This window comes from Collinsella sp. BG-O-102, from assembly GCF_023656745.1.
GTDB lineage: Bacteria > Actinomycetota > Coriobacteriia > Coriobacteriales > Coriobacteriaceae > Collinsella.
This window is the reverse complement of record NZ_JAMOKO010000001.1, coordinates 1-57,671: the sequence shown is the minus strand read 5'-3', so window position 1 is coordinate 57,671 and position 57,671 is coordinate 1. Positions and strand designations below refer to the sequence as shown.

Below are 57,671 nucleotides of genomic sequence, written 5' to 3'. Positions count from 1 at the left end.
TGGCCGCTGCCGCCGGCAACGACCACGGCGCATACGGGCGCCATTATGCGTTCCCCTGTTTGGTGCCCTTCATGCGGTACAGCGAGTCCGCAAGAATGGCAGGGTTGTTGACGCCAAAGTCGCCCAGGCGCTCCGGGTCCTCGCTGATGTCATCCATGAGCTCCTGCAGCGAGCCGTACTCGTCGACAATCTTCTCGGCCACGCCGTCGCGCACGACGGACACGCGCGAAAGCGTGCGCAGGCCCAACGGCGTCATGACGGAGTCCTCGTCCAGGTCGTCGTAGCCCAGAACCGCCGCCACATGCTGCGGGTCGGACAAGTCCTTGGGCGTCATACGGGCAAGCTCAGCGCGAATCTTCTCGGCGTTTGCCTCGGAGGAGTCGCTCGCGTAGTCGCGAATCATCAGGTCGTACTCGGTATCCATGCTGGAGCCGGCGAGCTGCTCGAGCTGCATCTGCACGAGCTTGCCCTGGTTGCCCAGCTTGACAATGCAATCCTTAAGCTCGGTCTTTGCCTGCTGCATGATCTCGAAGCTCGAGAAAATACCGGTAATGTCGGCGAGCGTAACGTAGTCATCGAGCTCGAGGGCCGTCAGGCGCAGCAGGGAGCGATCGAGCGACTGACGGGTGGTCTGGAGCGTGGCGACGAGTTGGTTGACCGAGCTCATGATGGTGGTAACGGGCTGGATCTCGTAGCTCTTGCCGTGAACGTACACGTTGACAACGGCACGACGGGCCGAGACCGAGATCACGATGGCATCCGTGAGCACCGACATGCGAGCGGCGGTGCGGTGACGCATACCCGTCTCGCTCGTGGCAAGCGAGGGATCGGGATTGAGGTGGAAGTTGGCGCGCAGGATTTGGGTGAGGTCACCGTCGATGACGATGGCACCGTCCATCTTGGAGAGCTCGAACAGACGGTTCGAGGTGAACGAAATGTTGAGCGGGAAGCCGTCGTTACCGGCAGCGAGCACGTTTTCGGTGTCGCCGACGCAGATAAGGGCGCCCAGGTGACCGGCGATGATCATGTCGAGGGCGGTGCGGATCGGCTGACCAGGTGCCGTCAGGCGGATGGCCTGTTCCATACGCTTTTGCAGCTCGTTCTTATCCAAGGCATCGCTCCCATCCTATACGCTCCATAAACGCTAAATAGTTTCTCACGGTTTGCCACCGCCACGCTCGCGAAATCAGATGCTTACAGAATGAGCGAACGCCGCTTAGGTAGCTCATTTGGGACGGGGCTCCTTTGACTGCTCATGTGGTAGCATCGGGTCTCATATAAATGAGGGAGTAGTCGCGTAATCGGGCTCGCCCGCAGAGAGGGAGCCAGACTATGGGACTCGCAGAGCTCGTGTTGCTCGCCGTTGGCCTTTCGATGGACGCCTTTGCCGTTTCCATCTGCAAGGGTCTCGGCATGAAAAAGATCAACCTTAAAGTCGCCGTAGTGCTCGGCCTGTTCTTTGGCGGCTTTCAGGCCGGCATGCCCGTGATCGGATGGGCGCTCGGCAGTCAATTCATGGGCATCATCGGGCCCATCGACCATTGGATCGCCTTTATCCTTTTGGCCTTCATCGGCGGCAAGATGCTGTGGGAGGCCTTTACCGAGGACGAGGGCGAGAGCGACAACAAGAATGCCGAGAAGATTGACCTGGTAGAATACCTGGTTCTCGCCATTGCCACCTCGATTGACGCCCTGGCCGTAGGCATCTCGTTTGCGGCGCTCTCGGTTGACATCGTGCCCGCTGTATCGCTTATCGGCGTCACAACGTTTATCTTCTCCGTCGCCGGCGTGGCGATCGGCCATACCTTTGGCGCGCGCTACGAAAAGCCTGCCACCATCGTGGGCGGCGTCGTGCTCATCCTCATCGGCCTCAAGATTCTGCTTGAGCATCTGGGGATCCTCGCGATATAAAAAACGCCTCTCATAAGCTCAACGTCAACGTGGAAGTCTCATGCAGAGTTTTGCATAAGGCCTTTTCGTGCAGACTTTTGCATGTCATACTGATATGCAAAAGTCTGCACGTTAGGAGATTGCCGTGGATACCCTTCCCATCACCACGCCGCGCCAAGCTGGCATCTACGTGCGCCAGGCACGCGAGTCACAGGGAATCACCCGTGCGGCCCTCGCTAAAAAAGCCGGTGTTTCGGAGCGCCTGCTCGCATCGCTCGAGCTAGGAGATGCCACCGGCATTCGACTCGACAAGCTATTGGCAATCTTCAATGCTCTCGGACTGGCGCTCGCCGCTCAAGGGGATATAGGCGAAGCAAAAAACGAGCGACCAGTCGACGCCCCGCATGCCAATCCGCTGCCTCGCAGCATCCCCAGGCGCCATCACACTCAACGTCCTCATCATCGCAACCGTCGTAGTACCGCCATTCCGGCTCTTGCAGATGCCCCCTTTACATCCGCACTCTACGACGAGGTCTTCGCCGATTTCGCCATGTCCAATCTCGGAGTCTCGATTGCCGCAAACGCATCTAACCAAACCAAGCCCGAAGGGAAATAGCCAATGGCCAGAACATCACTTCGGACCATTATTTGCGGCGTACCTGCGGGAACGCTCACGCAAGATGAGAACGGTCTTATCAGCTTTACCTACGATCATGACTATGACGGGCCAGCCCTATCGACCAACATTCCCGTATCAAATCGCACATACGGCCAACAGGTCATGAATCCGTACTTGTTTGGCCTTCTGCCCGACAGCGAGGACCAACGAAAAGCGATTGCCGCCGAATTCGACGCCAGGCCCAATAATCCCGTTGCGCTGCTCAGCCATATCGGACTCGACTGTCCGGGCGGAGTGCAGTTTTGCGCCGAAGAAGATATCGACGCCGCCTTGCATCGCACTGGCGAATACCGCCCTATAGACGACCACGAGATTGCCTTGCGCCTCAAGTCGATCAGGGATGACCGCGAGGCATCGTGGATGGGCCTAGATGAAAGTTGGTCACTTGGAGGCAACCAGGGCAAGTTCGCACTCGCGCTCATAGACGGTCGCTGGTGCGAATGCGTAGGTTCCTCGCCCACGACGCATATTTTCAAAAATGGCGTTATCGGATTTAAACTTGAAGCTCTTAATGAGTTTGTCTGCATGAAAAGCGCCCAGCGCGCGGGTATCGCAACGGCGAACGTTGAGTATCGCTTATTTGAGGACGAACCCGCCCTCATTGTTGAACGCTATGACCGTGTGAAAGCCAAAGACGGAACAATCATGCGTCTACACCAAGAAGACCTCTGTCAGGCCCTTGGAGTGATGCCCGCTCAAAAGTACACGGCAGACGGTGGCCCGACCGCACGCGACATTCAGGAACTCCTCGTCAACACGAGCCATCATCAACTTAACCTGTATCTGTTTACGCAGATACTTTTCTTTAACGCCATCATCGGCGCACCGGACGCGCATGCGAAGAACTATTCCCTGCTTCTTGGAAACGGCAGCACAGCTATGATGGCCCGTATGTATGACGTTGCATCGGGGCTGGCATACGAACGCATGCGGCGAAAAGCGCGCCTTGCCATGAGCGTTGGCGGCGAAAATCGTGTGGGGCGCATCGGTCCAGGCGCTATCCGCCGATACCACGGTATGGGCGACCCCGCGCTGGAGGCGGCGCTCACCGATGCCGGGCTATCCGAGAAGTTTTGCTTTGCGACCATGATGGACCTCGCCTACGAGGTACCCATTTGCATGGAAGAGGTCATGGACGAATACGCCGACCTGCCCGGCATGGCGGACCTGCGCGAGCATATGCTCGGCCCCGTCTGCGAAAACTGCCAGCGCACCCTCGACCTCATCAAGGCGGATATGGGCTAGGTGTCCGTAATCTCCCATTTCCCAAAAGAAGAGAGGAGGCACCCGTCGCAAAAGCTCGGGTGCCCCCTCTCATAATGTCATTTGCAATCCACCAGCACGTGGCTCGGACTGCTGCTAGCGCAACCTTTACGCAGCGAGGCGCTTGAGGACGTCGATGAGCAGCTCGTAGAAGCGCTCGGCAGAAGCGAGCTCCATGCTCTCGTCCGGGGTGTGGACATCGGAGAGCGTCGGGCCCACGGCGATGGCGTCCAGGCCGTGCAGGGCCTCGGCAAACAGGCCGCACTCAAGGCCGGCGTGAATGGACTCGATTCGTAGCTCGGAGCCAAAGAGCTCGCGATAGCTCTCGACAAAGATGTCGCGGACCGGCGAATGCTCGGCATAGCTCCAGCCGGGATACTCGAACTCAAACTTGGCGTCGAATCCCAGGACATCGGCCAGCGTCTGCAGGCGGTCCTTGAACTCGTTCTGCAGCGAGGTGATCGAGGAGCGCGGGGACAGCATGATCTTGACTTGGTCGTCAGAGGTGGCAACCACGCCGATGTTGGAGGAAACCTCGACGGAGCCGTCGGTGGCGACATTGCGGCGGATCACACCGTTGGGGGCAAGACGCAGAGCGCGAATAAGGGCAAGTGCGGACTTTTCGTCCATGGCCTCGACCTCAGTGTTGTCGGCAATCTCAACCGTGCAGGTAAAGCCGGGGTCGAAGACCTCGAGCTCGGCAGTAACGTCGGCGATGATGCCCTTTGCGATCTGGGCCGCGGCCTCGGCTGCAGCGTGGTCGGCGTAGACCAGCTCGGCCTTGCACTCACGGTTGATGGCGTTGTCCTTGGTGCCGCCGTTAAAGCTAACGATGGCGGGCTCGCCGGCAACCATCAGGCGGTCGATGATGCGGGCCATGATGAGGTTGCCGTTGCCGCGCTCCAGGTTGATATCGCTGCCGGAGTGGCCGCCCAGCAGGCCGGAGATGTCGAGCGTGAGGGTGCTACCGGTCTTGTGCTCGCGCGCGATCGGGCAGGTGTAGGTAACGACGACGCCGCCGGCACAGCTGACGGTGGCAACGCCCTCTTCCTCGGAGTCAAGGTTGATCATGGTGCGGGCGCTAATCTGGGACTTGTCGAGCGTCTCGGCGCCGACCAGGCCAGTCTCCTCGTCGGTGGTGAACACGCACTCGAGGGCCGGATGGGTAATCGAATCGTCGTTGAGCACGGTAAGCATAAGCGCGACGGCAATACCGTTGTCGGCGCCCAGAGTGGTGCCGTTAGCGGTGAGGACGCCGTCCTTGACGACCAGGTCGATACCATCGGTCGTAAAGTCGTGCTCAACGGAGCCCAACTTGTCGCACACCATATCGATGTGGCCCTGCAGCATCACGGTCGGGGCATTCTCGGCACCGGCAGATGCGGGCTTGCGAATGATGACGTTGTAGACCTCGTCCTGGTACACATCGAGACCGCGCTCCTTGGCAAACGCAACCAGGAAATCGCTGATGCCCTTCTCGTTGCCAGACCCACGGGGGATCGCGCTGACCTCCTCAAAGAAATGGAACAGCTGGGCGGGCTCGTAGCCGGTAATCTTGTAGTCCATGGTGCCTCCTTGGCGCAACTGGTTAGACAGTAAGACATGCGACTTGTATATTCCCAGACTTTGCGTGCATAAACCAGTCGAAAACGCCGAGCGCCCTCGCATCATCGGCTAACGGTGGACCGTATAGCGTAACGGTCACAACTTCCGCAGCTCTACAAATCGAGGCGCCCTTTCCGGAGCGCCTCGATTGCGCGTATCAAATTGTCGCCACGCCCTACAGCGCGCCGGAACCGGCTTGCATCATGCCGCCGGGGCCCGAGGTCACGCCGCCGCTCACGGGCGCGGCGTTGCCGGTGTGCGGTACCGCCGGGGCGGTATCGCCACCAAGCGTGCCCGCCGGACGCGGTGCCGGGATCTCGCCCGTGCCGCGGCTAAAGACAAACTTGCCATCGGCCACGTCGCACAGGACGGTATCGCCCTCGCCCCACTCGCCGGCCAGGAGCTCCTCGGACAGCGGGTCCTCGATGAGCTTTTGAATGGCGCGGCGCAGCGGACGCGCACCGTTGGTGAGGTCGGTGCCCTCGGCCACGATCTTGTCATAGGCCGCATCGGTGAGCTTGATGTTCATGCCGTTGGCAATCAAACGCTGACGCAGGTCGTCCACCAGCAGGTGCGCGATCTTGGTGAGATTCTCGCCCGAGAGCTTCTGGAACACCACAATGTCGTCGATACGGTTGAGCAGCTCGGGGCGGAACAGGCGCTTGAGCTCGCCCATCGCGCGACCACGGATCTCACTCGACGTGAGACCCTGCTCGCCGGTGGTGCCAAAGCCAACGCTCGCATCCTGCGCAATCTCGCGGGCGCCCACGTTGGACGTCATGATGATCACGGTGTTGCGGAAGTCGACCGTCTTGCCCTGGCTATCGGTCAGGCGGCCCTCCTCCAGCACCTGCAGCAAGATGTTGAAGATATCGGGGTGCGCCTTCTCGATCTCGTCGAACAGCACGACCGAGTACGGGTGACGACGAACGGCCTTGGTGAGCTGGCCGCCCTCGTCGTGGCCCACATAGCCCGGGGGGCTACCGATGAGCTTGGAGACCTCGAACTCACTGCCAAACTCCGACATATCGAAGCTGATGAGCGCGTCCTTGCTGCCAAAGAGATACTCGGCGAGCGTCTTGGCGAGCTCGGTTTTGCCCGTGCCGGTGGGGCCCAGGAAGATAAAGCTGCCGCCGGGGCGACGCGGGTCCTTGAGCGGCGAGCGGCTGCGGCGCACGGCCTTGGCAACGGCCTCGACGGCCTCGTCCTGACCGATGATGCGCGTCTTGAGCACGCTTTCGGCCTGCAGCAGGCGGCGGCTCTCGCTCTCGGTGAGCGAGGACACCGGCACGCCCGAGGTCACGGACACGATGTCGGCAATCTGGGAGACATCGATGGTGAGCGGGCTGGCGTCGAGCTCGGCGGTCCAGGCAGCCTTGGCCTCGGCGAGCTCAATCTCGGCAGCCTTTTGCTGCTCGGTGATCTCGGCGGCCTTGTTCATGTCGTCGCTCTCGGTGGCCTCCTGCGCGGCGGCCTTAAGCTCCTCCACGCGATGCTCGGCCTCGCGCACCGGCTCGGGCGCGCGGTTGGCGGCGATGCGGGCGCGGGCGCCGGCCTCGTCAATGAGGTCGATGGCCTTATCGGGCAGGAAGCGATCCTGGATGTAGCGGTCGGAGAGGTTCGCGGCGGCCTCGATAGCACCCTGCGTATAGCGCACATGGTGGTGCTCCTCGTAGCGCGGCTTGAGCGCGGTCAGGATCTTGACCGTGTCCTCGACGCTCGGCTCCTCGACATCGATGGTCTGGAAGCGACGCTCGAAGGCCGGGTCCTTGGTGAGGTACTTGCGGAATTCCTCGGCCGTGGTGGCGCCGATAATCTGGAAGGCACCGCGCGCGAGCACGGGCTTGAGCATGGAGCTCGCGTCGATGGAGCCCTCGGCAGAGCCGGCACCGATGATGGTGTGCATCTCGTCAATAAACAGGATGACGTCGTCAGCTTCGGTGGCCTCCTGGATCACGTTCTTGAGGCGCTCCTCAAACTCACCGCGATACTTGGCGCCCGCAACGAGGCCCGGCAGGTCGAGCGTCCAGATGTTCTGGTTCATAAGGTTCTCGGGCACGTTGCCAGCTGCAATCTGCTGAGCCAGACCCTCGACGATGGCCGTCTTGCCCACGCCGGGGTCGCCCAAGATAAGCGGATTGTTCTTGGTGCGACGCGAAAGGATCTCCATCATACGCTGGACTTCCTTTTCGCGACCAATTACAGGGTCGAGCTCGCCGTCGCGCGCCTTCTGCGTAAGGTTGGTGGCGAACTGCTTAAGCGTATCGGTGCCGCTCCCCTTTTGCTGCGACGCGTCCGAGCCGCTAAAGAACGGCAGGCCCGCACCGGGACGCCCGGCACCGGCGCCGGCGAGCGGACGCTTCTTGTCCTGGTCCTTGGCGGTAAGTTTCTCGATAGCCTTTTTGATGGAGGCGGACGACACACCCAGGCGCATGAGGATGTCCATGGCCATGCCGTTACCCTCTTCGACGATGCCAATCAGCAAGTGCTCGGTCGACACGTAGGTCTGGTTGTTCTCACGTGCCACGCGGAAGGAGCGCTCCATCACGCTAATGACGAGCGGCGTAAAGGCAAGCTTGGCAGCCTCGGTCTCCTCGCTGGGCTCGGGAACCGTGGTCTGGACCTCCTTGAGGGTGTCCATGATGTCGTCGTAGGAGATATCAAGCGAGCGCAGCGCCTCGGCAGCGATGCCCTCGTCCTCCTTGGCGAGTGCGAGCAGCAGGTGCTCGGTGCCCACCTTATTTGAGTGCAGATCGAGCGCCTCCTGTTTGGCCATCGACATGACCTTGCGCGCTCGATCGGTAAATCTATCTAACATGCTCGTTTCCTTACATGAGTTCATCGAAATCAAAACGCCCGCCCGTCGGCGGCGCTTTTGTCTCTTTACCCACAGGTTGTCTATGTTAACAGCTGGAGGAATATCTATAAACCCGGCTCACATGAATGCAGGTTATGACCGCATCGCGGGACTCACCGCGCGATGCGCGACAGGCGCCCCGCAAGAGAAACCCTAGGCGTCTTTCACCACGTCGGGACTCGTCGCACGCGATGCGCGATAGGCATCGGCCTCCTTGGAGACGCGTTCGAGCAGCTCGGATGTATCGACGCCCTCGACTTGCGCGACCGTTTCCACCGTCTGCATGGCGACCGCCCTCAGGTACGCGCACGCGCTGTCCCCCGGCTGCTCGAGGTCTATCTCCTCGCCGCCCTCCCGGGCAAAGCCGACCGCCATCACAAAGCCCATGATGCCCGAGACCAGAAAGCCCACCGCAAAGCTCGAATCTGCCTTGAGCTCTTCTCCGTCGGGGTGGACGATCTCTCTCACGCGGTCGATGATGATCGTATGGATGCCCTGCACGACCTGCTCGGCGGCACCCGCCCTCATGGTGATGACGATGCGCCGCAGCAGGCAGCGGACGTCGCGCCGGTCGAACGCCGAAAGGTCGCCCTCGCTCGAAAAATGCCAGAGGGCATCGGTGATGAGCTCGTTATCCTGCAGCAGCTGGGCTATGGCGATGGCGACGAGTTCATCGAAATCGTGAAAATAGTAGTAAAACGTTCCGCGATTGCACTGGGCGGCGCGGGTCACCTCGCCAACCGACAGCTCGAAGATGCTGTTGTTCTCGATGAGCTCCCAAAACGCCTCGATGATACGGGTGCGTGCATCGGGCGCATCGGCGTCCTTACGCGGTCTCGCCATGCGCCTCACCGCACCCCTGCGCCTTGGCGTTCATGATGAGCATCTGAAGACGGTTCTCCACGTTGGCGAAGCTCACGTCGGGATCGTAGTCGAGCGGTAGGAACTGCGCCGTGGGATACTGCTTCTTGAGCGCATGGATGAGCCCGCGCCCCACGACATGGTTGGGCAGACACCCGAACGGCTGCAGGATCACGAAGTTGCGGCAGCCGCGCTTGGCGTGCTCGAGAATCTCCGCCGGAATCAGCACGCCCTCGCCCGCATCGAACGTATGGTGCAGGATCTTATCGCTCGCGCGCACGAGCTCGGGCATGCGCGTCGGCGGCTCGTAGAGCGGGCTCGCCGCGCCCAGGCGGTCGCAACGGTCGTGCGCGAGCTCGAACAGGTTGTCCGCCGTGGCGTACCAGGCCTTTTCGGGCAGCGACAGGTCGACGTGGAACTCGCGCGACTGCGCATGCTTGTAGAAATAGGTCTTGCGGATCACGTCGGTCATGCGCGCCTCGATGACCTCGAGCCCGTTGTCCTCGAGGTAGCGCTCGATCTCGTGGTTGGCGCCGAGATGGAAATTGAGCAGGTACTCGCCCACGATGAGAACGGTCGGATGCGGGTTCGAGCGGTCGTACGGAACGGCGTCCATGATCGCAAGCGCGCGTTTGAAGCCCGTCGCCTGGCCTCTCAGCCCGGAGCGCTCCATGCCCTCGATAACCTCATCGAGCGCGCGGTCGAACGCAGCGTCCGCCGCGCCCTTCTCGAGCTCGTAGGGACGGATGCGCCTAAGCATGGCCTCGAGGGCATCGATCATGGGAAGACCGTAGGCGATCTGGATGCTCGGGCCAAGGCCGAGCTTGAAGCCCGGATGCGCATTGTGGGCATCGACGTCGTCGTTGGTGAGCACCGGGACATAGTCGTATCCCGCGTCGTCGAGCGCGCGGCGCAGCAGGGGCATGTAGTGCGTCAGGCGGCAGTCGCCGATATACTTGCCAGTCACCACGGCGACGTCGTGCGGGTCGTACTTACCGCTCTCGAGTGCCGCGAGCGCCTCGCCGATCACGATTTGCGCGGGGAAGCAGATGTCGTTGTGCACATAGCGTTTGCCCAGGCGGATGGCATCCTCGCGCCCGATATCAAGGGCCTCGGCGCGCACGCCCTGATTGCGCATCGCCGCGGTCATGAGCCTGCAGAACGCATGGGAGGTGTTGGGGACCAGCGCGATCTTGTCGTGCCGGTCGCGCTTGGTGTACTTGACCTTATACGGGTCGTCGAGCGGATGGACCGCGTGCACCCGGGCGCCCTCGGCACGCTCCTCCGCGCGACGACGGTTGACCGACTCGATAAACGAACGCACGCGAATGCCCATGGGACCGGCGACGTCGCTCTCATCGAGCTTGATCATCATCGGAACCTTGGAGCCCATCTCGCCCATCATGCGCGCGATCTCGTCGGTGAGATACGCATCGTGGCCGCAGCCGAAGCTGCCCATCTGCACGAGCTCGAGCTCGGGCGTCGATGCGACGATGACCGCGCACGACAGCATGCGCGCATGATAGTTGTTCACGATGTCGATGCGGCTGTTGGAAAGATCGACGTTGCAGACCCCCGGCACCGCATCGGGCGTCAGCACGGGGATGCCGCGCTCAGAGAAGAGCTTGGGCAGCCCATGGTTGACCAGCGGGTCGTTGTGGTACGGGCGCGAAGCGATCACCACCGCGTAGCCGCCGTCCTCGTGCACGTTCTCGAGCACCTGCCTGCCGCGCAGCTGCAGCTGGTTCTCAAACGTCTCCTGCGCGCGGTCCGCCTGCTCGGTCGCCTTGGCAACCAGGTCGGCATCGATATCGAAGGTCTCCTTGCACCACGCCTTGAGCTGGCGGTTTCGGTCGCCCTCGTCGTACCAGTGGAACAGCGGCGTATCGAACGGAACGCCGAAACGCTCCTCCGGGTTATCGGAATTGCGCATCACGTAGGGGTATCCCTTTACGACGGCGCACATCCACTCGCTGGTAGAGGCGGTGTTTTCGGTGGGCACCGTCGTGATGATGGGCATGAAGATGCGGTCGACGCCGGCGTCGACGAGATTGCGGATGTGCCCGTGGACGAGCTTGGCCGGGAAGCACACGGTGTCGGATGTGACGTGCGCCAGACCGCGCTCGTACATCGCCTTGGTGCTGCGTCCCGAGACGCGCACCTTAAAGCCGAGCGTGCTGAAGAACGTCGACCAGAACGGCATGGTGTCCCAGAACTCGAGCACACGGGGAATGCCGATCGTGACATCGCGCCCCCCGCTGACGGGAACCGTGGGGTACGACTCGAACAGCAGCTTCTCGCGGTCGACAAAGAGATTGGGGGCAGCCGCGGTCCGGTCGCGCCCCGTGCCGGGTGCCTGTGCCTCGCAAGCACCCTGCGGACGCAGCTCCTCCGCCGCGGGAACCTCGCGCACGAGCTCATCCCATGAGATGGCGCCGCCGCGCGGGCAGCGATTGCCCGTGACGTAAAGCGAGCCGTCGCCAAATGCCACGACCGCGCGCTGGCAGCGGTTGTTGCACCGACGGCAGGTAACGCCGCCGAACTCGCGATGCTCGAAGCGCTCCACGGCATCGAGCCCGATAAACGACGTGCCGGCGTCGCCCTTGCGGCATTCCTCGCGCGCGAGCAGGGCGATACCGATAGCGCCCATCAGCCCCGGGTGGGGCGCACGCGTGACGGGTTTGCCCAGATACTGCTCGAATGCGCGCAGCACCGCGTCGTTTCGGAACGTGCCGCCCTGGACGACGACTTTGTCGCCCAGACGGTTGAGATTTGAAACGCGAATGACCTTGGTGAACACGTTCTCGATAATCGAGCGGCAGAGACCGGCCATGATGTCGCCCGGACCCTTACCGCGCCGCTGCTCGGAAACGACGCTGCTGTTCATGAACACCGTGCAGCGGCTGCCGAGAACGGCGGGGGCTTTGGACGAAAATGCCTCGGTCGCGATATCCTCAACGGCTATTCCGAGGTTTTTGGCAAAACCCTCGAGGAACGAGCCGCAGCCCGCAGAGCACGCCTCGTTGACGACGATATCGGTCAGCACGCCGTGGTTGAGCCAGATGGCCTTCATATCCTGTCCGCCGATGTCGAGCACGAAGGTCGCATCGGGAACGCATGCGCACGCGGCGCGGGCGTGCGCGACCGTCTCGACCGTATGGTAGTCGGCGTGGAACGCGCGCGCGAAAAGCTCCTCGCCGTATCCCGTGGTGCCCACGGCATCGATCGCAAGCGTGACTCCCGCTGTCTCCCAGCGGTTCTTCAAGCTGACAAGACCCTGTTGGGCGACGTCGAGCGGTCTGCCGTTATTAGACGCGTAGAACGAATCGACAAGCTCACCCGCCTCATCGACCAGGGCGAACTTGGTCGTCGTGCTCCCCGAATCGATACCGAGCGCCACACGCACCGTCTCTCCGGGCGCATACGCATCCGGACCCTTTGCCGGCGTCTCTTTGCCATGGCGTGCCGTAAAATCCGCCTGCTCGGCAGGTGTGGCAAAAAAGGGCTGGGCAAGACGTCCCTCCCCGCTTGCGGGCGCGACCGTCTCGAGCTTATCCAGCCGGACAAAAGCGTCGGGAAGGTCGATCGGTTGGGACGATGCGAACATGTCGGTCAGCGACAGGGCGGCACCGCGCGCGACCATGATCTGCGGATCGCGCGGGACGATAACCTGATCGTCCGATAGATTCAGTTGCTCCCGGAACACGCGGACCAGTGTGGGGTTGTAGGCGAGCGTACCGCCCTCGAAGATTACCGGCGGCTCGATGTCGATACCCTGGGCCAGACCGCCGATCGTTTGGCGGGCGACCGCGTGAAGCGCCGAAAGCGCCAGGTCGGTGGTAGGAATGCCCTCGTTGAGCAGCGGCTGGATATCGGTCTTTGCGTACACGCCGCAGCGGCCCGAGACCTCGTGGACGGTCGTTCCCCGGCTTGCGAGCTGCTCGAACTCGCCCGATTCGGTGCCGACCCCCATGAGCTTTGCCATCTCGTCGATAAATGCACCGGTACCGCCTGCGCACGAGCCGTTCATGCGCATGTCGGCAACCTCGATGTCTCCCTTATCGTTGGTGCGGAAGAAGATCATCTTGGCGTCTTGGCCGCCCAGCTCGATGGCGCAGCGCGTCTGCGGATAGAACCTGCTGATCGCGAGCGCGTTGGCGACCACCTCCTGAACGTACGAGGCGCCCAGCGCGGTCGCGATATCGCGCGCACCCGAGCCGGTCACCGCAACGCGCAGTGACTCATGGGGAAAGCGCTCGGCGAGCTCGCCGAGCATGGCGCGCACGCTCGCTGTCTGACACGCCCCGTGGCGGCGATATCCCCACCACGCCTCGGTCATATCCTCGTGCATCGCGTAAACTTTGGTCGTCGTCGACCCTACGTCCAGTCCTACTAGCAACGCCATAATGCTCCGTCTCTCGCATTTTTCCCGCTAGAGATATACCACTCTACGTAATACAACAGACTGTTGTATTTAAACTCCGTATAAAAAGCGGCTGCCGAAACGCTTCAGCAGCCGCCGAATGCACCAACAGATTGTTCTGCGCGCTAGCACGTCGGGCAACGGAGCAGCACGGGCCCTCCGGTCATGCGCACCGCTCACGCCCGCGATGTCGCCGAGAGAGCTATCCACGCTTTGGGCTCCAACCAAGCAAGTCGCCCGCGCTCAGCAGATCCCTAAGCGAGCTACTCGCACTCAGGAGCCATAGCCTGCTCCAAGAGCTCGGCATGCTCCTCCTCGAAAACCGTCCCCACAGGGAAGGCGCGACGGAAGACGAAGCGGGAAATCGGACCGGCTACCAAAAGGTTCCACGGCAGCGCCATCACAAAATTATGCGGGATGTTGATCATCCAGATCGCGGGCACGGAATACAGGTTCGCAAGGATGCCGCCGGGCATGTGCGTCAGACCCTCACAGGCACCGTACAGCGACATGATGATGACCATGGGAACGACCATGCAGGAGCTGACGGCGAGCGTCATGGCAAGTGGCGAGCTCTTGCCCGGCGTGACCAAGTACTTAAAGGCGAAACCCTTGGCGAGCGGGCTGGCGACGAACCAGTCGCAGCACATGGCAAAAATGTAGGCAACGGGGAAGCCGAGCCACGCAGTGGCAACGACCTCGCCGTTGATGGCCCCGTGCTGCAGGGCAACGTTGTAGATGCTCATCCAGAGCACCATGCAAAAGCACATGATAAAGGTGAACAGCAGGCTCTCTCGTTTGTTGATAGGCATAAAGGGCAGATTCCTCTCTGTGTTGTACCGCGGCGCCACGCAACAAAAACGGGCGGGCAAGATGGAGCTGTTGGAACTTCATCTCGCCCGCCCGTGGTACGCGCGTCTGCGACTACTTATGTGGTGGAACCAGCCTAGCACGAAACGCATGCGCTTCGTAAGCGTTGAGTTTATGAAGATGCAGGGCACCGATAATCCCCCGACCCCATAAGTTGCGGTGGAATACGGACTGTTTTGACCCTTTAAGCAGCAATTCAGTCCCTATTTCACCGCAACTCATTTGGTGCAAAGTAACCTGTCCCCCTTGTACCAATTAGCTGGTGTGGCGCCAGCGAGGGTCGGTGAGCGTACGCGCCACACCCAGTCCAACGGGCAGAAACGCTACGATGAGCACTGCGCGCACAAACCAGCCGAGCATATTGACCGTGTCGAAGGTGCACATGTAATACATCGAGCGATACAGATACAAGCCCGGCACCATAATGACAATCGAAGGCACCGTGAGGGCGATGCGCGGGTAGGTGAGCTTGACTTCAGCCAAGCTTGCGAGCAGCCCCGATACCAGCGCGCCGATAAACGCTGCTGCCTCGGGAGGCATTCCCGTGCTGAGGCCCAGGAAGGGAATCATCGTCGGCGCATCGACAAGGGTCAGACGCAGGGTATTGGACACGGCGCCGATCAACCCAGCTGCCGCGGCCATCTTTACCGGGCTGTTGAACATCACCGAGAAGCCGAATACGCCAACGAAGCTCATCACCACGCGCAGGAGCGTAAGGGCAAGCGGCGAAAGGCCCAGTGGGGCAAAGTCGTCCGGCGCCAGGCCAACACACTCGGCAACCATCCAACCTACGAGGGTCGCCATCACAATAATCGATACGGCATATGAAAGGCGCTCGATACCGCTTCGCATGTCGAGCTTGGCGATGTCGAGGCCCGCCGTAATGAGCGGAAAGCCGGGAATCACAAAGAGCATGGCGCCGATATAGCCTTCTTGGTGCGACATTGCCCCCGGTATGACCTGGCCAAGGCCGAGCAATGCCAGCAGATACGAAACGCAAGCGAGCGCAACGCCGGTCGTCAGCGCGCTGAACTGACCAAGGCCTTGCTTGAGAATATGGGAGCGGGCAAAGTTGCCGACACCCGCGCCCACAAACGCGCAGGCCATCTCGATAGGGCCGCCGCCGAGCAAAAAGACGAAGGCGCCGCAAGCACAAGCTGCCGCAAGGCCCTGTTGCCAGGGAGAGTAATCGGGTTTTGAACTCTCAACGGTCTTGAGCATCTCGTGGTATTCGTGCACGGTAAACCGGCGCCCATACGTCTCGATTTCCTTTAAGAAGCTCTCCATCATCCAAATGCGATGGGTATTGACTCCCGTTGTGGGCAGGCTGACAACCTCGTTAAAGCAGTGGCCATCTTCGATGCAGGTGCACTCAAACGACAGAAGACTTAAGTCAACGTGGATGGTGACACCGAGTACGGCGGCAACACGATTCATGGTATCGCGCACGCGCCAGGCACCCGTTCCGCTTGCCAGCATAAGCATGCCGGTGCGGCAGATGATGGATGATTTATCGGTGAGCGGCGCATCGACGGCAAGCTCATCGCCTGCCGTCACGATCTGGTGCCAGTCAGTTTTCATATGGAGCGCGCCGGCACGAACGCCGTGGTGCATGGGGGCTCTCGAAAGCAGCGAGTCAAGGCGCGAAGGCTGTGGGGGCTCCGTTGATTCGTCCTCAACCTCATCAGTCTCTTCATCGACCAGATCAAAGGAATCAAGCGGCGCTGGCTCGCGACGGTCGATCAGCTCCTCGTCCTCATCATCAAAGTAATTGAACTGATCGAGCATGTCCTCTTCGATTGAACGCTCGCTCGCGTCGTCCATATAGACGCTCCCTTCCTACCGACTAACCCCCATCCTAGGCAGCAACGGCTAAAGGAAACATAAAAGAGACGACTGTCATGCGAGCCATGTGCTCAACAGCCGTTGGGCAGTCGTTTAAGAACGTCCCCAATGACTACATCGATGTTCTAAGTGTCAACCAAGTCAACGCCGCAGGTAGAGGACGGACAGCGAGCGACGTCCAGGGCGAACAAGTTGGCATGAAAAAGGCAAGGCATAGACCTTCTGGTCATGCCTTGCCTTTTGAATGACAAATTGTCGCCCTGGGCGGCGCGCAGCGTCAACTGGTTACGCGGGTTGGCAAACCCGCGTAACCACCTAGGTCGCGCCCTTGAAGTTGAACGTCAGATTGTCCAAATGCGGCCCGCGCAGCGTCGAGCCGTTACGCGGTTCGTAGAACCGCGTAACAAGTTAGTACATCTTTGCGCCGGCGGGGATGGAGGCGTCGAGCTGGATCAGGTTGAGGCGCTCCTCGCCCTCCTCCTCGTGGACAGCGCTGATCAGCATGCCGCAGCTGGGAATACCCATCATCTTGCGCGGAGGCAGGTTGGTGATGGCGAGCAAGGTCTTGCCAACCAGGTCCTCGGGCTCGTAATAAGCGTGAATACCGGAGAGGATGGTGCGGTCGGTGCCGGTGCCGTCGTCGAGCGTAAAGTTCAGCAGCTTCTTGGACTTCTTGACGGCCTCGCATGCCTTGACCTTCACAGCGCGGAAGTCGCTCTTGGAGAAGGTATCAAAGTCGACGAACTCCTCAAACAGCGGCTCAACGGCGATCTTGGAGTAATCGAGCGTGGGCTTAAGCGACTTAACGAATGGGTTCGCGGCGTTGCCGGCCTCGGCAGCCTTGGCGGCAGCGGCACCGGACTGGAAACCCTTCTCGGGCTTCATGTGCGGGAACAGCAGCACGTCGCGGATAGAAGCCTGGTTGGTAAGCAGCATGACCACGCGGTCGATACCAATGCCAATACCGCCCGCGGGAGGCATACCGTACTCGAGGGCGCGCACGTAGTCCTCGTCATACTCCATGGCCTCATCGTCGCCGCCGGCCTTCTCGGCCATCTGGGCGGCAAAGCGCTCGGCCTGGTCGACCGGGTCGTTGAGCTCGGAGAACGCGTTGGCGTACTCGTGGCCGGCAATAACCAGCTCAAAGCGGTGCGTCAGGCGCGGGTCGTCCTCAAAACGCTTGGCAAGCGGGCTGACCTCGATGGGGTAATCGCACACGAAGGTCGGGTTGACGATGGTGTCCTCGCCCAGCTCATCGTAGATCTCGGCGATAATCTTGCCGGCGGTCCACTCGGGCTTAATCTCCAGGCCCTTCTCGCGCGCGGCGGAAGCAAGCTCCTCGACCGGCGTGTCGATGGTGACCTGCTTGCCGAGCACATCGGAGACGATGTCGGTCATGGGACGGCTGGCCCACTCACCAGAAAGGTCGATGGTCTGGCCCTGGTACTCGATGACCTCGGGGTTGCCGATGGCCTTGTTAGCCGCCTTAATGACGCCCTGGGCGAGTGCCTTCATGCCCTCGAGGTCGGAGAAGGCACGGTAGGCCTCCATCGTGGTGAACTCGGGGTTGTGGGTAAGGTCCATGCCCTCGTTACGGAAGATGCGGCCGATCTCGAACACGCGCTCAAAACCACCGACGATGCAGCGCTTGAGGTGCAGCTCGGTGGCAATACGCAGGTAGCACTCCTGATCGAGCGCGTTGAAGTGGGTAATGAACGGCTTGGCAGTAGCGCCGCCTTGGATGGTCTGCAGGATGGGGGTCTCGACCTCCATGTAGCCGTCGGACTCCATAAAGCGACGGAAGGTGGAGAGAATCTGCGAACGCTTACGGAAGGTCTCGCGAACGTCGTCGTTGGCGATCAGGTCGACATAGCGCTGGCGATAGCGGGTCTCCTTGTCGGAAAGACCGTGGAACTTCTCGGGCAGCGGACGAACGGCCTTGGCAAGCAGGGTCGCGCTCTTAGGGGCAACGGAAAGCTGGCCACGCTGGGTGCGCACGACCACGCCGGTCACGCCCAGGATGTCGCCCAGGTCGAGGGCCTTGAGCGTACTCCAGGCAGCCTCGTCCATGTCGTTGATGCGGCAGAACAGCTGAATCTCGGCAGTCGCATCGCGCACGACGATGAACATGATCTTGCCCTGACCGCGCTTGGCGACCACACGGCCAGCGATCTTCACGATGTCCTCGGTGTCCTCGCCATCGGCAAGCTCGGCGTACTTAGCCTCGATATCGGCGACGTAGTCCTCAAGCTCAGAGTGCTCGGGATAGGGGTTCTGGCCCGCCTCGAACAGGGCGGCGCGCTTGGCCAGGCGGGTGGCGCGCTCGTCGTTGAGCGTCGATGCCTGATCGGCGGCGTTCTGGTTCTCTGCCATAAGTTAGCTCCTCAAACTAAAACGCTCCCCAGGATTCGGTCCCAGGGAGCGAAAACATACCTTTACGCGGGACCGTGGTCTAGCGTGCGATCTTGGCGATGGTGTAGACGCGAGTCTTGCCGGAAGGCGTAACGACCTCGACGGAGTCGCCCTCGCCGTGACCAATGATGGCGTGACCGACCGGAGACTCGTTGGAAATCTTGTGCTCGAGCGAGTTGGTCTCGGTGGTACCGACGAGCGTGACTTCCATGACCTCGCCGTTGGGATCAATCAGCGAAACGGTGGAACCGATGGAGACGGTCAGGTCGCCCGTGGTGGCAGCAACCTGAGCGTTGGCGAGGACGGCCTGGATCTCGGCAATACGAGCGGCGTTCTGGGCCTGCTTGTCCTTAGCGGCGTCGTACTCGGAGTTCTCCGAAAGGTCGCCGAACGCGCGGGCTTCCTTGATGTCCTCGACGATCTCCTTGGCGTAATCGCCCTCACGCCAAGCGAGCTCCTCGACGAGCTTCTGGCGGCCCTCAGCGGTCAGTACGATCTGGCTTGCGTCCATACGGATATCTCCCCAACTCTGATCAAACAATCAACTGTCAACAAAACGAAAAAGACCGGCTAGCCTGCGGGCAAGCCGGTCAGGTGCTCACCCCAAAGGGATGGGACTACTCTGCGTCCGCGTCGCTGTCCTCTGCCTGCTTCTTCTTGGCAGCAGCGAGCTTGGCCTCGAGCTCAGCGATCTCCTTGTCCTCCTCGGACTGCTCGACCACGACCTCCTCGGCCTGCTTGGTCTCGGCCTTATCGTCGCCCTCCATACCCTCGCGGATATTCTTGACGGTAGAGCCGAGGGACTTGCCGAGCTTCGGCAGGTTCTTGGGCCCGAAGATAATCAGGACAACGACGAGAATAATGATGAGCTCAGGAGCCCTCAGTCCAAACATGTAGACCTCCACAATACAGCGAGACAAGCTCGAATGAGTATACCGCGGGTATCGCGGTATCACAACAATAGCTAAAAAAAGGGACCGCAAGAAGCGGTCCCTCCTCATGCTCTGGTCGGGTTGACTGGATTTGAACCAGCGACCCCTGCGTCCCGAACGCAGTGCTCTACCAAACTGAGCCACAACCCGTTAGCTCGACTATAGTAACAAAGATTTTCGCCGCATGCTAGAGAAATTTTTATTTCTTTGGCACTTCGACGCGAACCGTGTTGGGAATGAGCTCCGTCGTGCAGGCCCACCAGCCGTTTTGCTGGGCAGCGTCGGCAAGCCTTTCGGCCGTGGCGGCGGTGTCGCAAATGGCAAACGAGCAGGCACCCGATCCGCACACATCTACAGCAACGGTTCCGTCCTGTTTACGCAGCCAATCGAGAACCGTTTGAATCTGCGGCTCCATCTGTGCGGAAATGACACCCAAGTTGTTATGGATGAGCGCATATGCCGTCTCGGCATCACCAGCACGCAAGGCAGAAGCTATCGCGCCGGGCTTGTCCGCAGGCACCGGGGCCTCGTCAAAACGTCGATAGGCCTCAATTGTCGAAACGCTCGCCTCGCGCGGCTTAACCAGCACGACGGGCGTCACGGGCAGCGCGGGGTACTCAGTTGCCAGCACGTCTCCCCCACCTACGTAGAACGCAGGACTCGCGTGCAAAAAGAACGGGACGTCAGCACCAATGCCCCGCGCAATGTCGTCGAGCGCTGGGTCGGTGCGATCAATGCCCCAGAGCTCCGCCAAGGCGACAATGACCGCGGCCGCATCCGTCGAGGGGCCGCCCAAGCCGGCGCACAATGGAATGCGCTTCTCAATCGTCACGCGGATGTTTGCCTCGCGACCATAATGCTCGGCCATAGCAACCGCAGCCCGATACGCCGTATTCTTTTGCATGGGAAAATCTGATGCTGGAACCGTCTGGACGGTCAGCGCCTGCGCCGGCGTGACCGTCACGGTATCGGAAAGACCGACGGCCGCCATCAGGGAATCGACCCTGTGGTAGCCGCGGTCATCGCGCTCGGTATGAACCCCCAGGTAGAGGTTAATCTTTGCCGGCGCGGAAAGAGTCAGGGACCGATCGGTCACCGTTAATGCTCCTCGAGCTGATTGCCGAGCGGGGTAAAGATATGCTCGCCGCTCTCAGGGTCGAACAGCTCGACCTGACCGGTGAGGACATCGATATACTGGTAGGACTGACGCGACTTGCGGCCGCGGCGCTCGTCAACCTCGACGATAAAGACGGCGGGGTGGACGCTCTTGATGGTGCCCATGCGCTCGACGACGCGGGTGCGGCCCATGTTGGCCTTAACCTTGACGCGATCGCCCACCATATCGGTCAGCTTCTCGTGGATGTCGTCGACGTGATTGACTTCCATCTCTTCCATGAACAGGGCCTCCAGAAGGTGCAATTCAAAAAGGGGATAATACCCCTAAGATAGACAAAACTCTAATACTATAGCACCCTGCTGCCGCCATACGCAAGTAGCTAAATAAGCCCCGTCCCAAATACGTACCAGACGACAATCTCGCATGACCAGTTGTTACGCGGTTTGGTAAAACCGCGTAACCTAAAGGTTGTCGGTGTCCAGGACGATGGTGAATGGACCGTCGTTGACAAGATCGACTTTCATATCGGCGCCGAAAATGCCATGCGCTACGTGCTCGACGTCCTCGCGCACAAGCGTCAGGAAGTACTCGTAGAGCTCGTTGGCGACATCGGGGGCGCCGGCGTCCGTAAACGACGGACGGCGGCCGTGGCGGCAGTCGGCAAACAGCGTGAACTGCGACACCACGAGCACCTCGCCGTCGACATCCGCCAGCGCCAAGTTGGTCTTGCCGTTCTCGTCCTCGTTGATACGCAGCCCGCGGAGCTTGCCCCACAGCTTGTCGGCTTCGGCGCGTGTGTCGCCGTGGCCCACGCCCAGCAGCACCAGGTAGCCGCGTCCAATACGGCCCACGCACTCGTCGCCGACTGTCACGCTGGCGTTGAGCACGCGCTGCACCACCGCACGCACGGTCTACTCCTCGCCCGTCAGCTTGGCGGACAGATGCTCGAGCGCATGGAAACGATGGCTGATGGCGTTCTTCTCGTCCGCCGTGAGCTCGGCCATGGTCTTGCCCGGCGTATCGACCGGCAGGAACAGCGGGTCGTAGCCAAAACCGTGTTCGCCGCGGCCCTCGTGCGCGATAACGCCTTCGCAGGCGCCCTCGCCATAGGTGACCAGGCCGTCCGTATCGATAAGCGCGACGACGCTCATAAAGCGCGCGGTACGGTCCTCGTCTGCCACGCCTTCCAGGTTAACGAGAAGCTTGGCGTTGTTGGCGGCATCGTCGCCATGCACGCCCGCATAGCGCGCGCTATACACGCCCGGCTCACCGTCCAACGCATCGACGACCAAGCCGGAGTCGTCGGCGATGGCCATAAGGCCCGTCTCCTCGACCGCAGCCTGCGCCTTGATGATGGCGTTCTCCAAAAACGTCGTGCCGTTTTCCTCGGGGTCCTCAAAATCGCCCAGCTGGCCGAGCGCCACAAAGCGCACCTCGGGCATGACCTTGCCCAAAATGGCCTCGATCTCGGTGAGCTTATGGGCGTTGCCGGTTGCCACGACGATGGTCGCCGCCGGGTCGAGGGTGTCGATGTCAATCTTCTCAAGTGCCATAGCTGGTCTCCTTTGTCTCTATAGCAATGCCGAGTTGAGGACGACGAGGACTTCGGCCTCTCTCCCGTCTCAATCAACGGCAGTCTTATACTTCGACGTTTTCCCAGATAAAACCTGCCAAAATAAACCTGTCCCTTTTTGGCAGGTTAGGCGAGGGCTTGGCGCTGAAGCTCGATGAGCTCGGCGATACCCTTATCGCCCAGGTCGAGCAGGGCGTTAAGACGCTTGCGGTCGAAGGGCGCCTGCTCGCCGGTACCCTGGAGTTCGATCATCTCACCGGTGTCGGTGGCGACGAGGTTCATGTCGACCTCGGCGTGGCTGTCCTCGGAATAATCCAAGTCGAGCAGGGTGTTGCCGTCGACGACGCCCATGGAAATGGCGGCAACCTGGCCCGTGAGCGGGATGCGCTCGAGTTTGCCCGCCTCGACCCACATGGCAAGGGCGTCGTGCAGCGCCACCCAGGCGCCGGTAATGCTCGCCGTACGCGTGCCGCCATCGGCCTGGATCACATCGCAGTCGACGGTAACGGTGTACTCGCCGAGCGCCTTCATATTGACGACGGTACGCAGGCTGCGGCCGATAAGCCGCTCGATCTCCATGGAGCGGCCCTTGCGGTTGGCATGCTCGCGCTTGCAGCGTTTACCGGTCGAGGCCGGTAGCATCGCATATTCCGCCGTTACCCAGCCGGCCTTGGCGCCCTTGCGCCAACCAGGCACACCCTCCTCGATGGTGGCGGCGCACAGTACGCGCGTGTCGCCGAACTCAGTCAGGCACGAGCCGTGGGCGTGCTTCATGACGCCGCGGGTGAGCTTAACGGGGCGCAGCTCGTTGGCGGCGCGGCCGTTGGCGCGGTTAACCTGCATGTATTCCATGGAACTATCCTTTCGGCAAAAGATGTGGCGAAGCCTCCGGCGACATTGCGAGCCTAACCGAGTTCGTCGATATCGACATGCTCGATGCTTTTAAGCGGCTGGCCAAAGATAAAGCTACCCGCCACCGCAAACTCGGCAATGTTGTCAGACGTGGTGGCAAAGCGATGCTGTGGCTCGGCGGCATCGCCCGCCAGCTGCTCACGGCGCGTGAGGATATCGGTCAGCTCGCGGGTGGTCTCCTCGGCGGAGCTCACCACGCGCACCCCGGGTCCTAGCGCATGGCGGATGGGACCCACCAGCAGCGGGAAATGCGTGCAGCCGAGTACCACGGTATCGATGCCACGATCGTGCAGCGGCTCGACCGTGGTGCCGACCAGCGCGCGAACGGCTGGCGTATCAAAAATATCCTCGTTCTCGAGCCACTGCTCCTGCAGATGCGCGCCCGAGGCGAGCTCGTGCTCGACGACCTCGACAAAGCTCGAAGCCGGGCAGCCATACACATCGACACCAGCATCCAAATCCTGGATGGCGCGCGTGTAGGCGCCCGAGCGAATGGTGAGGTTGGTGGCGAGCACGCCCACGCGACGCGTACGCGTGCTGTTGATGGCGGCGCGTGCGCCCGGGGCGATCACGCCGATCACGGGAACGTCGAGCACTTGCTGAGCCAGACGCAAGGCCGCGGCGGTCGCCGTGTTACAGGCGATGACCATGATCTTAACGTCGTGCCTCGATAGCCAGCGGCCCGCCTGCAGCGCAAACGAGCGAACCTCGTCCTCGGTGCGGGTGCCATAAGGGCAGCGCTTTGTGTCACCGAAATAGTAGACGGACTCGTGCGGAAGCGCCGTTGCGATCGCGCGCGCGACCGTTAAGCCGCCCAGGCCCGAGTCGAACACGCCGATCGGACGCGTGTCCCCGGCCAGATTATCGATATCGGACATTACCTCACCAGATTCTCTCTCGAAAAATGCGACCATGCGTGATGCGTCGCGCTACGAACGGGCCGCGACCAACAGCTCGGCCGTTGCCGCCCAACCGTCGACAATCTTGCCGCGCGTTACATAGGCATTGTCGCAGGCGTCCAAGAACTCCGGGGCACCGGCGCTCGTCAGACCGTTCTCGACCAGGCAGAACATGCCAACATGGTCGGCCATGTAGAAGTCGGACTCGGAGTCGCCGAGCGCAAGCGTCTCCTCGCGCTCGATCCCCAGGTGCTCGCAGAAGCGCGCAATGGCAACGCCTTTGTTGAGACCCGCCGGATTGATGTTGAAGGCGCGGCCGTCCTCGACGCGATTAAGCTCGAGCGTCGTCGGCTTGGACAGGTGAGTCAGATGGCCGTTGCAAGCCCAGACCAGACCGCAGCCGGCCTCGTCCAGGATGGCCTGGACCTCATCGTCGGGCACATCGCCGCGCATGCCGACGGTGACCTCACGGTACTTGTAGCCGGTCGACATGTCGTTGTGGTATTCGATCTTGTGCGGCCAGCGGGCAAGGATCTTCTCGCACACGCCGGTCTGCTCGATCACCTGGTGCGGCGTGAGACCGCAGGCGGGGTCGTAGGGCATGTCGCCCGTCAGGTACTCCCAGTCGTTGGCCTTGAGGTCGTACATGACCAGGCCGCCCATCTCGCCGATGTAGGAGTTGAGGCCGAGCACGCGGGCGTCCTCATGGATCATGGTGCGATTGCGACCCGAGGTGGGAACCACCTGGATGCCGGCACGGGCGAGCGCGACAACCGCCTCGACGAGCTTGGTCGAGGGATTGCCGTCGTTATCGCGCAGCACGCACGAGCCGGGGGCGAGCATCGTGGCGTCCAGATCGGTAAAGACATACTTGACCTTGGCAAGGCGCTCGCGCATCTCGCCCGAAAGCTCGGCAACGGTCGGCAGGATGTTGTGGGACATGGTCACTCCGTTTACATAGAAGGGGCTGGTCTAGGCGTCGTACGCCGCAAGGGTGCGCTTGAGAATCGAACCGTCGCGCTCACAAGGCTCGGGTCCGTTCTTGCGCAGCATACACTCTTCCTCGCCCTTACCGGTCACGATGACCACGGCAGGACGGACAGTTTCGCGCACGGCAGTCTTGATAGCGGCAACGCGATCAGTCACGATTTGCCAGTTATCATTTCCCTGCGCTTGAACGTTGCGCGCGATCTCGGCGCAGATGTCCTCGACATCCTCGGGGCCGGGGTCATCCTCGGTAATCACGATTCGGTCGGCATACTTGCCAGCGGCGATGCCCATCGTGGTGCGTCGATCGACACCCTTACCGCCCGTAGCGCCAAATACAACCGCCAGCTCGCGCTCGGGATAGTTCTCGCGCAAGTCGCGCAGGAGTGTCTCGAGGCTCATGCCGTTATGTGCAAAATCGACGATGCCCAGGATTTTGCCCGATACGGACGGATAGAGCTCCATACGACCGGGAACGAAGACGCCCTCAAAGCCATGGACGATACCCTCTTCGGAAATGCCCAGGGCCTCGGCGCAGGCAATAGCGGCAAGCGCGTTGGACACATTGAACTTAACCGGCGTGGGAATCACAATGTCACGCGTAAAACGGGGCGTGCGCACCGTTGCCACCACGCCGCAGTCGCCATTGCGAATCGCCAGCGCAAGCACGTCGGCACGCTCGTCGGTCAGGGAGAACGTCACCGTACGTTCGCAACGAGATGCCGCCTCGAGCACGCGATCGACCTTATCCATATCGAGATTGACCACGGCAAAACGGCTCTGCAAGAAGATTTTGAGCTTGCTGGCAAAGTAATCCTCGAGCGTCGGATGCTCAATCGGCGAAATGTGATCCTCGCCGATATTGGTAAAGGCGCCGACTTCAAAGTCAATCTTGCCCGTACGCTCGTATTTGAGGCCCTGACTCGATGCCTCCATAACCAGCCACGGAGCACCCGCCTCCGCAGCATGCGCGATGCGAGACTGCAGCAGGAAGGATTCGGGGGTCGTCAGCTTGGAAGGGCCCGTCTCGATGCCGTCGTCGAACTCAATGCCCGTATTAAGAGCGGGTCGATGACAGCCCGTAAGCTTGGCCTCGTTGGCGAGGATGCCGCGCAGATAAAAGCTGCAGGTCGACTTGCCCTTGGTGCCTGTAAAGGCGCAGACCTTCACCTTACCCGACGGGTGCCCATAAAAGGCATCTGCCACCACGGCGAGCGTGCGACGAATATCGCTCACAATCACCGCGGGAAGATCAACATCGTAATCGACCTCGGAAACGTAGGCCACGGTGCCATCGGCGATTGCCGAAAGCAGGTACTCGCGCTTAAACGCACGGCCCTTGCAGACAAACAACGTGCCCGGACGCACCTGGCGCGAGTCATCAGTCGCAAACTCAATGCGCTGGTCGCACGAAGCGCTCGGTCTGGAAACAACAAGGTCATCTTCCTCGAGCAACTCTATATAGCGCATCAGAGTTAGCTTCTCTTGTGTCGGACTCGACATACAAAGACCTCTCTCGCTAAATTCAGCCTTAAAGGGCAGAAGACGTCCCGCGGCAGAAACGATGAAACATTCTGTATTATCAACCATCCTAATATGCCACCTGACCTTACGCGCATCACAGCCTTCTAAAAAATTGCATGGACTGTGCCGTGGTCTAATAAATGGCAACGGTGTTCACCCCGTGTAAAAACAAGGAAATCTGGGTGCTGTTCTTTAACATAGCGTTCGCAACCACGGCCCGCCGCTTCGTCTGAAGATCGGGACGTGGTTTTTTCGGTTCGCTCGGCGCTTATGCCCTATCACGAAACAAAAGATTGGCATGATAGTAAAGATTATTTGACATCAGCTGCCACAATCCTTGCGGCAGTACACCTGAGCCGTCAGCAGAAAGGATCTTGCATGTGCGGTTTTGTCGGTTTTACCGGTACAGATGAACAGAGTGAGCTGGTTCTCACGGCCATGATGAATCGCATCATCCACCGTGGTCCCGATATGGGCGGCCAGCATATCGTCGACAACGTTGCCCTTGGCTTCCGTCGTCTTTCGATTCTCGATCTTTCCGAAGCTGGAGCCCAGCCCATGTCGAGCGACGACGGCAAGGTCACGATTGTCTTCAACGGAGAGATCTACAACTTCCAGGAGCTTCGCGCCGAGCTGGAGGCGGCCGGCTACGCCTTCCACTGCAACGCTGATACCGAAGTCCTGGTACACGGTTACGAGGAGTGGGGCGAGGACCTGGTCAACCGTCTGCGCGGCATGTACGCGTTCGTGATTCACGACCAGAACAAGAACAAACTCTTTGGTGCTCGTGACATCTTTGGTATCAAGCCGTTCTATTACTACCAGGCATCCGATGGCTCGCTGCTGTTTGGCTCCGAGATCAAGAGCTTCCTGGACCATCCCAAGTTTGAGAAGGCTGTCAACCACGACGCGCTGCGCCCCTACCTGACGCTGCAATTCCCCGCCACGGAGGAGACCTTCTTTAAGGGCGTGTTCAAGCTTGCCCCGGCGCATTGCTTTACGTATGACCTGACGACCAACACCATGGACATCAAGCGTTACTGGAGCTGTGACTTCACCGACGACAACTCCAAGACCTTCGAGGAGTACGTGGACGAGTGCGACAAGGTCGTGCACGAAAGCGTCGCTGCGCACCGAATCGCCGATGTTAAGGTGGGCTCGTTCCTTTCTGGCGGTGTCGATTCCAGCTACATCGCTGCCTGTCTCATGCCCGACACCACGTATTCTGTCGGCTTCGATTACAAGAACTTCAACGAGACCAACTACGCCGCCGAGCTTTCCGACAAGCTGGGCATCAAGAACGTGCGCAAGATGATTACCGCCGACGAGTTCTTTGATGCACTGCCCGATATCCAGTACCACATGGACGAGCCGCAATCGAACCTGTCCAGCGTGCCGCTGTACTATCTGGCGCAGATGGCTTCCAAGGAGGTCACCGTCGTCCTTTCGGGCGAGGGTGCCGACGAGCTGTTTGCCGGCTATGAGTGGTACGAGGACACCCCCGAGATGCGCACCTTTAAGAAGCGCGTGCCGCTCGGTGTACGTCGCGCCCTGGGCTCACTCGTTCAGCATCTCCCCTACTTTAAGGGTCACAACTTCCTGACGAAATGCGCCGAGGTTCCCGAGCGCTGGTATGTGGGTCAGGCAAAGGTGTTCGATCCCTCCGAGGTCGACGAGGTGCTCAAGCCCGCTTATGACACCGGCAAGAACGCCGCCGAGATGTGCGCCGAGTACTACAAGCAGGTTCCCAACTGCTGCGAGCTTTCCAAGAAACAGTATCTGGATATGAACATGTGGCTACCGGGCGACATTCTGCTCAAGGCCGACAAGATGTGCATGGCGCATTCTCTGGAGCTTCGCGTCCCGTTCCTGGACAAGAAGGTCATGGAGTTTGCCGAGCACATTCCCGCCAACTACCGTGTTAACGAAGAAGGCTGCAAGCTCGTTCTGCGTCACGCTGCCAACCGCACGCTGCCCGACGAGTGGGCAACGCGCAAGAAGGTGGGCTTCCCCGTACCGGTCAAGTTCTGGCTGCGCCAGCAAAAGTACTATGACTACGTAAAGGAATACTTCACCGCACCGTGGGCTGCCGATTTCTTTGACACCGATGCGCTCATGAAACTGCTTGACGATCACTTTGAGGGTCGCGCGCTCAACCAGCGCAAGATCTATACCACGCTGACATTCCTCATTTGGTACAAGCGCTTCTTTATCGACGAGGACAAGGGCGCTGAAGTCGCCGCTTAGTTTTCGTTATGAATTAGCGGTGAACCACGCAGGGTTTCCGCTATACTCAATCCCTGCGGGCGATTGGCGCAACGGTTAGCGCAGGTGCTTTACACGCACAAGGCTGGGGGTTCGAATCCCTCATCGCCCACCACTGAATTGTTAGGCCTCCAGTGATGGAGGCCTTTCTTTTTTGTGCCCGGTACATGGGATTCGAACCCGACAGGGTGCGGAGCTGAGAAAACGCGAAGCGTTTTCCAGCGCAGCACGCGAGGAGCGAAGCGACGAAGCGAGAGCGGGCGGCGAAGCCGCACGCGGACATCCCTCATCGCCCACCACTGAATTGTTAGGCCTCCAGTGATGGAGGCCTTTCTTTTTTTGTGCCCGGTACATGGAATTCGAACCCGCAAGGGTGCGGAGCTGAGGAAACGCGAAGCGTTTTCCAGCGCAGCACGCGAGGGCCGTAGGCCCAAAGCGAGGGCGGGCGGCGAAGCCGCACGCGGACATCCCTCATCGCCCACCACTGATTTGATAGGCTCCCAGCTATGGGGGCCTTTCGTTTTTGGGCCCATCGCAGAGGGATTCGAACCCGTCAACACGTCTGTCACAAAGGCCGTGGCCAAAAAATGGCAAAAATGAGTACTGTTACTAATTTTGTAGCAGCGGTATTTGGATATGACTGGGTAAATCTAGCCTTGAATCAGCGATTTGAAGCCTTTGCTACTAGTTTTCCACTAACATAATTGAACATGTGTGGTCTAACTAATCCTAAATAGTCGGTTTCATATGAGATTCAACTGGTGACAGTACTCATATTTGGCATTTTTTGTCCAGAGGCTCTCCTGACCATTGTAGATTTACGGCAAAAAGGGTTCCAGACCGTCCAAAGATGCATCAAATGACGCACCGACAATCTGGAACCCGTTCAAACTGGCTATGTTTTACTCTCGCTAGGCCAAAACGTCCGACAGGATCTCGATTAGGCTGTCCACGTCGGCCTCTTCGCACACGAGCGGCGGAAGGAAGCGCAGCGTATGTGCGCCTGTAGCGTTGATCACGGCACCAGCCCCCAATGCACGGGCTACAACGTCGTGTGCATCACCCACGGCATCGTCCAGATCGCAGCCGAGCATCAGGCCGCGACCACGCACCTCTACCACATGCGGAAGCTTAGCCAGCGCCTGCTCCATATAAGCACCCACCTTGGCAGCATGCTCGGCAAAATCGCCGCGCACGAGCGCAGAGAGCGTCGCGGCGCACGCCGCGACAGCCAAGCAGCTACCGCCAAAGGTCGAGCCGTGGTCACCCGGCTTAAACACGTCGGCGATCTCCTTCTTTGCCACCACGGCACCCATGGGCACGCCGTCGGCGATGCCCTTGGCAAGGCTCATAATGTCGGGCTCCACGCCATAGGTCTGGAATGCAAACGGCTTGCCGGAGCGGAAGATGCCACACTGGACCTCGTCGGCGATAAGAACGGCGCCCACCTCGTGTGCCAAGTCGTGCGCCGCCGCCATAAACTCCTCGGTCATGGGGTGCACGCCGCTCTCGCCCTGAATCGGCTCGAGCATGACGGCGCAGACCTCGCTTCCCAGCTGCTTAAAGATCGAACGCAGTTCGTCGACATCGTTGGGTGTACAGGCCACAAAGCCACCCGGCAGCGGACGGAAACTGTCCTGTAGCCAATCCTGCATGGTGGCGGCAATGGTCTCGAGCGTACGGCCGTGGAAGCCGCCACGCATGCACACGATGATGTTGCCACCGTTGCCAGCACGCTTGGCGTACAGACGCGCGAGCTTCATCGAGCCCTCGTTGGCTTCGGCACCAGAATTGGCAAAGAACGTCTCCCACACCTGCTCGTCCGCAGCCGGGGCACCGAGCGCAGCGGCCGTGGTCTCGTCGCCGGCGGCAATCGCGTCGGCAAGCACGCATGCACCATCCGCATCATCGTTAGCGAGTTTGGACAGCAGCGCCGCGACCTGGCCACGCTGCTCGATGTAGAAATAGTTGGAGACATGCAGGAGCTTCTTGGTCTGAGCCTCGAGCGCCGACAGCACTGCCGGATTGCCGTGGCCCAGGCTGCACACGCCGATGCCGGCAAGAAAATCGAGGTATTCGCGACCATCGTCGCCGGTGAGCTTCATGCCGTGGCCTTCGACAAACTCGACCGGCGAGCGGCCAAAGGTGTGCATGACGTAATGGGATTCGAGCGATTGCTGAGTTGCAAGTGACATGAGATGCCTTTCGTTGGGCGCCGTACGGCGCAGGGCTATGGGTGCAGGGACGCGACGACCGCGGGTCGGCTAGACCGTCTGGAGCTTCTCGACCTCGTCGAGGTTCTCGGTCAGACGCGCCGCAAACGTCGAAAGCGGATGCGGATGCGTATCGAACTCGTAGGCCGTCTCGGTGGAGTGGATCACGGTACCAACGCCAGCATCGGTCAGCAGCTCCAGCAGCAGCGAGTGCGGCGTCGTGCCGTTGATGATGTGGGCTCGGAACACGCCAGCAGCAAGCGCATCGACGGCGGCGCGCAGCTTGGGAATCATGCCCTTGTCGACTTCTCCGCCGTAGAGCATCTCGTTGACCTCGTCGAGCGTCAGGTTGGAGATAAGCGAGTCCTTGTCGCTAAAATCCTTGTACAGGCCGTCGACATCGGTCAAAAAAATCGCCTTATGCGCGTGAAGCGCCGCCGCAACGGCGCCGGCGGCGGTATCGGCATTGATGTTGAAGAAGCCGCCGTCCTCCCCCGCCGCGACGGTAGCGATTACGGGAATGTACTCGCTATCGAGCAAGCGCTCGATATAGTCGGTGTTGACGTGCGTCACTTTGCCCACGCGACCGAGTTCGGGGTCGAGCGGCTCGGCGATGAGCGTGCCGGCATCACTGCCCGACACGCCTACGGCCAAATTACCGTGGTGGTTGATGGCGGCGACCAACTCCTGGTTAACCTTACCGCCCAGCACCTCGCGCACGATATCCATGGTCGCCGGCGTAGTCACACGCTGCCCGTTCTTAAATTCGACGGGAATATCGTAATGGCTCAGCGCCTCGTTGATGGCCTTGCCGCCGCCATGCACGATGACGGGGCGCATGCCGATGATCTTGAGCAAAACGATGTCACTCATCACGTCGCGGCGCAGTTCCTCATCGACCATGGCGGCTCCGCCATACTTGATAACGACCGTCTTGCCGGTCAGGTTTTTAATCCACGGCAGTGCTTCGAACAGCAGCTGCGCGGTTGCTTCGTTGGATTCGCTCGAACGACAGTCGCGTGCGAATTTCATAATCTGCCTCGTCTTTCGTATCGTTATCACGCTGTGCTTCGCTGTCCGCAATCGCGGCAAGATGCGCAGCGTGCCTGGAATCTAGGAACGGTAGTCGCCGTTGATGGAGATGTACTCGTGCGTGAGGTCGCAGGTCCACACGGTCGTTGCCGCGTCGCCTGCACCCAGGTCGGCCGAGATCACGATCTCGGACGCCTCAAAACGTCGCAGAGCCTCGTCCTCGTCAAAGGGAACAGTCAGACCGTCGCGGCAGACAGGCATGCCCATCATGTCGATGGAAACGTCTTCCTGATTAAACTTCACGCCGCACTTGCCGAGCGCCATGGCAACGCGGCCCCAGTTGCAGTCGTGGCCGGCGATGCAGGTCTTGACGAGCGGCGAGTTGGCGACGGCACGGGCGGCGATATCGGCTTCCTCGTCGTTGGCGGCGCCGGTGACGTTAACCGTCACGAGCTTTGACGCACCCTCGCCATCGGCCGCGATGTTGCGCGCCAGGCTCTCGCACACCTCGTGCACGGCAAAGGCCAACTCGTCAAAGGCGTCAGTGCCCTCGACGATAGCCTCGGTATCAGCGGCAGCAGCGCCAGAAGCAAGCATGATGCAGGTGTCGTTGGTCGAGGTATCGGAATCGACTGTCACCTTATTAAAGGTCTGCTTAACGGTCGAGAGCAGTAGGGTGTGGAGCGCCGCCGGCTCGACGGGGGCATCGGTCGTAATGACCGCGATCATGGTGGCCATATTGGGCATGATCATGCCCGAGCCCTTGCACATGCCGCCCACCGTATAAGCGTTGCCCGCATGGCCCACAGCCTCACTGCGATAGCGAACGGCATACTCCTTGGAGTGCGTATCGGTCGTCATGATGGCACGGGCCGCATTGGCACCGCCATGGGCAGAGAGCGCCTCGTAGGCGGACGGAACAGCCGTCTCAAACGTGTCGATCGGCAGAATCTGTCCAATCACACCCGTGGATGCAACTAGGATCTGCTGGGGCTCACAGCCGATAACCTGCGAGGCGATGTTGCAGGTCTCGCGCGCGCAGGCAAGGCCGGTCTCGCCCGTGGCGGCGTTCGCGTTGCCGGAGTTGATTGAAACACCGGCGATAATGCCATAGCCCCTGTCCGCACCGCCCAGGTTGGCACGGCTCACCTGCACGGGCGCCGCGCAAAAGCGGTTGGTCGTAAACACGCCGGCGCCGGGACAGGGCCTATCGGGCACGACGAGCGCATAGTCCAAGCGCTCGGGATTCTTCCGGAATCCCGCATGGATGCCTGCGGCCTTAAAGCCGGCAGCTGCCGTAACGCCACCCTCGACGGCGCGAATCTTAATATCAATCAGGTCGGTATTCATCGTCCCTACGACTCCTTATATCAGACAAAAAAACGGGCATCGGCTGGCACGCCATACCGGTCGCAATTAGTAGACCAGCTTAAAAGTGGCGCCCAACTCGATACTCGACTACCAAATCGTTAACAATCGAATGTGCTACACCGGGCACGCCACTGTGGGCAAGCCTCGTCGCTCGTCAAAGCCAAAAACGATGTTGGCGCACTGGACCGCCTGGCCTGCTGCACCCTTGCACAGATTGTCGATAGCACCCGTCGCCACCAGCACGCCCGCGCGCTTGTTGAGCGCAAGACCGATCTGGGCAGCGTTGGTGCCGACGACCGAAGCCGTCTTGGGCTGCTGGCCGGCATCGAGCACGCGCACAAAGGTGCGACCGGCGTAGAACTTCTTGTAATGGTCGACGACGTCCTCAAGGGCCAACGTGTCGAGAGTCTGCGGCGCGAGCGGCATCGTCACCGTGGAAAGCAGACCGCGCTTGAGCGGTGCCAAGTGCGGAGTAAAGACGACGCGATCGGTCAGGCCCAGGATCTGCTCAATCTCGGGCGTATGGCGATGCTTGCCCACGCCATAGGCCTCCAGGTTCTCGTCCGCGCTACAAAAATGGGTGCGGGCGTTGCAGGACTTACCGGCACCCGTCACGCCACTAATGGCATCGACGATTACGGGGCCGTTCTCGGCCACCCAGCCCGCACGCACGGCAGGAGCGGCTGCAAGGCTCGTTGCGGTGGGATAGCAGCCGGCGCAGGCGACCAACACGGGCCTGCCAGCGGCATGGCTGGAAGCAGCGGTCCCTAAGTCCTGGCAGAACAGCTCAGGCAGGCCAAAAGCGCGGGTCTTGAGCAACTCAGGGCTCGTGTGCTCGGCGGCATACCATGCCTCAAAGACGGACGCGTCGCTCAGACGGTAATCGGCCGAAAGATCAAAGCAGGAAACGCCTGCGGCAAGCAGTGCAGGCACCTGTGCCATGGCAGCCGTGTGCGGCACGGCAAGAAAAACCGCATCGCAGCTCTTGAGCTCGGGGGCGTCATGCGTGGTGAAAACCAGGTCGCTCACGCCAGCAAAGCTCGGATACACCGCGGACAGCGGCTGGCCGGCATCGGCGTTGGACGTAATGGCCACAAGTTCAAACTCGGGATGGCCGAACACGAGGCGAATGAGCTCGGCTCCGGCATATCCAGCCGCGCCGACGATTCCAACCTTCAAAGACATATCAGACTCCTTGTCTGCGATTTATGCACCGATGCGCATTTCGCAGCGGTCGTTATGAAGTGGGTTGAAACTTTAGCACCAAAAGATGCATGAATACGTAAATGGCTTGCGTGTTCATGCATTGAAACATTCCCGACACATTCGCTTGAAGGAATTGACAAATGGAGCGGGCCCCGTATTGCCCGGCACCCATAACGGCGCCGGGCAATACGGGGCCCGCCCATGCGAAAATTAAGTTGTTAGGAAGAGCCAGCTGGCTAGAGCTCGACCGGCACCCATTTGTCGTGATTGCAGATAAAAGCCTCAGGATCCTCGACGCTAAAGAAGACGAGCGTGGGGTCGTTAGGTCCCTCATAGTGCTCGCTCAAGCGCTCAAGATGCTTCCATCCGGCCTCGCGCATTTCGCTCGAAGCCCGGTCGTCCAGCCCCGCACGTCCGCGCAGGATCAACCAACCATGGCCCGGCCACCAACTCGTGGCCTCAAAGCGCTGGTTTTGCAGAAGCTCCTGCCACACGTCTTTGGTGCGCGCCGTCACAAACCACAGCTTGCCGTCCTGAATCTGTGCAAACGAGAACGGACGCACATGCGGCTGCCCGTCCACACTCGTCGCCAGATACCACGCCGGCACCGACGTCAGATACTCCAGCACCGTATTCAATCCGTCCACGTTTCCTCCTGTCACCTGACCAGTCTTTTTGGAATGGGTAGTCAATTTGGGAAATTAGAGCTCGAGGAGCTCTTCGCTGCCGTCGATATCGCAGAACCGCGCAGCGATGTTGCGGACCGAGAAGAATGCAAGGCGGCCGTCGTTGGCACTATCGTGTTGCTCGCCAATGCCCACCATGTGCTTAAAGCCCGCTTGGCGCACCTTGTCGCTCACGAATGCATCGTCCTCGAGCGCGGCCTCGCCAGTTAACACGATCCAGCACTCCCCCGGCTTCCAGCCCGATACCTCAAACTTGGGATTCGCGCTCAACTCCGCCCACACGTCCTTGTCGCGCGACGTGCAAAACCACAGCTTGCCGTCATCGACCATGGCAAACGAAAACGGCCTCACGCGGGGCTGATACCCGTCGCTCGCATCGGTCGTGGCAAGATACCACGCCGGAATGCGCCTGAGATACGAGCAGGCGCGCTCGAGCTGAGCCGTGCGATCGATGTCGGTCATAGAGACCCCTTTCTTGCGCTCGAATCGAGCTTAGACAAGTTGAAGATTGATAACGACAACGCATGTCACCAGCAGCGCCATCGCCACCGCGGCCAGTACATCCCCCCGGCCAAACGTAAGCGCATGCAGACGCGTGCGTCCCTGTTCGCCGTGATAGCAGCGCGCATCCATGGCGGCCGAAAGCGTCTCGGCATGACGGAACACGCCGGTGAACAGCGGAATCGCCACACTGCCGAGCATGCGCACGCCGCCGAGCGGACCGCCCGTCACGCGCGCGCCGCGACTTGCCTGTGCATCGGCCGTCTGTTTCATCTCGGTGGCAAATTGCGGCATAAACCGCAGCGCGATACCCATAATCATGCCGAGTTCGTGCGCCGGAAGCCCCACGCGCGCAAATGGTGCGAGCAGACGTTCAAAGCCCGCGGTGAGGTCGAGCGTCGGCGTGGTGAGTGTAATGGCGCTCATGCCGGCCATCATCAACGTCAGGCGGCACGCCACAAACGCAGCAGAACGCAGCGAGCCCTCGCTCACCTGCAAAAAGCCAAGCTGCCACAGGATGCGGCCACTCTGGTCGGAAAACAGGTTGAGCACCGCGACTACCACGACAATCGCCAGCAGTGGCGCCATCGATGATAGGACCCGACGCAACGGCACCCGGGTCACAACATAGACCAGCACGACAAACATTGCGACCGGCACCAGCCCGCGGAAGCTGCCAACGGTGAGCACGGTGATCAGAAATGCGAAACCTAGGAGCAACTTGGTGCGCGGGTCCAGTCGATGGACCGCGCTATCTCCAGGATAGTAGCTACCAAACGAAAACGCCTCCATTAGCAGCCCTCCTCTCGCGCGGGCATCTTGGAATCGACCTGGCAGAGGGCGTCCGCGGGCTTGCCCGCACGGCCCATCAGCACGCCGGCCAGCTCATCGGCCAGCGACTCAACCGTATAGAGTTTGTCGCAGCGCAGCGGCACGCCAGTCCCAGCAAGTGCCAACGCCATACGCTGAGCGGCAGGAACACCTAGACCGATCGACTTGAGCTCGTCCGCGTGCGCAAAAACCTGTGCAGGCGTTCCCTCGGCAAACACCGCGCCCTCGTTCATCACAACCATACGGTCGCAACAATTAGCCAAGTCATCCATGCTGTGTGAAACCATGACAACAGTCAGGCCCTCGCGATGGAGCCGATCGATGAGCCCCAGGAAATCCCTGCGCGCAGCCGGATCGAGCCCCGCCATGGGCTCGTCGAGTACCAGGACCTCGGGTTCCATGGCGAGCACGCCGGCAAACGCCACGCGGCGCTGCTGGCCGCCCGAAAGCTCAAAGGGGCTCTTGTCGCCTATCGCGGCGAGATCGAGACCCGCGCGCGCAAGCGATGATGCGACACGACGCGCAACCTCGTCTTGCGGCAGACCAAGGTTGCGCGGGCCAAACGCCACGTCCTGCGACACGGTCTCGGCAAATAGCTGGCGCTCGGGATACTGAAACACCACGCCGACCTTAGCCTTAACCGCGGCGGCGTCTTTCTTGCTTGATAGGTCGAGCCCCAGCGCGCAAACGTTTCCCTCCTGCGGACGAATCAACCCGTTGAGATGCTGAACCAGCGTTGATTTACCCGAGCCGGTATGACCCGCCAGGCCCAGAAACTCGCCACGACGCACCGTCAGCGAAACATCGCGCAGTGCCCAGGGACTGTTTGGATCGTTGCCCCAAAGAGCCTGTTTGCTCGATGCGTCCGCAGTGGTCGCCCGCTTGCGCCATCGACGGCGCTCGCGGGCGCTCAGCGAGTAACTATGTGAGAGATGCGAAATCTCGATAACGGGCTCCGATGCGGCCGCCTCGTTAGTCGCGAAGGATGCATTGTCGAGCATACGAGAATCGGATGCGGAAGGCTGCACTGCGACGTCCGCCCCGCCCCGCTCGGCGTAAACCCGCGCAATCTCGGCGACCATATCTGCCTCGCGCACCTGCGCGCAAACGGAAACGCCCTTCTCACGAAGTGCCCTACCTAGGCAGCACGACGCCGGCATATCCAGGTTGAGCTGCGCAAGTTCGTCCGCCCGCGTCAAGATTTCCTCGGGCTTACCGAGCATGGCAACGCGCCCCGCCCGAAACACCGCGACACGATCGGCCTCGGCGGCCTCTTCCATAAAGTGCGTAATCATCACGATGGTCATACCGCGATCGTGCAACGCGTGGCAAGCCTTCATGAGGCCCTTGCGTCCACGCGGATCGAGCATCGAGGAAGCCTCGTCCAATATGAGCACGCGCGGCTCCATGGCGAGCACGCCGGCAAGCGCCACGCGCTGCTTTTGGCCGCCCGAAAGCGCATGGGTCTCGTGACGCTCAAAGCCCACCAGGCCCACACCCTTCAGCGCCTCGCGTACGCGCTGCGCAATTTGCGCCGACGGCACGCCAAGGTTTTCGGGACCAAACGCAACGTCATCTTCGACAAGCGTTGCCACCAGCTGGTCATCGGGATTCTGGAATACCATGCCCGCGGTCGAACGAATGTCGTAGACCAGCTCGGGGTCGGACGCATCCATGCCGTTGACGCGTACCGTGCCCGCATCGGGCTGCAACAGTGCATTCAGATGCTTGGCAAACGTCGACTTGCCCGACCCATTGCCACCGAGGATGCAGAAAAACTCGCCGTCCTCGATGTTTAGATCGACGCCGTCGAGTGCCGGTGCGGCACCGTCATAGCTAAAGGAAACGCCCCGACACTCAATCATGCGCGGCCTTTGACCTGGTCCTTTTTAGGCGTGATGAGGTTGGAGACCGCCTTATACACCGCAAGCGTCAATACCGAGTTAAGCACGGTCTTGATAAGGTTGAACGGCAGCACGGCAGGAATCATAAGCGGGGCGATCACATCGACCGAGCCATACCAGAACCATACGCCAATGGTAAGGTTTGCGACCATAGACAACGCCGTAGCGGCAATAACGCCGAGCACCAGACCAATCACGGCACCCTTATAGGTATGCATCTTCTGATAGACGATAGCCGCGGGCAGAATGTAGCCCAGCGTGGCAACCAGGTTCATAAGCGCACCGACCCAGTCGCCCGTGGTAAGCGCATGGATAACAATCGCCATAGCGGCAACAGCGGTGCCGGCACCAGGGCCATACGCAAATCCACACACCATCGCCGGCACCAGCGACGGGTCATACGTCAAAAACGGCGCCGAAGGAAGGATAGGCAGCTGCACATACATAAACAGGGCGCCCAAGGCGCACATCAACGCCATGGTAACGAGCTGTTTGGTGCTCCACCTATTCGTGTTCTCAAAATGGATATGCTGCGACTGTTCAGACATAAGATCACCTGCCTCTTTCATCCGGACTCTAACCGTTGGTACTGGGATTTCACCAGTTCAGCCTGCATGCGAACCAACACACGCACGGGTCGCGGACTCATCGGCTCGGCCGCAGGCATCTCGTCTGCGCCACGGCACCCCTTTGGCACCGCCCGATTTACCGCCAGTGGGGAATTTCACCCCGCCCTGAAACAGCAATTGCAAGTGTAGCACCAGCAGGCTTTTGCGCAAGTATGCCAAGGGTAATTTATGGTGGGGATCAGTTGCCGCAACAACCACGTTCCCCACCCATCCCAAAGTGATGCGCCTTTCGCGCAAAGCGCGAAACAGCAACCGGGATACGTATCCCTATCAGCCACGATCTCCGCCCACGCCGACCTCAAGGCCGTAAACGCAGGGAATCCGGGGGCGTGACGGGGGTTTCTCTCCGGAACATTCCGCAGGACGCAAAGAGGCTCCGCAGCGCGAAGCGCGATGCGGAGCCTCTTTGCATGTCCGAGGACGTTCCGGAGAGAAACCCCCGTCACGCCCCCGGATTCCCGGTGGGAGTTCTAGACCTTGTCGGCCTTAGTACATACCGCCGCCCTGCTGACCAGCGGTAGCAGCAGCGATAGCGTCCTCAAGCTGAGTGTTCTTGGGCACATCGGAGACGGTAGCCTCGGTGATGAGGATCAGGCTGGCGACAGAAGCAGCGTTCTGCAGGGTGACGCGGCTGACCTTGACGGGGTCGAGGACGCCCATCTCGATCATGTCGCCCCACTCGCCGTTGGCAGAGTTGAGACCCTGGCCGGCGGGCAGCTCGGCAACCTTGTCGACCACGACAGCGCCCTCAAAGCCAGCGTTCTTGGCGATGGTAGCGACCGGAGCGGTCAGAGCCTTCTTGACGATGTCGACACCGATCTTCTCCTCGGGGTCGTCAATCTCGACAGCATCGAGCGCAGGAGCAGCGTCCATGAAGGCGACGCCGCCACCGGCGACAATGCCCTCCTCGACAGCAGCACGGGTAGCCTGCAGGGCGTCCTCGACGCGGTGCTTGATCTCCTTGAGCTCGGACTCGGTAGCAGCGCCGACCTTGATGACGGCAACGCCACCGGAGAGCTTGGCCAGGCGCTCCTGGAGCTTCTCGCGGTCGAAGTCAGAGGTGGTGTTCTCCATCTCGCCCTTGATCTGAGCGATGCGAGCGTCGATGGCCTCCTTGGAGCCAGCGCCGCCGACGACGACGGTGTTGTCCTTGGAGATGGTGACGGACTTAGCGGTACCGAGCATATCGGCGGTGATGTCAGCGACCTTCACGCCCAGCTCGTCCAGAGCGGCCTGGCCACCGGTGAGGACGGCGATGTCCTCGAGGATGCGCTTGCGGCGATCGCCGTAGCCCGGAGCCTTGACGGCGCAGACGTTGAGAGCGCCACGGATCTTGTTGAGGACCAGGGTAGGCAGAGCCTCGCCGTCGATGTCCTCAGCGATGATGAGCAGGCCACGGCCAGCGCGCTGGACAGCCTCGAGAACGGGCATGATGTCCTGAACGCTGGAGATCTTCTGGTCGGTGATGAGGATGTACGGATCCTTCATCACGGCCTCCATGCGGTCGTTGTCCGTGACGAAGTAAGCGGAGACATAGCCCTTGTCGAACTGCATGCCCTCGACGGTGTCGATGGTGATGTCGAACGTCTGGGAATCCTCGACGGTGATGACGCCGTCCTTGCCCACGACCTCCATGGCCTCGGCGATCTTCTCGCCGACCTCGGGGTCACCGGCAGAGATGGTACCGACGGAAGCAATCTGCTCCTTGGTCTCGACCGGCTTGGCCTGCTTCTTCATCTCGGCGACGGCGGCGTTGACGGCCTTGTCGATGCCGCGACGGATGGCCAGCGGGTTAGCGCCAGCAGCAACGTTGCGCAGACCGTCGTTGACGATGGCCTGAGCGAGCAGGGTTGCGGTGGTGGTGCCGTCACCCACGGTGTCGTTGGTCTTGGTGGCGACCTCCTTCACCAGCTGGGCGCCCATGTTCTCGATGTTGTCCTCGAGCTCAATCTCCTTGGCGACGGAAACGCCGTCGTTGGTGATGGTCGGAGCACCGAACGTACGCTGCAGCGCAACGTAGCGACCCTTGGGGCCCATGGTGACGGTTACGGCGTCGGCCAGAGTGTTGACGCCCTTGGCAAGCTTAGCGCGGGCATCGGTGTTGAACGTAATGTTCTTTGCCATGGTAGGTAATCCTCCAAAAGAAATGTGACTCGCGTCGCCGCTTCCGAGTCCTATGCGGCGGGCGCGTTCAAAGACGAATCAGAGATTCTGACGAGACTAGGCCTCGACGACAGCGTAGATGTCGTCGGCGCGCATCAGCAGATACTTCTCGCCGTCGACCTTGACCTCGTTGCCACCGAACTTACCGTAGATGACAACGTCACCGACCTTGACGTCCATGGGGATGCGCTCACCCTTGTCGTTGACCTTGCCGGCGCCAACGGCAACGATGGTGCCGCGCTGCGGCTTCTCCTGGGCGTTGCTGGCGATGTACAGACCAGAAGCGGTCTTCTGCTCGGCCTCGTCGGGCTTGACCAGAACACGATCTGCAAGCGGCTTCAAAGACGACATGCTTGTCTCCTCCTTTTTGGGCCGCGTGGTTATGCCACGCGAATTAACCCTTTTTGTTTGCGTACGCGTTGAATGGTACCCACGAATGGCGGGTTATACAACACGGAGTCAAAAAATCTTATTTTTTGGCACTTAGATTTTCTGAATGCCGGGGGATAACTTAGAAGTGGCTCCCGGGGCGGACCGGAGGGCATGAAGTTTGCTGCTCTACAGTCCTGCGCAAGACGGAAAGCACATTAAGTGCTTTCCTTTGCGTGCGGAACTCGCGACAAACTTCATGCCCTCCGGTCCGCCCCGGGAGCCAGGTTGACTAACTAGGGCCCGGAATTCAGAGAAGTCAGTGCAGCAAAATGGCGATGCGGATGGAATGCACAAGATAGGGGCACGTTGTTGGGACGCGCTCTTTTAAGTTGCGGTGGAATAGTTCCTGTTTTTGGGCTTGAAGGCCGATTTTAGGGACTATTTCACCGCAACTGAGGTGTGGATGTGGGGTTAGCGCTCGTAAATCAAGTTACCTGCCAGGTAGGTGGCCTGAACCTTGGTGGCTTGCAGTTCTTGGGGGTCGATGGTGAGTGGGTTTTGATCCAGGACTACCAGGTCGGCGTATTTGCCGGGTTCCAGGCTGCCGAGGTTTTGCTCGTCGCCCGCTGCGTACGCGCTGCCCAGGGTGTAGTTGCGCAGGGCTGTTGCTGCATCGATGCGCTCGCTCGGCAGCCAGCCGCCCTCGGGCCAGTGGCTTTTGGGGTCCTGGCGCGTGATAGCCGTGTAGAGCACGTTCATGCTGGTAACAGCTGTGATGGGGCTGTCGGTACCGAAGGCTTGGCGAATGCCGCGCTGCTTATAGGTTGCGAACGGCCACATGATGCGGCTGCGCTCCAAGCCCAGGTCGCGCTCCGGACCACCCGGGTCGAGCGTGATATGGCAGGGCTGGCTCGAGGCAACCACGTCGAGCTTGCGCAGGCGGTCGATGTCCTCGGGCAAGAGGTTCTCCAGATGCTCAAGCGTGTTATGACCGTGCTGGGGCAGGCCGTACAGGTCGGCCGCTTCCTCGAAGATATCCAGCGCGGCATGAATCGCACCGTCACCAATGACGTGGATGCGCACGGTGTGACCGCGCTCCGCGGCCGCCAGAACCAGTTTGCGCATGCGCTCAGCCGGAACCGTCAGACGGCCCTGGTCGCCCGGGAAGCGCGGATTGGTATAGGGCTCGGTGAGATATGCCGTGTGTTCGCTCGACACGCCATCGAAGAACTGCTTAAAACCAGGCGCCGAGAGCAGCGCGTTGTTCGCGTAGCGGGTCTGCAGTTCTTCTAAGCGCGATTGGTCATCCAGCAGTGTGGGGAATAGATGGGCTCGGATGCCCAGTTTGCCGGCTGCCTGCAGTTTGTCGTAGACGTCGTCGCGGATAAAATCGCAGCCCGGCATGGGCATGAGCGACATATCGCAGATCGAGGTGATGCCCTGCTCGGCCATACGCTTCATCTGGTCGGCGTAAGCGCTCGCGATGCGGTCCTCGCCCAGCCACTCCAGGCAGCGCGGTAGCAGCTGCATGGCAGCCGCCTCGTGAGCAATGCCCGTGAGCTCGCCGTTTGCATCCTTGTCGTAGCTGCCGCCCGCTGGCGGCTCGCTGTCGCGTGTGACGCCGAGCGCCTCGAGTGCGCGGCTGTTGAGCCAAAGCGTATGCCCGTCGCCCGAATACATAACGCAGGGACGATCGGGGAATGCCGCATCGAGCGACGCCTTGGTAGGATGCTCGGGCGGGTCCCAACGGTAGTCGCGCCAGCCCTGCGTCACAACCCAAGCGTCATCGGGCAGGTCCTGGGAAAACTCGAGCGCATGTTGCACCAGCGCCGCCTCGGACGTGCCCATATCCATAAGCATGTACGGCGAGGAACCGACCGAGGTATGGAAGAAGTGCAGATGAGCGTCATGGAAACCGGGGCAGACAAACTGCTCGCCGTAGTCGATAACCGACGTGGCGGCGGGAGCGGCGGCGATCACGTCATCGGGCGCACCGACTGCGACGATACGGTCGCCTGCGATGGCAATCGCCAGCTCGCGGGCGGTATCGATGCCGTCTTGCGCGGTAAAGACGTTCTTGGAGCGGATAATCCGATCGATATGTTGCATGGGCATCCCCATCTCTGGCAGGAAATTCAACACCCCCGAGTGTACTCCCCCGCCCTTGTAACAAAACCCCAAGCGGCAAACGGCAACTTTACCAGCCCTAGCGGCAGGTGGCATACTGGAGAGAGCCTGTACGATTTTGCGATCAACCCAGCAAGGAGCAAATCGACCATGACGAAGACCAAGGCACAGCAGATTATGGCGGCGACCGAGGCTCGCGCGGCTGACGACGTCACCGCAGCCATCAAAGATATCGCTACCGAGTTTGAACCCTATATCATCAAGCAGCGCCGGCACTTCCATAAGCACCCGGAGCTGAGCCTTGCCGAGGAGCGCACGACCTCCGACATCGCCAACCAGCTCGACGCCATGAATATCCCCTATGAGCGTCCCCTTAAGACGGGTCTGGTGGCGACCCTTCGCGGCACCGCGCCCGATGCCTACCGCGAGGACGGCACGCCGCGCCGCCGCATCCTGCTGCGTGCGGATATCGACGCCCTGCCCGTCACCGAGCAGACCGGCGAGGAATTTGCCAGCGTCAACGAGGGCTGCATGCACGCCTGCGGCCACGACTGCCACATCGCCATGATGCTCGGCACGCTGCAGATTCTGCGCCATATGACCGACGACATCCACGGCGAGGTCCGCATCGTCTTCCAGCCCAGCGAGGAAAACGGCCAGGGCGCCAAGCTCATGATCGGCACGGGTGTGCTCGACGGCGTCGATGGCGCCTACGCCGCGCACATCTGGAGTGAGGTCGACGCCGGCACCGTGAGCTGCGAGCCCGGCCCGCGCATGGCCAATACCGACTGGTTCCGCATCGACGTCCGCGGCACCTCATGCCACGGCGCCATGCCCCAGCGCGGCCACGACGCCGTTATGGTTGCCGCCGAGATCGTCAACGCTCTGCAGACCATCGTCTCGCGCGAGATCAGCCCCTATGAGCCGGCTGTCATCACCGTCGGCGAGCTGCACGGCGGCACCGCGCGCAACGTTATCGCCGGCACGGCCTACCTTGCCGGCACGGTGCGCACCTACGGAGATTCGACCCACGAGGAAATGCCGGAGCTTATGCGCCGCATCGTGGAGCATACCGCGGCCGCCTTGGGCGCCGAGGCAGAGCTCACCGACTACACCATCGCCAACTACAAGGTCGAAAACGACGCCGCCTCGAGCGAGCGCTGCCGTCAGGCTGTAATCAAGTGCCTGGGCCCCACCGGTCAAGGCCATTACCGTGGCACGCTTTCGGGCGAGGATTTTTCGGAGTACCTGCGCCGCGTGCCGGGCGTGCTCGCCTTTGTAGGTACGCGCAACCCCAAGATTGGTGCCACGTACGCCCAACATTCCTGCTTCTACAAGATCGACGAGACCGTGCTGGCAAAGGGCTCCATGGTGGCCGCCCAGTATGCTATCGACTTTTTGGCCGAGCCCACGCAAGAGGAGCTCGACGGCCCCACGATCGCCGCGGTTGCCGAGACCAACCCCGACTTGGCCGCCAAGCTGCGCTCTGCCAAGGCAACAGCCGCTGAGGCGCGCGACGCCATGCACGATGCTCGCACCGCTCGCCATGCTGCAATCAAGGGCATCCACGATGCGCGGGCTGCCGCTCGCCACGAGGAGAAGCGCGACGAGTAGCCATCACGCCCACCCATAACAACCTGGCTAGAGCAAAGCGGGGGCGAACGTTATCTCAACGTTCGCCCCCGCTTATGTGTCGACCGCTTTTCTAGCGCGTCCTCCGTCACGACAGGAAAGAGCGAAGGATGGTGAGCCAGCGTGGGGGTTCGAGGTGGATGATGTCGTCGGGGACTCCGGCGGGCGCATGGCCGCCAAAGAGTAGGCCGGCATCTACCGGATTGATGAGGCGCACGATCCATACGGCGATGACCAGCATGCACAACACGGTGACTGCAATGTCGACACCACGCTTTAGCTTGCTCGATGCCACCTCCTCGCGCACGAACGCGAGCACAAACGCAATCGGCACCACCCAAAACAGCGGATGGTAGGCAAAGGCCGCCGCAAAATCGAGACGCAGCGCCGCCAGCCACGCCCTCGTCATGCCGCATCCCGGACAAGGAGCGCCCGTCATCATTCGAAAAATGCAGCCGATATCGAGCAGGTAGAGCGCGAGCCAGGCAACAAAGAGCGCGCCGGTGCAAAAAAGGGCGCGGCGAAGGAGCTCTGCCGTGCCCCTATGTCCCTGGGAGCTGTTCACGCCGCCCTTATTGTTAGGCACGAGCGCCAAGGCGAGTGTTGTAAGCCGTTGCCATGGCATTGGTATTATTGATGATGATGTTCATAGCGAAGATGGGACCAAGGCCGCACAGGAGCGCGCCGAAGATCTGCCACAGAAGAACGGTGGTGCCGTTTTCCTGGAACACCAGGCCGTAGCGAGGAGCGTTGGCCTGCAGGCGGTTGCCAATCTTGTAATACCAGTAGTACGCGTAGAAGCCGCAGGTCACAAACGATAGAAGGATGAATTCCGCCAGACCCGGCGTGTAATCGCCGTCATCCTGACACAACGTGTTGACGTCGCGTGCCAAGCAATACAGGAAGTAGAACGAATAGATACCGCAGGTCACAAGAGAGAGCAGCAGCCAGCCGATCAGGCTGCGGTCAGCCTTAATGGGGCCATAGCCCATCGGAGCGGATGCGGACTGTTGGGCGTATTGACCGGTGTACTGCTGCTGAGGCTGGGGCACGGGCTGAATAGCCTGGGCCGGAGCGGGCTGGGGCTGCGGGGCCGGAGCGGCAGAAGCGGCACCAACGGCGGATCCGCAAACAGGGCAGAATTTGGCATCATCCGAAATGGGAGAACCACAAGTGGGACAGAACATGAGCCTCTCCTTTTCCTAAGGCGTCGCACGCCTTCAAACCTTACACGTCTACGTTCTCAACAATAGCCGCGACGTTGTTGCGCAACATTGACCAATTTCCGAGAAATTTTGCTGCAACCGTTTTCCCAGGCATTTTCTTGCTTTCGCAGTAGAAAAAGGCACCCCGGGCTCAGTTGCCCAGGGCGCCTCGACCGGCTATTCGGTTTGATTGTTTTCGGCAGCAGGATTATCGCCCGGCTCATCCGCCGGCGTGGCAACGGCATCCCAATCGGGCTCCGCAGGCGTCGCCTCGGACGCCGGTGCGGGGACAGGAGCAGGTGCCGGGGCAGGGGCAGGCGCGGGTGCCGGGGCAGGTGCAGGCGCGGGTGCCGGGGCAGGCGCAGCACCAGTGGCTGCCGTGGGATTGAATCCCGCAGGAGCAGGCTTCTTCTCACCCGGGAGCACAAAAGTCAAAACGTCGTCCTTGTCCTCATCGGCCCATTCGCTTGCATAACGTGCAGCCCAATAGCCAACGGCACGGTGCTTGAGCATCTTGCCAAAGACCGTAAGGAACACCGTGACGAATGCAATCAGCACCAGGAACAATACGAGCGTGACACCACCGGCGGTAACAATCGCCTCGATACCCGTGGGGCGATAGTAATAGCCGTACGCGCCAATTCCGGCGATGGCACCAAAGACAGCTGTCAAGATCCACGTAATGGCGTTGGAAACCAGGCCCGTCAAAAACTCGGGAAGGAACGAAGCGCAGAACAGCTTGGTCTTGTTGTGCTTAAACGCCGCCCAGACCTTGTCGAGCGAAAACGCGCTCTCCACACGACCGGTCACCGCAAAGTGCATCACGGCGATGTCGGCGAACATCTTAAAGAAGACCCCCAGGACCGCCGTGGCAATCATAGCCAGGACAAGCAGGCCAAGCGAGCCAAACAGCGCTGCCTCGAGTGCATAGGAGCCGTAATACGAATACGAGCCCGCGGCGCCAATTACCACGCTCTCCACCAGCGAAAGCACTACACCGATAACGGGAATGGCAGCGATAACCTCGAGCACGACCGAGATAACGCTCGAAAAGACTCCGAGGCCAAACGACGTGGAACGCATGAGTGGACGATCCATACCGCCATCAACCTTGAGCGACAGATCGCGACCCCACTCAATACCAAAGCCGGAACCACACACGCTCGCAATGCAAGCTGCCAAAAAGCCGATGGCAGCTGCAATGCCGCCAATAACGGGAATAAACAGCACGAGTACCGACACAACACAAATCAGCGCCGGTAAAAAGGCAATCTGGCACACGCGCTGCAGCACGCCCGGAGTCTTGGTCATATCCTCAAACGCCTGAGCCACACAGCCCTTGGACGCATTCGCCACGGGCGGTTGCGGAACAAACTGCTGGGGCTGACCCTGAGGGGCAGAGGCTGCGGCACCGGCATTGGGGGCACCACACGTGCCGCAGAACTTGCGTTATCGCCCATGGGGGCGCCACACTGCGAGCAGAACATAGAATCATCCCTTCGTATCTTGAACGAATCACTTGGATCGCAAACGATGTCTTTAGCATCATTATTGCCCAATGTGGGGTCAAATACTCAAAGATGACCGATTTGCAAGGTACACGGCGCCGGCAGGCGGTTCGTTGAATACGTCTGCGTTAGTTCGTTCCGCGGAAACCCTTGCCGACGATCTCGGAGCTGTCGACAATCGTGATAAAGGCACCCGGATCGACTTCGCGCGCATAGCGGCGCAGTTGCACGGCCTCGCGACGGCTTAGCACGCTCATGATCACCGTCACGCACTTGCCCGAGAAAGCACCGTAGCCGCGGCTGATAGTCGCCGTACGGTTGAGATGCTTGACGATAAACTCCTCGACCTTAAGGGGCTCGGAGCAAATGACCGTGCAGACTTTACGCAGGTGGATGCTCTCGATGGCTTTGTCGACCACAAGCGTCTTGGCAAACAGGCCGAGCACGCAATACAGACCGACGCGCGGGCCGTACAAGAAGGCCGCGATGGTCACGATGCCGATATCGACCAACAGCAGGGCGCGGCCAATCTCGAGCGTCGTGCGACGTTTGAGGATCATGGCGAGAATGTCCGTGCCGCCCGTCGAGGCACCAATATCAAAGACGATGGCGCTGCCGAGCGCCGGCAGAATCACGGCAAAGCACAGGTCGAGCCACATATCGCCCGTCATCGAGACATCGGTCGGAATAAAGAGCTCAAACAGCGAAACATAGGCGGACAGCGCAAACGAGGCAAAGACGCTCCACAGGATTGCTTTACGCTCCAAAAAGATAAAACCCAAAACGACGAGAACCGCGTTGATAATCCACATAAAGACGCCGACGGGCAGGGTCGGAAACAGCGTGGACAGAATGACCGACACGCCCGAGGTGCCGCCAAAAGCAAAGTGATTAGGGGTTTTAAACGCAACGATGGCAAAGGCCGTGAGGATCAGGCCCAGATTGAGCTCGGCAAAAAAGCGCGGAAAGCCCGGCTCCTGGCTGCGCTTGCGACCAGCGCGCTCGCCCCGCTCGATAACATCGCGATCGACCACGCGCTCCATCGGCACTACGGGAGGACGATGCACCTCCTCGGCAGCACGCGACGCCGCCTCTGCCGCAGCGGCCTCAATTGCCCATGCCTTGCTTTCTGTTTCGTGCTCGTCGGCCATTACGGTAACCCCTCGTTAACAATTTGGAAACAATGCGCCCATTAGAGTAACGCGGAACGTGGGGATTGCAACCCTTAGTTAGACGAGCGGTATGACTATATCGGGAGCGTACAAAAACGGCCGGCCACGCTTTTGCTTGCGCGGTCGGCCGTTTAATGTTTTCGCAGATAAAACCTGCCAAAACAAACCTGTCCCTTTTTGGAAGGTTATTCGTGCTGGCTGGTGCGGTGCTCGTACTCCTCGGGGGTGATGACATCCTCGATGCGCAGGTTGACGCCCGCCACCTCAAGGCCGGTCATCGCGGCAAGGCGCTCGGTGACACGTGCCTTAACATCGTCGAAGATCGCGGGCGCATAGGCGCCGTACTCGATGATGACGGAAATGTTGACGACCACGCGATTATCGTCGGTGACCTCGACCGTCACGCCCTTGGTCAGATTCTCGGCACCAAACTGCTCCTGCACAAAGTGCATGAGGTTACCCTTCATGCCCAGAACGTGCGGAACCTCGCGGGTGGCCATGGCAACGATCTTCTCGATCACGCCGTTGGAATAGGTCAGCGAGTCCTCGGACTCATCCGCTTCCTCGTCGTCCTCATCCTCATCGGACTCGGCCTCGACAAGAGCCTCGTCCTCGAGCGTCACGTCCTCGGCTTCGGCGACGACCGCTTCGTTCTCCTCGAGCTCGGTATCGGTCACATCGACCTTCGTGTTAAAAGCCATGGTTCCTCCTTATGCCTGCCGCGGATGCGACAGTCGAATACATATTAGCGGCCGCTAAACAGACGGCCGAAGAAGTTGACGATCCCGTTCTCGCCGTCGCGAATTTGGCCGATCACAGCGCCGATCAGCACGAAGAATGCAATGACGAGCGTGTCCCACAGGCCCAACGTGAGCACCAACACGGCGAGGATAAAGCCGGCGACGGCGCCGAGCGTGGTGTTGGGATGACGCACAGCATAGCTCCAGATGGCAGCGCCCGTACCCTTGATGAGACCCATAGCCTCGTCAAAATCCGCGGCTACCGCGTCTTGTAACTCGGTTGCCTCTGCTTTGGAATCAACAGGTTCGCTCGCCGACGTGGCGCTCTGGTCAATCGTCAGGCGCGGCGTACGAGCGGTCTTATCTTGATTGGTATCACTCACCGGAAACCTCCACGGTCTGGACGGTAGTCTTGGACGGCAAAAAACGGACGCGCGCGGTCGTACCCGGCGCGCCGAGCATGGTATCGCAGGCTTCTTCGATGCGCTGCTGCATCGCGGTAGCCAGAGATGCCACGTCCTTATCATCAAGCGCGATAGCCTCGACCTTAAAACGGACGTGCGAATCGTCGGGACCTTGGACGCGAGCCTCGACATGCTCGACCATCACGCGGTCGTCGCGCTCGGCAGCAACCCTGGCACACGAAGAAAGCGCCGCAAGGGTAACCTCGATATTGCGCTCCCCCGCCGGATGCACGCAGGACGGTTCGCGACGGGCGAACATCAGGCGGAAAAAGCTCAGCAGTACGCCGATCGCCACGACGCCGGCGCACGCCGTCACGACGATGCGCGGCATGGGGTCGCGCATCAGCAGCATAAAGCGATACGTATACGGCCCCCAAAACTGGCAGACAAGCGTACCCAGTGCCACGATGGTGGCGGCAAGATACACGATCGCTAGGGCTCGTTTGAGTACGCGCACGCGGCGCTCCCTTCAAATCTCGGCTCTCGAAATGCAGAACGGTTCGCATCATTATAAAAGAGCCGGGTCCGGTGCTCTACGCACGCGGATCCGGCTCATCTATTCCACGAGGCTTGCATGCTCGCTTCATTATGCCCAGATATGCACGGCTCAATCCGTGCTGGCGCTACTCCTCCTCAAGGGCAGCGATGACCTCGTCGGTCATGTCCATGGTGCTGTAGACGTCCTGGACGTCGTCGAGCTCCTCAAGACGGTCGATGAGGCGCTGGACCTTCTTGGCGTCGGTACCAGAGACCTCGGTCGGGGTGGTCGGGACCATGGTGGTCTCGGAACCCTTGACCTGGACGCCCTGCTCCTCGAGCGCCTTGGAGACAGCCATGACGTCGTTCGCAGCAGTCCAGACGATCCACTCCTCGCCGGCATCCTCGTAGTCCTCGCCACCGGCCTCGGCGATAGCCATCATGAACTCATCCTCGTCACCGGCAGCACCGTTGGCGATCATGGTCTCCTTCTTGGCGTTCTCATCCAGGATCTCCTTGGCGACGACGATCTGGCCCTTGCGCTCAAACTGGAAGGCGACGGAGCCGGAGGTGCCCAGGTTGCCACCAGCGTGGGAGAAGGCGGAACGGACATCAGCGGCGGTACGGTTGCGGTTGTCGGTCAGGCAGTCGACGTAGACGGCGACACCGGCGGGACCGTAGCCCTCGTACACGATGTTCTCGTAGACGGCGGCGTCAGCACCCGAACCAAAAGCCTTGTCGATAGCGGACTTGATCTTGTCCTTAGGCATGGACTGAGCCTTGGCCTTGGCAACGGCAGCGGCGAGGCTGGCGTTGTTCTCGGGCAGCGGGTCACCGCCGAGACGGGCAGCAACAGTGATGTTGCGGCTGAGCTTGGAGAAGAGGGCGGAACGCTTGGCGTCCTGCGCGCCCTTACGATGCTTGGTTGTGGCCCACTTAGAGTGTCCGGACATACGTGTCTCCTATCGGTTTCGACCTAAAGCCCAGCGCAGATGCTCGGGCAATATAAACAAACGTCGTTATGATATACCTACTAGCCTGCGAGATAAACCCCAAAATGAAGGCGTCGTGATGATGTCCCCTTTGGTGCAAAGAAACCTGACCCCAATGCACCAAGTTAGGACCAGAGGAAGTCGCTGCGGGTGACGGTGGCGCCGATGGCGAAGGGCATGCAGGCGATGACCGGATACAGGTAGCGCATGTAGGTCGAGCCGTTGCACGGACCAATCAGGCACACGGCGAGCACGCCCAACAGCGGCACCCAGATCGCCAGCGCACGCCATGAATGACGACGCAGCAGGTAGACCACCACGGCAATCATGATCCACACATAGGTGGCCGAACTCATGGTGAGCGAAATAAACGGGATGCGCTGCACCGCCACACGGTACAGATTGATCAGGTGGTCACACCAGCGCACAACCTTGCTGTCAACCGGATGGAAGTCGAAGTACTTGAGGTTGTCGGGACGCGCCATGATCTCGGCACTACGCGCCGTGCTGTAGACCCAGGCATCGCGGGCACTCGGATAAAAGTAGCCGTAATAGTTATTGATGAGCGCCGAGATATAGCACTCGGGATCCTTTTTGAACATCTGCGCCCAGACCTCAAAATAGGCCTTGATGTCCTCCTGCGAGGCGTACTCGTTAAAGCGGTTCTTGACGGCATCGGACTTGTCAGGGTTGTAGCGGCGGCCCAGGTTCTCGTACTTGAGCACGCGATCGATCACGACGCGCTCCTCGTCGGTCACCAAACCGTCGCAGGGCGCCTCCACGATGGTGCCGTCCTCCTTTACCGTGGGGTTGACACCCGAGTTGAGGCCATCGTGCTTTTGAACGAAACGAGCCGTCTGCTGGAACGGAATCGAGAGAATTTCGCGCTTGGAGCCGGGCGTGATGTCGTGCGCCGGCATAAAGACCTTGGTGAAGTACATATTAGAGGCAAGGCAGAGCGCGAGCACCGCGAGGACGCCAACCCAGCGGAATCGCGGCGTGACGCATGAGACCGCGGTGCCCGTCTGCTTAGCCGCACGACGAGCGACATGTACATCCCATGCGCAAAACGCCGCCGCAATCACGCAGGCCGCCAACGGAAAGACCAGACCGCCATTGCGCAAAAACGTGGAACCCATGGCGCCCAGAGCGAGCAGTAGCCAGTCGTGGCGCGCAAAGAGCACGGGGGCTTTCTCGCCCGCTCGGTCGACATTGGCATCACGACGGGGCAAGCCACATGCCACGAGCTTGACGGTCTGTACCAGCAGCACCAAAAACGCGTCGGCAAAGAGCACGTCTTTGGTGAGCAGGGCCGCGTAGTTGGAGAACATGGGCATAAACGCAAAGAACAGCAAGATCACGCCGCGGACCGGCAGGCTCACGCCCAGTTTGCGCAGCGACGAAATGGAATAGGCCATGCAGGCAGCCGTGATGACAAATTGAGTGCAGGTATAGATGATGAGGCCCGCGTTAGCGCTGTTGAACAGCGAAAGCCCCAGCTGAACGCACGAGCCGATAATGGCCGTGTGCACTACGGGATGATGCCCGTTGAGCAGCACGCTGGGGTTGAGTAGGCGCAGGTAGTCGCTCGTGCCGTTGGGATAGTTGAACCACTGGCGAATCTGCGCGCCCGTATCTCCCATAAAAAGGCCAGGCAGCGAAGCGATGAGCGTGGGCGCCCAGGCGATCATAAGCACCAGGAAGGGCCCGGCAAAGGGATGGACCGAGAGCACGGCGTGAGCCACACGCCATATACGGCCAAAGTGCGCCTCGGAAAACGGGATGCGCCGAGAGCTCAGCCAATCTAGACACTCAAAAGCCAGATAGAAGGCCACGATCGCTAGGAGCATCCAGCCCGCGCCGCCAATCCAGGCGCAGATAACACGCGCCTTGTCGCCGAGCACGATCTCGGCCGAATCGGTGAGGTCGTAGCTGCGGCCAAACACCATGCAGATCGCAAAGAAGAGCGACGGCAGAACGACCGACGGGCGCCAGGCGTCGCCACGACCAAAGAATACGTAGCGAAACGGCAGCGTGAGCAGGCAGGCAAGCGCAAGCAGCATGACCGCGTCGGTGTGGCCGGCAAACGAGAGAAGCACCTCGTAGCACACGTAGAGCATGCCCGTCGCCTTGGGATCGATCGACAGCACCGCGTTGCTCGACACCGGGGCGGGATCGATGGAAAACGCCGTGGTCGCCAACAACGCGAGCAGAAATGCGATGAGCGTCTGCTTGGCGGGGTAGCGCTTAAACCAGACGATGCGGGCAGCGTCGCGCGCAGCCGTTGTGGAGAGATCGGAATCCTTCACAGTCCGAAAGCCTTTCTAGAAACCTGCCAAAAAGGGACAGGTTTATTTTGGCAGGTTTTATCTGGGGAAACGTTACGGTTCTGTCATCGTTGCCCAGCGAACCACCACAAAGGTGCCTGTCCCCTTTGTGGTGGTTTTGGTTAGGCGTCGAGGTAGACGCGCTGGGGCTGGTTGCGGCGACGGGCGAAGATGATGAGCGCCAGGCCGGCGATCACGAGCGGCAAACTCAGCAGCTGGCCCATGGTGATAACGCCACCCAGCAGATAGCCCAGCTGGGCATCGGGCACGCGCACGAACTCGACGAGGAAGCGGACGATGCCGTAACCCATCACAAACACGCCCATAAACGTGCCCTGGGGCAGCAGCGGCTTTTTGCGGCTGAGCACCTGCAGAATGCAAAAGAGCACGATGCCCTCAAGAAATGCCTCGTAGAGCTGGGAGGGATGACGCGGCATCTCGCCCGCAGTCCCGCCAAAGACCACGCCCCATGGCAGATCGGTCGGCTTGCCCCACAGCTCACCGTTGACAAAGTTGGCACAACGGCCCAGGCACAAGGCCAGCGGCGCGCCGATGACGGCAAGGTCGGCAATGGTCCAGGCGTCGAGCTTATACATGCGGCACACGATGATGCCGCCGATAATGCCGCCGACCAGGCCACCGTGGAAGCTCATGCCGCCCTCGTTGGTGGCAAAGATCTCGAGCGGATGCGCCCAGTAGTAGCCATCACCGTAAAAGATGACGTAGAACAGGCGCGCACCAATAATGAGGCCAAAGACCACGCCGACCACGACACTCGTCAGGTCGTCAATCGTGATGTTAAAGCCCCAGCGACGCTGCGTGCGGTACATGACGACCGCCGTGAGCAGAGCTCCGACCACATAGGCCAGACCATACCAGTAAATCGTGATGGGCCCCGCCGAGATCGCGACGGGGTCAAGCATATGGTAGAGGTCGTTGAGCATATCGATCCCCCTGCTCCCTACATACAAATGCGGCCGCGGGCCTTGCGCTCGCAGCCGCATATCTGGGCGTAACGTCTATGCGGAGCATGTCGTCCGCAGCTTTCGCAGCTTAGAACGGCGCGTACTCGTCGTACAGGTCGTCGGTCTCGCCGGAAGCATTGACCTGCTCGACACGGGTGACGCCGGGCACGTGCTCCTTCAGGATGCGCTCGATGCCCATAGACAGGGTCAGCGAGCTCATGGGGCAGCCGGCGCAGGCGCCCTGCAGCTCCAGCTTGACAACGCCCTCGTCGTCGACGCCCACATACTCCATATCGCCGCCATCGGCCTGCAGGTTGGGGCGAATCTCTTCAAGAACCTTCTTAAGCAGCTCTTCGTTAACAGCCACAGGGGCTCCTTTCTCACAATAACGCGGGCACGCCCGCGGACAGGGGCTATGTTACTACAGCCATGTACCCGCTCACGAGCCATCCATGCGTGCGGACACGACTTTCACGAGCAGTCAATTTGGGACGGGGCTCTTTTAGCTGCTTTTTGTTGCCAGCTGGCGTTGCCACGCGCTACTGCCGAGACTGCCCCTCGGTGCCGATATGAACATCGACGATAACCTGGCGGTAGCTGATGCCGCAGGAGTCGAGGATGCGGCGGCTGATGCGTCCGTCATCGGTGTCGGCGTACTTGTTGTCCAGGTAGACAACCTCGCCCACGCCTACCTGCGCCAAAATCTTGGCGCAGTCATGGCACGGGAACAGCGTGACGTAGACCGTGGAACCCTCGAGATCCTTGAGCGAGCCACGGTAGTTGAGCACGGCGTTTGCCTCGGCATGGACCACGTAGTTGTGCTTGTCCTGCAGCGGGTCGTCGCTCGTACCCCACGGAAAAAAGTCGTCGTTGAGCGCCGAGGGCGTACCGTTGTAGCCCACCGAAAGGATGCGGTGGTTGGTGCTGGCGATGCACGCACCCACCTGCGTGTTGGGATCCTTGCTGCGGCGCTGCGCGGCGATGGCCACGCTCATAAAGAACTCGTCCCAGCTAATGACGTCCAGGCGCTTGCCTGACGAAGTTTGATGAAGATCGTCCGACATGGCAGACACCTCCGAAATCGCAATAGTTTGACCTATTGTAGCAGGTGAAAGGTGGAGGCGTTTGTCCCACCGGCGCCCTCACTTTTACACGCGGCGGGGCTTTTGGTTGATGCGGTAGAGCTCGGCCAGTCCTCGCAGCGTCAGCGCGTCGTCTACCGTCAGGCTATGGCCGACCAACGCCGCGAGCGCCTCGGCATCATCGCCGGTGATGATGATGGGCACGCTGCCCTCGCCCGCCGCCTTGGTCGAGCGCATCTCGGCAAGCACCATATCGAGCATGCCGTCGATGCGGGCCACCTCGCCCAAGACCACGCCCGAGCGCATGGCCTCGCGCGTGTTGCGACCGATCACATGCGTGGGTGCCGAGGGCTCGACCTGCGGCAGGCGCGCCGCAGCCGCCGTAAGCGAGCGGGCGCCAAGTGCCAGACCCGGCGCGATGACGCCGCCGACAAAGGTTCCGTGCGTATCGATGACCTCGATATTGGTCGTAGTGCCCAGGTCGATCACGATGCACGGAGAGCCGTAAACGGCCCGGGCCGCCACGGCGTCGGCGATGCGGTCGGGGCCGATCTCGGCCGGGTCGTCGTAGTGGACGGGCATGCCGGTCTTGAGGCCCGGCCCCACCGTGAGCACGCGCCCCGTGCAGGTGCGGGAAAGTGCCGCCTTCCACGGACGCTCGAGCGCCGGCACCACGCAGCTCAGCACTGCAGCTGCGGGAACGAGCGCGCCGGGCATGCCCGCATCAGCCGCCAGCGCGGCCATGACTTGAGCGAGACGCATACGCGCTTCGTCGGCCGTAATGCTCGACGGCGTGGTGATCTCGCACGTCGCAAGCGGGCATTCCTGCGCCGCGGCCGAATCCTCGGCAAACAGGCCAAAGCGAATGAACGTGTTGCCCACGTCGACCGTCAATATATATGCGCACCCATTAAGCATCGTCGGCGCTCCTTTCGTCTGCCCAGCAGTATATCCCGTAGGCAAGGCAGTCAATTTGGGATGATTATTCTGGGACGGGGATTAAAAAATCATTAGGTACACAATGATTTTTTAATCCCCATTACAGTTTGAGTCGTCCGAAAGGGCGGCTCTTTTCCGTTGCACGGCTATACGATTGAGCCGTACCGGTGGTCGCTGGCCGACCGCCCCGGACGGCCGTCAGCCCCTGCCCCGTAGAGG

Annotated in this window: 49 protein-coding genes, 2 tRNA genes and 1 riboswitch (1 of these 52 running past the window's edge); of the genes, 6 read left to right on the top strand and 45 right to left on the bottom strand. The window is 60.6% G+C overall.

The features are described from left to right. Positions 1-44: the start of a 2-C-methyl-D-erythritol 4-phosphate cytidylyltransferase gene (gene ispD / locus NBH09_RS00255; protein WP_250786741.1), read on the bottom strand. 685 nt of this gene lie to the left of the window's left edge; the window shows 44 of its 729 coding nt (coding positions 1-44); it begins with the start codon at positions 42-44; its stop codon lies beyond the left edge, outside the window. Continuing rightward, positions 44-1,084 carry a DNA integrity scanning diadenylate cyclase DisA gene (gene disA, locus NBH09_RS00250; RefSeq protein ID WP_006234973.1) on the bottom strand — a complete coding sequence of 347 codons (1,041 nt, stop codon included), beginning with the start codon at positions 1,082-1,084 and terminating at the stop codon, positions 44-46. The genes ispD and disA overlap by 1 nt, the downstream gene beginning before the upstream one ends. A gap of 248 nt (positions 1,085-1,332) precedes the next feature. Between disA and NBH09_RS00245 the strand changes: the two genes are divergently transcribed. The 3 genes from NBH09_RS00245 to NBH09_RS00235 all read left to right on the top strand — a co-directional run bounded on the left by NBH09_RS00245 (position 1,333) and on the right by NBH09_RS00235 (position 3,814). Beyond that, entirely contained in the window at positions 1,333-1,911 is a 579-nt protein-coding gene (locus NBH09_RS00245; RefSeq protein ID WP_250786740.1) for a manganese efflux pump MntP, read from the top strand. A 124-nt stretch (positions 1,912-2,035) separates the two neighbouring features. Further along, positions 2,036-2,506: a helix-turn-helix domain-containing protein gene (locus NBH09_RS00240; protein ID WP_250786739.1), complete on the top strand. Its 471-nt coding sequence runs from the start codon at positions 2,036-2,038 to the stop codon at positions 2,504-2,506. A 3-nt stretch (positions 2,507-2,509) separates the two neighbouring features. Further along, a complete protein-coding gene (locus NBH09_RS00235) occupies positions 2,510-3,814 on the top strand; it encodes a type II toxin-antitoxin system HipA family toxin (protein WP_250786738.1) in 1,305 nt (434 codons plus the stop codon). Positions 3,815-3,940: 126 nt separating this feature from the next. Here the strand turns inward: NBH09_RS00235 and NBH09_RS00230 are convergent, their stop codons facing one another. From NBH09_RS00230 to NBH09_RS00145, 18 genes are all read right to left on the bottom strand, one after another. Then, positions 3,941-5,398, bottom strand: coding sequence for an aminoacyl-histidine dipeptidase (locus tag NBH09_RS00230; protein ID WP_250786737.1), 1,458 nt, complete (start codon positions 5,396-5,398; stop codon positions 3,941-3,943). A 214-nt stretch (positions 5,399-5,612) separates the two neighbouring features. Further along, the gene (locus tag NBH09_RS00225; protein ID WP_195520834.1) at positions 5,613-8,255 is read right to left on the bottom strand and encodes an ATP-dependent Clp protease ATP-binding subunit; all 2,643 of its coding nucleotides are present in this window, start codon (positions 8,253-8,255) and stop codon (positions 5,613-5,615) included. A 192-nt stretch (positions 8,256-8,447) separates the two neighbouring features. Next, on the bottom strand, positions 8,448-9,137 hold the full coding sequence (locus NBH09_RS00220; RefSeq protein WP_055309426.1) for a TetR/AcrR family transcriptional regulator: 690 nt from the start codon (positions 9,135-9,137) through the stop codon (positions 8,448-8,450). Beyond that, on the bottom strand, positions 9,121-13,560 hold the full coding sequence (locus NBH09_RS00215) for an acyl-CoA dehydratase activase (protein ID WP_250786736.1): 4,440 nt from the start codon (positions 13,558-13,560) through the stop codon (positions 9,121-9,123). Before NBH09_RS00215 ends, NBH09_RS00220 begins: the two co-directional genes overlap by 17 nt. 281 nt (positions 13,561-13,841) lie before the next feature. Then, a complete protein-coding gene (locus NBH09_RS00210) occupies positions 13,842-14,390 on the bottom strand; it encodes a DUF2798 domain-containing protein (protein WP_022094319.1) in 549 nt (182 codons plus the stop codon). A gap of 313 nt (positions 14,391-14,703) precedes the next feature. Next, a complete protein-coding gene (locus NBH09_RS00205; protein ID WP_216596217.1) occupies positions 14,704-16,272 on the bottom strand; it encodes a threonine/serine exporter family protein in 1,569 nt (522 codons plus the stop codon). Positions 16,273-16,701: 429 nt separating this feature from the next. Then, positions 16,702-18,666: a lysine--tRNA ligase gene (lysS, locus tag NBH09_RS00200; RefSeq protein ID WP_250786735.1), complete on the bottom strand. Its 1,965-nt coding sequence runs from the start codon at positions 18,664-18,666 to the stop codon at positions 16,702-16,704. Between the two features lie 79 nt (positions 18,667-18,745). Next, a complete protein-coding gene (greA, locus tag NBH09_RS00195) occupies positions 18,746-19,216 on the bottom strand; it encodes a transcription elongation factor GreA (protein ID WP_250786734.1) in 471 nt (156 codons plus the stop codon). A gap of 106 nt (positions 19,217-19,322) precedes the next feature. Then, complete coding sequence (tatA, locus tag NBH09_RS00190; RefSeq protein ID WP_022094895.1) at positions 19,323-19,598, bottom strand: twin-arginine translocase TatA/TatE family subunit; 276 nt, start codon at positions 19,596-19,598, stop codon at positions 19,323-19,325. A 112-nt stretch (positions 19,599-19,710) separates the two neighbouring features. After that, positions 19,711-19,787, bottom strand: a tRNA-Pro gene (locus NBH09_RS00185). Positions 19,788-19,836: 49 nt separating this feature from the next. Continuing rightward, complete coding sequence (gene ispE, locus NBH09_RS00180) at positions 19,837-20,733, bottom strand: 4-(cytidine 5'-diphospho)-2-C-methyl-D-erythritol kinase (RefSeq protein ID WP_250786733.1); 897 nt, start codon at positions 20,731-20,733, stop codon at positions 19,837-19,839. A 2-nt stretch (positions 20,734-20,735) separates the two neighbouring features. Continuing rightward, positions 20,736-21,032, bottom strand: a complete 297-nt coding sequence (locus NBH09_RS00175; protein ID WP_006234957.1) for a Veg family protein — start codon at positions 21,030-21,032, stop codon at positions 20,736-20,738. Positions 21,033-21,215: 183 nt separating this feature from the next. Next, on the bottom strand, positions 21,216-21,662 hold the full coding sequence (gene dtd / locus NBH09_RS00170) for a D-aminoacyl-tRNA deacylase (protein ID WP_250786732.1): 447 nt from the start codon (positions 21,660-21,662) through the stop codon (positions 21,216-21,218). A gap of 3 nt (positions 21,663-21,665) precedes the next feature. Next, a complete protein-coding gene (gene rdgB, locus NBH09_RS00165) occupies positions 21,666-22,307 on the bottom strand; it encodes an RdgB/HAM1 family non-canonical purine NTP pyrophosphatase (RefSeq protein WP_118081031.1) in 642 nt (213 codons plus the stop codon). Between the two features lie 146 nt (positions 22,308-22,453). Continuing rightward, the gene (gene rph, locus NBH09_RS00160) at positions 22,454-23,179 is read right to left on the bottom strand and encodes a ribonuclease PH (RefSeq protein WP_250786731.1); all 726 of its coding nucleotides are present in this window, start codon (positions 23,177-23,179) and stop codon (positions 22,454-22,456) included. A 53-nt stretch (positions 23,180-23,232) separates the two neighbouring features. Further along, positions 23,233-24,117 carry a glutamate racemase gene (gene murI / locus NBH09_RS00155; RefSeq protein ID WP_138113159.1) on the bottom strand — a complete coding sequence of 295 codons (885 nt, stop codon included), beginning with the start codon at positions 24,115-24,117 and terminating at the stop codon, positions 23,233-23,235. Between the two features lie 51 nt (positions 24,118-24,168). Further along, on the bottom strand, positions 24,169-25,080 hold the full coding sequence (locus NBH09_RS00150; protein ID WP_250786730.1) for an HAD family hydrolase: 912 nt from the start codon (positions 25,078-25,080) through the stop codon (positions 24,169-24,171). A gap of 30 nt (positions 25,081-25,110) precedes the next feature. Continuing rightward, the gene (locus tag NBH09_RS00145) at positions 25,111-26,595 is read right to left on the bottom strand and encodes a Mur ligase family protein (RefSeq protein WP_250786729.1); all 1,485 of its coding nucleotides are present in this window, start codon (positions 26,593-26,595) and stop codon (positions 25,111-25,113) included. A gap of 432 nt (positions 26,596-27,027) precedes the next feature. Between NBH09_RS00145 and asnB the strand changes: the two genes are divergently transcribed. Further along, positions 27,028-28,896 (top strand): asparagine synthase (glutamine-hydrolyzing), encoded by a 1,869-nt coding sequence (gene asnB, locus NBH09_RS00140; protein ID WP_250786728.1) that lies wholly within the window; start codon positions 27,028-27,030, stop codon positions 28,894-28,896. Between the two features lie 57 nt (positions 28,897-28,953). Continuing rightward, positions 28,954-29,029 (top strand) — tRNA-Val (locus NBH09_RS00135). Between the two features lie 796 nt (positions 29,030-29,825). Here the strand turns inward: NBH09_RS00135 and NBH09_RS00130 are convergent. The 12 genes from NBH09_RS00130 to NBH09_RS00075 form a co-directional block, all read right to left on the bottom strand. Beyond that, entirely contained in the window at positions 29,826-31,109 is a 1,284-nt protein-coding gene (locus NBH09_RS00130; protein WP_250786727.1) for an aspartate aminotransferase family protein, read from the bottom strand. A 69-nt stretch (positions 31,110-31,178) separates the two neighbouring features. Beyond that, positions 31,179-32,159, bottom strand: coding sequence for an acetylglutamate kinase (gene argB, locus NBH09_RS00125; RefSeq protein WP_250786726.1), 981 nt, complete (start codon positions 32,157-32,159; stop codon positions 31,179-31,181). An 81-nt stretch (positions 32,160-32,240) separates the two neighbouring features. Further along, positions 32,241-33,509: a bifunctional glutamate N-acetyltransferase/amino-acid acetyltransferase ArgJ gene (gene argJ / locus NBH09_RS00120; protein ID WP_250786725.1), complete on the bottom strand. Its 1,269-nt coding sequence runs from the start codon at positions 33,507-33,509 to the stop codon at positions 32,241-32,243. A gap of 135 nt (positions 33,510-33,644) precedes the next feature. Then, positions 33,645-34,715 carry an N-acetyl-gamma-glutamyl-phosphate reductase gene (argC, locus tag NBH09_RS00115; protein ID WP_250786724.1) on the bottom strand — a complete coding sequence of 357 codons (1,071 nt, stop codon included), beginning with the start codon at positions 34,713-34,715 and terminating at the stop codon, positions 33,645-33,647. 257 nt (positions 34,716-34,972) lie between these two features. Then, positions 34,973-35,383 carry a pyridoxamine 5'-phosphate oxidase family protein gene (locus NBH09_RS00110; protein ID WP_250786723.1) on the bottom strand — a complete coding sequence of 137 codons (411 nt, stop codon included), beginning with the start codon at positions 35,381-35,383 and terminating at the stop codon, positions 34,973-34,975. Between the two features lie 54 nt (positions 35,384-35,437). Continuing rightward, positions 35,438-35,884 (bottom strand): pyridoxamine 5'-phosphate oxidase family protein, encoded by a 447-nt coding sequence (locus tag NBH09_RS00105; RefSeq protein WP_250786722.1) that lies wholly within the window; start codon positions 35,882-35,884, stop codon positions 35,438-35,440. 30 nt (positions 35,885-35,914) lie between these two features. Continuing rightward, entirely contained in the window at positions 35,915-36,715 is an 801-nt protein-coding gene (locus tag NBH09_RS00100; RefSeq protein WP_250786721.1) for an energy-coupling factor transporter transmembrane component T family protein, read from the bottom strand. Continuing rightward, positions 36,715-38,619 carry an energy-coupling factor transporter ATPase gene (locus NBH09_RS00095; RefSeq protein ID WP_250786720.1) on the bottom strand — a complete coding sequence of 635 codons (1,905 nt, stop codon included), beginning with the start codon at positions 38,617-38,619 and terminating at the stop codon, positions 36,715-36,717. Before NBH09_RS00095 ends, NBH09_RS00100 begins: the two co-directional genes overlap by 1 nt. Continuing rightward, positions 38,616-39,206 (bottom strand): ECF transporter S component, encoded by a 591-nt coding sequence (locus NBH09_RS00090; RefSeq protein ID WP_055252299.1) that lies wholly within the window; start codon positions 39,204-39,206, stop codon positions 38,616-38,618. Before NBH09_RS00090 ends, NBH09_RS00095 begins: the two co-directional genes overlap by 4 nt. 5 nt (positions 39,207-39,211) lie before the next feature. Next, a riboswitch (FMN riboswitch) is annotated at positions 39,212-39,404 on the bottom strand. Positions 39,405-39,773: 369 nt separating this feature from the next. Beyond that, complete coding sequence (groL, locus tag NBH09_RS00085; RefSeq protein ID WP_006234938.1) at positions 39,774-41,411, bottom strand: chaperonin GroEL; 1,638 nt, start codon at positions 41,409-41,411, stop codon at positions 39,774-39,776. Positions 41,412-41,507: 96 nt separating this feature from the next. Next, a complete protein-coding gene (gene groES, locus NBH09_RS00080) occupies positions 41,508-41,801 on the bottom strand; it encodes a co-chaperone GroES (protein ID WP_022094351.1) in 294 nt (97 codons plus the stop codon). 492 nt (positions 41,802-42,293) lie between these two features. Then, a complete protein-coding gene (locus tag NBH09_RS00075) occupies positions 42,294-43,937 on the bottom strand; it encodes an amidohydrolase (protein WP_231500737.1) in 1,644 nt (547 codons plus the stop codon). Positions 43,938-44,099: 162 nt separating this feature from the next. Here NBH09_RS00075 and NBH09_RS00070 point away from each other — a divergent pair, with 162 nt between their 5' ends. Then, complete coding sequence (locus NBH09_RS00070) at positions 44,100-45,563, top strand: M20 family metallopeptidase (protein WP_117848000.1); 1,464 nt, start codon at positions 44,100-44,102, stop codon at positions 45,561-45,563. Between the two features lie 106 nt (positions 45,564-45,669). Here NBH09_RS00070 and NBH09_RS00065 read toward each other — a convergent pair whose 3' ends face one another. The 13 genes from NBH09_RS00065 to NBH09_RS00005 form a co-directional block, all read right to left on the bottom strand. Next, positions 45,670-46,167 carry a DUF2752 domain-containing protein gene (locus NBH09_RS00065; protein ID WP_199573591.1) on the bottom strand — a complete coding sequence of 166 codons (498 nt, stop codon included), beginning with the start codon at positions 46,165-46,167 and terminating at the stop codon, positions 45,670-45,672. After that, a complete protein-coding gene (locus NBH09_RS00060; RefSeq protein WP_117770102.1) occupies positions 46,160-46,768 on the bottom strand; it encodes a DUF4234 domain-containing protein in 609 nt (202 codons plus the stop codon). The genes NBH09_RS00065 and NBH09_RS00060 overlap by 8 nt, the downstream gene beginning before the upstream one ends. Positions 46,769-46,963: 195 nt before the next feature. Beyond that, on the bottom strand, positions 46,964-48,118 hold the full coding sequence (locus NBH09_RS00055; protein WP_250786719.1) for a DUF4013 domain-containing protein: 1,155 nt from the start codon (positions 48,116-48,118) through the stop codon (positions 46,964-46,966). A gap of 304 nt (positions 48,119-48,422) precedes the next feature. Next, positions 48,423-49,445: a YitT family protein gene (locus tag NBH09_RS00050; RefSeq protein WP_117584120.1), complete on the bottom strand. Its 1,023-nt coding sequence runs from the start codon at positions 49,443-49,445 to the stop codon at positions 48,423-48,425. 206 nt (positions 49,446-49,651) lie between these two features. Next, on the bottom strand, positions 49,652-50,167 hold the full coding sequence (locus tag NBH09_RS00045) for an Asp23/Gls24 family envelope stress response protein (RefSeq protein ID WP_117736912.1): 516 nt from the start codon (positions 50,165-50,167) through the stop codon (positions 49,652-49,654). Positions 50,168-50,211: 44 nt separating this feature from the next. Continuing rightward, positions 50,212-50,589 (bottom strand): DUF2273 domain-containing protein, encoded by a 378-nt coding sequence (locus NBH09_RS00040; RefSeq protein ID WP_250786718.1) that lies wholly within the window; start codon positions 50,587-50,589, stop codon positions 50,212-50,214. Next, positions 50,582-51,127 carry an Asp23/Gls24 family envelope stress response protein gene (locus NBH09_RS00035; RefSeq protein WP_117640268.1) on the bottom strand — a complete coding sequence of 182 codons (546 nt, stop codon included), beginning with the start codon at positions 51,125-51,127 and terminating at the stop codon, positions 50,582-50,584. The genes NBH09_RS00040 and NBH09_RS00035 overlap by 8 nt, the downstream gene beginning before the upstream one ends. 166 nt (positions 51,128-51,293) lie before the next feature. Then, positions 51,294-52,100 carry a YebC/PmpR family DNA-binding transcriptional regulator gene (locus NBH09_RS00030; protein ID WP_055251993.1) on the bottom strand — a complete coding sequence of 269 codons (807 nt, stop codon included), beginning with the start codon at positions 52,098-52,100 and terminating at the stop codon, positions 51,294-51,296. 164 nt (positions 52,101-52,264) lie between these two features. Next, entirely contained in the window at positions 52,265-54,448 is a 2,184-nt protein-coding gene (locus NBH09_RS00025; RefSeq protein WP_250786717.1) for a DUF6020 family protein, read from the bottom strand. A gap of 140 nt (positions 54,449-54,588) precedes the next feature. Beyond that, positions 54,589-55,410: a prolipoprotein diacylglyceryl transferase gene (lgt, locus tag NBH09_RS00020; protein ID WP_250786716.1), complete on the bottom strand. Its 822-nt coding sequence runs from the start codon at positions 55,408-55,410 to the stop codon at positions 54,589-54,591. 109 nt (positions 55,411-55,519) lie between these two features. Next, positions 55,520-55,798 carry a NifU family protein gene (locus NBH09_RS00015; protein ID WP_099432127.1) on the bottom strand — a complete coding sequence of 93 codons (279 nt, stop codon included), beginning with the start codon at positions 55,796-55,798 and terminating at the stop codon, positions 55,520-55,522. Positions 55,799-55,970: 172 nt separating this feature from the next. Beyond that, entirely contained in the window at positions 55,971-56,495 is a 525-nt protein-coding gene (locus tag NBH09_RS00010) for a deoxycytidylate deaminase (protein ID WP_250786715.1), read from the bottom strand. Between the two features lie 84 nt (positions 56,496-56,579). Beyond that, entirely contained in the window at positions 56,580-57,431 is an 852-nt protein-coding gene (locus NBH09_RS00005) for a type III pantothenate kinase (protein ID WP_250786714.1), read from the bottom strand. Between the last annotated feature and the right edge of the window lie 240 nt (positions 57,432-57,671).

Coding starts and splice junctions, on each gene's coding strand:
- lysS (WP_250786735.1), bottom strand. CDS start 18,666: ATGGCAGAGAACCAGAACGCCGCCGATCAGGCATCGACGCTCAACGAC.
- tatA (WP_022094895.1), bottom strand. CDS start 19,598: ATGTTTGGACTGAGGGCTCCTGAGCTCATCATTATTCTCGTCGTTGTC.
- NBH09_RS00090 (WP_055252299.1), bottom strand. CDS start 39,206: ATGTCTGAACAGTCGCAGCATATCCATTTTGAGAACACGAATAGGTGG.
- argJ (WP_250786725.1), bottom strand. CDS start 33,509: ATGAATACCGACCTGATTGATATTAAGATTCGCGCCGTCGAGGGTGGC.
- NBH09_RS00245 (WP_250786740.1), top strand. CDS start 1,333: ATGGGACTCGCAGAGCTCGTGTTGCTCGCCGTTGGCCTTTCGATGGAC.
- NBH09_RS00100 (WP_250786721.1), bottom strand. CDS start 36,715: ATGGAGGCGTTTTCGTTTGGTAGCTACTATCCTGGAGATAGCGCGGTC.
- NBH09_RS00205 (WP_216596217.1), bottom strand. CDS start 16,272: ATGGACGACGCGAGCGAGCGTTCAATCGAAGAGGACATGCTCGATCAG.
- NBH09_RS00230 (WP_250786737.1), bottom strand. CDS start 5,398: ATGGACTACAAGATTACCGGCTACGAGCCCGCCCAGCTGTTCCATTTC.
- NBH09_RS00030 (WP_055251993.1), bottom strand. CDS start 52,100: ATGTCCGGACACTCTAAGTGGGCCACAACCAAGCATCGTAAGGGCGCG.
- greA (WP_250786734.1), bottom strand. CDS start 19,216: ATGGACGCAAGCCAGATCGTACTGACCGCTGAGGGCCGCCAGAAGCTC.
- murI (WP_138113159.1), bottom strand. CDS start 24,117: ATGTCCGATATCGATAATCTGGCCGGGGACACGCGTCCGATCGGCGTG.
- NBH09_RS00095 (WP_250786720.1), bottom strand. CDS start 38,619: ATGATTGAGTGTCGGGGCGTTTCCTTTAGCTATGACGGTGCCGCACCG.
- NBH09_RS00075 (WP_231500737.1), bottom strand. CDS start 43,937: ATGCCCATGCAACATATCGATCGGATTATCCGCTCCAAGAACGTCTTT.
- NBH09_RS00105 (WP_250786722.1), bottom strand. CDS start 35,884: ATGACCGACATCGATCGCACGGCTCAGCTCGAGCGCGCCTGCTCGTAT.
- NBH09_RS00045 (WP_117736912.1), bottom strand. CDS start 50,167: ATGGCTTTTAACACGAAGGTCGATGTGACCGATACCGAGCTCGAGGAG.
- groL (WP_006234938.1), bottom strand. CDS start 41,411: ATGGCAAAGAACATTACGTTCAACACCGATGCCCGCGCTAAGCTTGCC.
- NBH09_RS00060 (WP_117770102.1), bottom strand. CDS start 46,768: ATGTTCTGTCCCACTTGTGGTTCTCCCATTTCGGATGATGCCAAATTC.
- NBH09_RS00235 (WP_250786738.1), top strand. CDS start 2,510: ATGGCCAGAACATCACTTCGGACCATTATTTGCGGCGTACCTGCGGGA.
- NBH09_RS00145 (WP_250786729.1), bottom strand. CDS start 26,595: ATGCGCTATATAGAGTTGCTCGAGGAAGATGACCTTGTTGTTTCCAGA.
- rdgB (WP_118081031.1), bottom strand. CDS start 22,307: ATGGCACTTGAGAAGATTGACATCGACACCCTCGACCCGGCGGCGACC.
- disA (WP_006234973.1), bottom strand. CDS start 1,084: ATGGAACAGGCCATCCGCCTGACGGCACCTGGTCAGCCGATCCGCACC.
- groES (WP_022094351.1), bottom strand. CDS start 41,801: ATGTCGTCTTTGAAGCCGCTTGCAGATCGTGTTCTGGTCAAGCCCGAC.
- lgt (WP_250786716.1), bottom strand. CDS start 55,410: ATGCTCAACGACCTCTACCATATGCTTGACCCCGTCGCGATCTCGGCG.
- NBH09_RS00050 (WP_117584120.1), bottom strand. CDS start 49,445: ATGGCCGACGAGCACGAAACAGAAAGCAAGGCATGGGCAATTGAGGCC.
- rph (WP_250786731.1), bottom strand. CDS start 23,179: ATGGAATACATGCAGGTTAACCGCGCCAACGGCCGCGCCGCCAACGAG.
- NBH09_RS00175 (WP_006234957.1), bottom strand. CDS start 21,032: ATGGAAGAGATGGAAGTCAATCACGTCGACGACATCCACGAGAAGCTG.
- NBH09_RS00070 (WP_117848000.1), top strand. CDS start 44,100: ATGACGAAGACCAAGGCACAGCAGATTATGGCGGCGACCGAGGCTCGC.
- NBH09_RS00010 (WP_250786715.1), bottom strand. CDS start 56,495: ATGTCGGACGATCTTCATCAAACTTCGTCAGGCAAGCGCCTGGACGTC.
- NBH09_RS00150 (WP_250786730.1), bottom strand. CDS start 25,080: ATGTCCCACAACATCCTGCCGACCGTTGCCGAGCTTTCGGGCGAGATG.
- argB (WP_250786726.1), bottom strand. CDS start 32,159: ATGAAATTCGCACGCGACTGTCGTTCGAGCGAATCCAACGAAGCAACC.
- NBH09_RS00130 (WP_250786727.1), bottom strand. CDS start 31,109: ATGTCACTTGCAACTCAGCAATCGCTCGAATCCCATTACGTCATGCAC.
- NBH09_RS00220 (WP_055309426.1), bottom strand. CDS start 9,137: ATGGCGAGACCGCGTAAGGACGCCGATGCGCCCGATGCACGCACCCGT.
- NBH09_RS00225 (WP_195520834.1), bottom strand. CDS start 8,255: ATGTTAGATAGATTTACCGATCGAGCGCGCAAGGTCATGTCGATGGCC.
- NBH09_RS00005 (WP_250786714.1), bottom strand. CDS start 57,431: ATGCTTAATGGGTGCGCATATATATTGACGGTCGACGTGGGCAACACG.
- asnB (WP_250786728.1), top strand. CDS start 27,028: ATGTGCGGTTTTGTCGGTTTTACCGGTACAGATGAACAGAGTGAGCTG.
- argC (WP_250786724.1), bottom strand. CDS start 34,715: ATGTCTTTGAAGGTTGGAATCGTCGGCGCGGCTGGATATGCCGGAGCC.
- NBH09_RS00215 (WP_250786736.1), bottom strand. CDS start 13,560: ATGGCGTTGCTAGTAGGACTGGACGTAGGGTCGACGACGACCAAAGTT.
- NBH09_RS00210 (WP_022094319.1), bottom strand. CDS start 14,390: ATGCCTATCAACAAACGAGAGAGCCTGCTGTTCACCTTTATCATGTGC.